The sequence below is a fragment of the Sphingomonas oligophenolica genome, assembly GCF_006438955.1.
GTDB classification, from domain to species: Bacteria; Pseudomonadota; Alphaproteobacteria; order Sphingomonadales; family Sphingomonadaceae; genus Sphingomonas; species Sphingomonas oligophenolica_A.
This window is the reverse complement of the sequence record NZ_RCZK01000009.1, coordinates 1-51,922: the sequence shown is the minus strand read 5'-3', so window position 1 is coordinate 51,922 and position 51,922 is coordinate 1. Positions and strand designations below refer to the sequence as shown.

General features: G+C 64.4%; 71 protein-coding genes, 2 tRNA genes and 1 pseudogene (1 of these 74 cut by a window edge). 50 read left to right on the top strand and 24 right to left on the bottom strand.

The window, feature by feature from the left end:
* Nucleotides 1–165, bottom strand: partial view of a 2Fe-2S iron-sulfur cluster-binding protein gene (locus EAH84_RS11680; protein ID WP_140872151.1) — the 5' portion only. 363 nt of this gene lie to the left of the window's left edge; 165 of the gene's 528 nt are visible here — the first part of the coding sequence; it begins with the start codon at nt 163–165; its stop codon lies beyond the left edge, outside the window.
* 124 nt (nt 166–289) lie between these two features.
* Between EAH84_RS11680 and EAH84_RS11675 the strand changes: the two genes are divergently transcribed.
* Both EAH84_RS11675 and EAH84_RS11670 read left to right on the top strand, forming a co-directional pair.
* Nucleotides 290–1,261, top strand: a complete 972-nt coding sequence (locus EAH84_RS11675) for a glycerophosphodiester phosphodiesterase (protein ID WP_140872149.1) — start codon at nt 290–292, stop codon at nt 1,259–1,261.
* Nucleotides 1,261–1,542 (top strand): hypothetical protein, encoded by a 282-nt coding sequence (locus EAH84_RS11670; protein WP_425326456.1) that lies wholly within the window; start codon nt 1,261–1,263, stop codon nt 1,540–1,542. The genes EAH84_RS11675 and EAH84_RS11670 overlap by 1 nt, the downstream gene beginning before the upstream one ends.
* A gap of 140 nt (nt 1,543–1,682) precedes the next feature.
* Here the strand turns inward: EAH84_RS11670 and EAH84_RS11665 are convergent, their stop codons facing one another.
* Nucleotides 1,683–2,342 carry a TIGR02117 family protein gene (locus tag EAH84_RS11665; RefSeq protein ID WP_241656571.1) on the bottom strand — a complete coding sequence of 220 codons (660 nt, stop codon included), beginning with the start codon at nt 2,340–2,342 and terminating at the stop codon, nt 1,683–1,685.
* Between the two features lie 48 nt (nt 2,343–2,390).
* Here EAH84_RS11665 and phhA point away from each other — a divergent pair, with 48 nt between their 5' ends.
* Nucleotides 2,391–3,257 (top strand): phenylalanine 4-monooxygenase, encoded by an 867-nt coding sequence (phhA, locus tag EAH84_RS11660; protein WP_140872145.1) that lies wholly within the window; start codon nt 2,391–2,393, stop codon nt 3,255–3,257.
* On the opposite strand, the gene EAH84_RS11655 is transcribed toward phhA, so the two are convergent.
* The 6 genes from EAH84_RS11655 to EAH84_RS11630 form a co-directional block, all read right to left on the bottom strand.
* Nucleotides 3,258–3,479, bottom strand: coding sequence for a hypothetical protein (locus EAH84_RS11655; protein WP_140872143.1), 222 nt, complete (start codon nt 3,477–3,479; stop codon nt 3,258–3,260).
* A 65-nt stretch (nt 3,480–3,544) separates the two neighbouring features.
* Complete coding sequence (locus tag EAH84_RS11650) at nt 3,545–3,751, bottom strand: cold-shock protein (protein WP_140872141.1); 207 nt, start codon at nt 3,749–3,751, stop codon at nt 3,545–3,547.
* A 183-nt stretch (nt 3,752–3,934) separates the two neighbouring features.
* Nucleotides 3,935–4,882, bottom strand: coding sequence for a 50S ribosomal protein L11 methyltransferase (locus EAH84_RS11645; protein WP_140872139.1), 948 nt, complete (start codon nt 4,880–4,882; stop codon nt 3,935–3,937).
* Complete coding sequence (locus EAH84_RS11640) at nt 4,872–5,561, bottom strand: SDR family NAD(P)-dependent oxidoreductase (protein ID WP_140872138.1); 690 nt, start codon at nt 5,559–5,561, stop codon at nt 4,872–4,874. Before EAH84_RS11640 ends, EAH84_RS11645 begins: the two co-directional genes overlap by 11 nt.
* A 33-nt stretch (nt 5,562–5,594) precedes the next feature.
* Nucleotides 5,595–6,938: a methyl-accepting chemotaxis protein gene (locus tag EAH84_RS11635; protein WP_140872136.1), complete on the bottom strand. Its 1,344-nt coding sequence runs from the start codon at nt 6,936–6,938 to the stop codon at nt 5,595–5,597.
* An 8-nt stretch (nt 6,939–6,946) separates the two neighbouring features.
* Entirely contained in the window at nt 6,947–8,305 is a 1,359-nt protein-coding gene (locus EAH84_RS11630) for a methyl-accepting chemotaxis protein (protein WP_241656578.1), read from the bottom strand.
* Between the two features lie 179 nt (nt 8,306–8,484).
* Here EAH84_RS11630 and sdhC point away from each other — a divergent pair, with 179 nt between their 5' ends.
* The 3 genes from sdhC to sdhA are packed head-to-tail and all read left to right on the top strand — an operon-like array spanning nt 8,485 to nt 11,100.
* A complete protein-coding gene (gene sdhC, locus EAH84_RS11625) occupies nt 8,485–8,913 on the top strand; it encodes a succinate dehydrogenase, cytochrome b556 subunit (RefSeq protein WP_140872132.1) in 429 nt (142 codons plus the stop codon).
* A gap of 1 nt (nt 8,914) precedes the next feature.
* The gene (gene sdhD, locus EAH84_RS11620) at nt 8,915–9,298 is read left to right on the top strand and encodes a succinate dehydrogenase, hydrophobic membrane anchor protein (RefSeq protein ID WP_140872130.1); all 384 of its coding nucleotides are present in this window, start codon (nt 8,915–8,917) and stop codon (nt 9,296–9,298) included.
* Entirely contained in the window at nt 9,298–11,100 is a 1,803-nt protein-coding gene (gene sdhA / locus EAH84_RS11615; protein WP_140872128.1) for a succinate dehydrogenase flavoprotein subunit, read from the top strand. Before sdhD ends, sdhA begins: the two co-directional genes overlap by 1 nt.
* A gap of 21 nt (nt 11,101–11,121) precedes the next feature.
* Here the strand turns inward: sdhA and EAH84_RS11610 are convergent, their stop codons facing one another.
* Both EAH84_RS11610 and EAH84_RS11605 read right to left on the bottom strand, forming a co-directional pair.
* On the bottom strand, nt 11,122–11,412 hold the full coding sequence (locus EAH84_RS11610; RefSeq protein ID WP_140872127.1) for a type II toxin-antitoxin system RelE family toxin: 291 nt from the start codon (nt 11,410–11,412) through the stop codon (nt 11,122–11,124).
* Nucleotides 11,399–11,647 (bottom strand): type II toxin-antitoxin system Phd/YefM family antitoxin, encoded by a 249-nt coding sequence (locus tag EAH84_RS11605; protein WP_194150395.1) that lies wholly within the window; start codon nt 11,645–11,647, stop codon nt 11,399–11,401. The genes EAH84_RS11610 and EAH84_RS11605 overlap by 14 nt, the downstream gene beginning before the upstream one ends.
* Before the next feature lie 161 nt (nt 11,648–11,808).
* Between EAH84_RS11605 and EAH84_RS11600 the strand changes: the two genes are divergently transcribed.
* The 8 genes from EAH84_RS11600 (at nt 11,809) to EAH84_RS11565 (ending at nt 16,689) form a co-directional block, all read left to right on the top strand.
* On the top strand, nt 11,809–12,789 hold the full coding sequence (locus EAH84_RS11600; protein ID WP_241656570.1) for a C13 family peptidase: 981 nt from the start codon (nt 11,809–11,811) through the stop codon (nt 12,787–12,789).
* 88 nt (nt 12,790–12,877) lie between these two features.
* Nucleotides 12,878–13,459: a ClpP family protease gene (locus EAH84_RS11595; protein ID WP_140872125.1), complete on the top strand. Its 582-nt coding sequence runs from the start codon at nt 12,878–12,880 to the stop codon at nt 13,457–13,459.
* A 113-nt stretch (nt 13,460–13,572) separates the two neighbouring features.
* A complete protein-coding gene (locus EAH84_RS11590) occupies nt 13,573–13,977 on the top strand; it encodes a hypothetical protein (RefSeq protein ID WP_140872123.1) in 405 nt (134 codons plus the stop codon).
* Complete coding sequence (locus tag EAH84_RS11585) at nt 13,974–14,177, top strand: helix-turn-helix transcriptional regulator (RefSeq protein WP_140872121.1); 204 nt, start codon at nt 13,974–13,976, stop codon at nt 14,175–14,177. The genes EAH84_RS11590 and EAH84_RS11585 overlap by 4 nt, the downstream gene beginning before the upstream one ends.
* A 2-nt stretch (nt 14,178–14,179) precedes the next feature.
* Nucleotides 14,180–15,097, top strand: a complete 918-nt coding sequence (locus EAH84_RS11580) for an alpha/beta fold hydrolase (RefSeq protein WP_140872119.1) — start codon at nt 14,180–14,182, stop codon at nt 15,095–15,097.
* A 268-nt stretch (nt 15,098–15,365) separates the two neighbouring features.
* Entirely contained in the window at nt 15,366–15,707 is a 342-nt protein-coding gene (locus EAH84_RS11575) for a DUF2975 domain-containing protein (protein ID WP_241656577.1), read from the top strand.
* Entirely contained in the window at nt 15,707–15,916 is a 210-nt protein-coding gene (locus tag EAH84_RS11570) for a helix-turn-helix domain-containing protein (RefSeq protein ID WP_140872115.1), read from the top strand. Before EAH84_RS11575 ends, EAH84_RS11570 begins: the two co-directional genes overlap by 1 nt.
* A complete protein-coding gene (locus EAH84_RS11565) occupies nt 15,916–16,689 on the top strand; it encodes a hypothetical protein (protein WP_140872113.1) in 774 nt (257 codons plus the stop codon). Before EAH84_RS11570 ends, EAH84_RS11565 begins: the two co-directional genes overlap by 1 nt.
* Nucleotides 16,690–16,765: 76 nt before the next feature.
* Here the strand turns inward: EAH84_RS11565 and rplL are convergent, their stop codons facing one another.
* The 12 genes from rplL to EAH84_RS11510 all read right to left on the bottom strand — a co-directional run bounded on the left by rplL (nt 16,766) and on the right by EAH84_RS11510 (nt 25,447).
* Nucleotides 16,766–17,140, bottom strand: a complete 375-nt coding sequence (gene rplL, locus EAH84_RS11560; protein ID WP_140872111.1) for a 50S ribosomal protein L7/L12 — start codon at nt 17,138–17,140, stop codon at nt 16,766–16,768.
* Nucleotides 17,141–17,215: 75 nt separating this feature from the next.
* A complete protein-coding gene (rplJ, locus tag EAH84_RS11555; protein WP_140872109.1) occupies nt 17,216–17,731 on the bottom strand; it encodes a 50S ribosomal protein L10 in 516 nt (171 codons plus the stop codon).
* 399 nt (nt 17,732–18,130) lie between these two features.
* On the bottom strand, nt 18,131–18,901 hold the full coding sequence (locus EAH84_RS11550) for an energy transducer TonB (RefSeq protein ID WP_140872107.1): 771 nt from the start codon (nt 18,899–18,901) through the stop codon (nt 18,131–18,133).
* 129 nt (nt 18,902–19,030) lie between these two features.
* On the bottom strand, nt 19,031–19,720 hold the full coding sequence (gene rplA / locus EAH84_RS11545) for a 50S ribosomal protein L1 (protein ID WP_140872105.1): 690 nt from the start codon (nt 19,718–19,720) through the stop codon (nt 19,031–19,033).
* Nucleotides 19,721–19,724: 4 nt separating this feature from the next.
* Nucleotides 19,725–20,156 (bottom strand): 50S ribosomal protein L11, encoded by a 432-nt coding sequence (gene rplK / locus EAH84_RS11540; RefSeq protein ID WP_140872103.1) that lies wholly within the window; start codon nt 20,154–20,156, stop codon nt 19,725–19,727.
* Nucleotides 20,157–20,460: 304 nt separating this feature from the next.
* Complete coding sequence (locus tag EAH84_RS11535; protein WP_140872101.1) at nt 20,461–22,380, bottom strand: hypothetical protein; 1,920 nt, start codon at nt 22,378–22,380, stop codon at nt 20,461–20,463.
* Nucleotides 22,364–23,005: a hypothetical protein gene (locus EAH84_RS11530; RefSeq protein WP_140872099.1), complete on the bottom strand. Its 642-nt coding sequence runs from the start codon at nt 23,003–23,005 to the stop codon at nt 22,364–22,366. The genes EAH84_RS11535 and EAH84_RS11530 overlap by 17 nt, the downstream gene beginning before the upstream one ends.
* A gap of 346 nt (nt 23,006–23,351) precedes the next feature.
* Entirely contained in the window at nt 23,352–23,888 is a 537-nt protein-coding gene (nusG, locus tag EAH84_RS11525; RefSeq protein ID WP_140872097.1) for a transcription termination/antitermination protein NusG, read from the bottom strand.
* Between the two features lie 18 nt (nt 23,889–23,906).
* The gene (secE, locus tag EAH84_RS11520) at nt 23,907–24,104 is read right to left on the bottom strand and encodes a preprotein translocase subunit SecE (protein WP_140872094.1); all 198 of its coding nucleotides are present in this window, start codon (nt 24,102–24,104) and stop codon (nt 23,907–23,909) included.
* Between the two features lie 288 nt (nt 24,105–24,392).
* Nucleotides 24,393–24,536 carry a hypothetical protein gene (locus EAH84_RS16110; RefSeq protein WP_170209861.1) on the bottom strand — a complete coding sequence of 48 codons (144 nt, stop codon included), beginning with the start codon at nt 24,534–24,536 and terminating at the stop codon, nt 24,393–24,395.
* A gap of 82 nt (nt 24,537–24,618) precedes the next feature.
* Nucleotides 24,619–24,695: transfer RNA gene (locus tag EAH84_RS11515), tRNA-Trp, on the bottom strand.
* 107 nt (nt 24,696–24,802) lie between these two features.
* The gene (locus tag EAH84_RS11510) at nt 24,803–25,447 is read right to left on the bottom strand and encodes a hypothetical protein (RefSeq protein ID WP_140872092.1); all 645 of its coding nucleotides are present in this window, start codon (nt 25,445–25,447) and stop codon (nt 24,803–24,805) included.
* Between the two features lie 269 nt (nt 25,448–25,716).
* Between EAH84_RS11510 and rpsL the strand changes: the two genes are divergently transcribed.
* From rpsL to tuf, 4 genes are all read left to right on the top strand, one after another.
* Nucleotides 25,717–26,088: a 30S ribosomal protein S12 gene (rpsL, locus tag EAH84_RS11505; protein WP_010164594.1), complete on the top strand. Its 372-nt coding sequence runs from the start codon at nt 25,717–25,719 to the stop codon at nt 26,086–26,088.
* A gap of 58 nt (nt 26,089–26,146) precedes the next feature.
* Entirely contained in the window at nt 26,147–26,617 is a 471-nt protein-coding gene (gene rpsG, locus EAH84_RS11500) for a 30S ribosomal protein S7 (RefSeq protein WP_140872090.1), read from the top strand.
* A 166-nt stretch (nt 26,618–26,783) separates the two neighbouring features.
* Nucleotides 26,784–28,880, top strand: a complete 2,097-nt coding sequence (fusA, locus tag EAH84_RS11495) for an elongation factor G (protein WP_140872088.1) — start codon at nt 26,784–26,786, stop codon at nt 28,878–28,880.
* 244 nt (nt 28,881–29,124) lie between these two features.
* Nucleotides 29,125–30,318, top strand: coding sequence for an elongation factor Tu (gene tuf / locus EAH84_RS11490; RefSeq protein ID WP_140872086.1), 1,194 nt, complete (start codon nt 29,125–29,127; stop codon nt 30,316–30,318).
* 182 nt (nt 30,319–30,500) lie between these two features.
* Here tuf and EAH84_RS11485 read toward each other — a convergent pair whose 3' ends face one another.
* A complete protein-coding gene (locus tag EAH84_RS11485; protein ID WP_140872084.1) occupies nt 30,501–30,857 on the bottom strand; it encodes an endonuclease domain-containing protein in 357 nt (118 codons plus the stop codon).
* Between the two features lie 273 nt (nt 30,858–31,130).
* On the opposite strand from EAH84_RS11485, the gene rpsJ reads away from it, so the two are divergent.
* From rpsJ to EAH84_RS11330, 31 genes are all read left to right on the top strand, one after another.
* A complete protein-coding gene (rpsJ, locus tag EAH84_RS11480) occupies nt 31,131–31,439 on the top strand; it encodes a 30S ribosomal protein S10 (protein WP_007406109.1) in 309 nt (102 codons plus the stop codon).
* Nucleotides 31,440–31,683: 244 nt separating this feature from the next.
* On the top strand, nt 31,684–32,550 hold the full coding sequence (gene rplC, locus EAH84_RS11475) for a 50S ribosomal protein L3 (protein WP_140872082.1): 867 nt from the start codon (nt 31,684–31,686) through the stop codon (nt 32,548–32,550).
* A gap of 3 nt (nt 32,551–32,553) precedes the next feature.
* Nucleotides 32,554–33,183, top strand: a complete 630-nt coding sequence (rplD, locus tag EAH84_RS11470; RefSeq protein WP_140872080.1) for a 50S ribosomal protein L4 — start codon at nt 32,554–32,556, stop codon at nt 33,181–33,183.
* Nucleotides 33,176–33,490, top strand: a complete 315-nt coding sequence (locus EAH84_RS11465; protein WP_140872078.1) for a 50S ribosomal protein L23 — start codon at nt 33,176–33,178, stop codon at nt 33,488–33,490. The genes rplD and EAH84_RS11465 overlap by 8 nt, the downstream gene beginning before the upstream one ends.
* A gap of 14 nt (nt 33,491–33,504) precedes the next feature.
* Complete coding sequence (gene rplB, locus EAH84_RS11460) at nt 33,505–34,338, top strand: 50S ribosomal protein L2 (protein WP_140872076.1); 834 nt, start codon at nt 33,505–33,507, stop codon at nt 34,336–34,338.
* Nucleotides 34,338–34,613, top strand: coding sequence for a 30S ribosomal protein S19 (gene rpsS / locus EAH84_RS11455; RefSeq protein WP_140872073.1), 276 nt, complete (start codon nt 34,338–34,340; stop codon nt 34,611–34,613). The genes rplB and rpsS overlap by 1 nt, the downstream gene beginning before the upstream one ends.
* A complete protein-coding gene (gene rplV / locus EAH84_RS11450) occupies nt 34,613–34,993 on the top strand; it encodes a 50S ribosomal protein L22 (protein WP_140872071.1) in 381 nt (126 codons plus the stop codon). Before rpsS ends, rplV begins: the two co-directional genes overlap by 1 nt.
* Nucleotides 34,993–35,700: a 30S ribosomal protein S3 gene (rpsC, locus tag EAH84_RS11445; RefSeq protein WP_140872069.1), complete on the top strand. Its 708-nt coding sequence runs from the start codon at nt 34,993–34,995 to the stop codon at nt 35,698–35,700. Before rplV ends, rpsC begins: the two co-directional genes overlap by 1 nt.
* 12 nt (nt 35,701–35,712) lie before the next feature.
* Nucleotides 35,713–36,147 (top strand): 50S ribosomal protein L16, encoded by a 435-nt coding sequence (rplP, locus tag EAH84_RS11440; RefSeq protein ID WP_140872067.1) that lies wholly within the window; start codon nt 35,713–35,715, stop codon nt 36,145–36,147.
* A 1-nt stretch (nt 36,148) separates the two neighbouring features.
* Complete coding sequence (gene rpmC, locus EAH84_RS11435) at nt 36,149–36,364, top strand: 50S ribosomal protein L29 (RefSeq protein WP_140872065.1); 216 nt, start codon at nt 36,149–36,151, stop codon at nt 36,362–36,364.
* 10 nt (nt 36,365–36,374) lie between these two features.
* Nucleotides 36,375–36,677: a 30S ribosomal protein S17 gene (gene rpsQ, locus EAH84_RS11430; protein WP_140872063.1), complete on the top strand. Its 303-nt coding sequence runs from the start codon at nt 36,375–36,377 to the stop codon at nt 36,675–36,677.
* A 60-nt stretch (nt 36,678–36,737) separates the two neighbouring features.
* Nucleotides 36,738–37,106, top strand: coding sequence for a 50S ribosomal protein L14 (rplN, locus tag EAH84_RS11425; RefSeq protein WP_140872061.1), 369 nt, complete (start codon nt 36,738–36,740; stop codon nt 37,104–37,106).
* Entirely contained in the window at nt 37,106–37,423 is a 318-nt protein-coding gene (gene rplX, locus EAH84_RS11420) for a 50S ribosomal protein L24 (protein WP_140872059.1), read from the top strand. The genes rplN and rplX overlap by 1 nt, the downstream gene beginning before the upstream one ends.
* Entirely contained in the window at nt 37,416–38,000 is a 585-nt protein-coding gene (gene rplE, locus EAH84_RS11415; RefSeq protein ID WP_140872057.1) for a 50S ribosomal protein L5, read from the top strand. Before rplX ends, rplE begins: the two co-directional genes overlap by 8 nt.
* A 39-nt stretch (nt 38,001–38,039) precedes the next feature.
* Nucleotides 38,040–38,345, top strand: coding sequence for a 30S ribosomal protein S14 (rpsN, locus tag EAH84_RS11410; RefSeq protein ID WP_140872055.1), 306 nt, complete (start codon nt 38,040–38,042; stop codon nt 38,343–38,345).
* Nucleotides 38,346–38,355: 10 nt separating this feature from the next.
* Nucleotides 38,356–38,751 (top strand): 30S ribosomal protein S8, encoded by a 396-nt coding sequence (rpsH, locus tag EAH84_RS11405; protein ID WP_140872053.1) that lies wholly within the window; start codon nt 38,356–38,358, stop codon nt 38,749–38,751.
* Entirely contained in the window at nt 38,751–39,284 is a 534-nt protein-coding gene (gene rplF, locus EAH84_RS11400) for a 50S ribosomal protein L6 (RefSeq protein ID WP_140872051.1), read from the top strand. The genes rpsH and rplF overlap by 1 nt, the downstream gene beginning before the upstream one ends.
* Nucleotides 39,284–39,640: a 50S ribosomal protein L18 gene (rplR, locus tag EAH84_RS11395; RefSeq protein WP_140872049.1), complete on the top strand. Its 357-nt coding sequence runs from the start codon at nt 39,284–39,286 to the stop codon at nt 39,638–39,640. Before rplF ends, rplR begins: the two co-directional genes overlap by 1 nt.
* 3 nt (nt 39,641–39,643) lie before the next feature.
* Entirely contained in the window at nt 39,644–40,465 is an 822-nt protein-coding gene (rpsE, locus tag EAH84_RS16395; protein ID WP_241656569.1) for a 30S ribosomal protein S5, read from the top strand.
* Nucleotides 40,466–40,470: 5 nt separating this feature from the next.
* A complete protein-coding gene (gene rpmD / locus EAH84_RS11385) occupies nt 40,471–40,674 on the top strand; it encodes a 50S ribosomal protein L30 (protein ID WP_140872047.1) in 204 nt (67 codons plus the stop codon).
* A gap of 147 nt (nt 40,675–40,821) precedes the next feature.
* On the top strand, nt 40,822–41,364 hold the full coding sequence (rplO, locus tag EAH84_RS11380) for a 50S ribosomal protein L15 (protein ID WP_140872045.1): 543 nt from the start codon (nt 40,822–40,824) through the stop codon (nt 41,362–41,364).
* A gap of 174 nt (nt 41,365–41,538) precedes the next feature.
* Entirely contained in the window at nt 41,539–42,903 is a 1,365-nt protein-coding gene (gene secY / locus EAH84_RS11375) for a preprotein translocase subunit SecY (protein WP_140872043.1), read from the top strand.
* A 43-nt stretch (nt 42,904–42,946) separates the two neighbouring features.
* A complete protein-coding gene (locus EAH84_RS11370; protein WP_140872041.1) occupies nt 42,947–43,594 on the top strand; it encodes an adenylate kinase in 648 nt (215 codons plus the stop codon).
* Nucleotides 43,595–43,852: 258 nt separating this feature from the next.
* Entirely contained in the window at nt 43,853–44,221 is a 369-nt protein-coding gene (gene rpsM / locus EAH84_RS11365) for a 30S ribosomal protein S13 (RefSeq protein WP_140872039.1), read from the top strand.
* A 98-nt stretch (nt 44,222–44,319) separates the two neighbouring features.
* The gene (gene rpsK / locus EAH84_RS11360; RefSeq protein ID WP_140872037.1) at nt 44,320–44,709 is read left to right on the top strand and encodes a 30S ribosomal protein S11; all 390 of its coding nucleotides are present in this window, start codon (nt 44,320–44,322) and stop codon (nt 44,707–44,709) included.
* Nucleotides 44,710–44,809: 100 nt separating this feature from the next.
* Complete coding sequence (locus EAH84_RS11355) at nt 44,810–45,877, top strand: DNA-directed RNA polymerase subunit alpha (RefSeq protein ID WP_140872035.1); 1,068 nt, start codon at nt 44,810–44,812, stop codon at nt 45,875–45,877.
* A gap of 138 nt (nt 45,878–46,015) precedes the next feature.
* Nucleotides 46,016–46,438 (top strand): 50S ribosomal protein L17, encoded by a 423-nt coding sequence (gene rplQ / locus EAH84_RS11350; protein ID WP_140872033.1) that lies wholly within the window; start codon nt 46,016–46,018, stop codon nt 46,436–46,438.
* An 88-nt stretch (nt 46,439–46,526) separates the two neighbouring features.
* Nucleotides 46,527–48,080 (top strand): glutamine-hydrolyzing GMP synthase, encoded by a 1,554-nt coding sequence (gene guaA / locus EAH84_RS11345; protein ID WP_140872235.1) that lies wholly within the window; start codon nt 46,527–46,529, stop codon nt 48,078–48,080.
* 379 nt (nt 48,081–48,459) lie between these two features.
* The gene (locus tag EAH84_RS11340; protein ID WP_140872031.1) at nt 48,460–49,758 is read left to right on the top strand and encodes a site-specific integrase; all 1,299 of its coding nucleotides are present in this window, start codon (nt 48,460–48,462) and stop codon (nt 49,756–49,758) included.
* A 61-nt stretch (nt 49,759–49,819) separates the two neighbouring features.
* Nucleotides 49,820–49,904, top strand: a tRNA-Leu gene (locus EAH84_RS11335).
* Between the two features lie 270 nt (nt 49,905–50,174).
* A complete protein-coding gene (locus EAH84_RS11330; protein WP_241656568.1) occupies nt 50,175–51,197 on the top strand; it encodes a Fic family protein in 1,023 nt (340 codons plus the stop codon).
* 226 nt (nt 51,198–51,423) lie between these two features.
* Here EAH84_RS11330 and EAH84_RS16390 read toward each other — a convergent pair.
* Nucleotides 51,424–51,624: pseudogene (locus tag EAH84_RS16390) on the bottom strand (P-type DNA transfer ATPase VirB11); the annotation flags it as partial.
* A 66-nt stretch (nt 51,625–51,690) separates the two neighbouring features.
* On the opposite strand from EAH84_RS16390, the gene EAH84_RS11320 reads away from it, so the two are divergent.
* A partial coding sequence (locus EAH84_RS11320; protein WP_425326458.1) for a transposase occupies nt 51,691–51,922 on the top strand: 232 nt, incomplete at its 3' end.

Here is a 51,922-nt window from a genome sequence, read left to right as displayed (position 1 = left end):
GTTGACGCGACGCCCGTTGATCAGGACGGTGCACGCGCCGCACTGGCCGTGGTCGCAACCCTTCTTGCTCCCCGTCAGCCCGACATGCTCGCGCAGCAGATCGAGCACGGAGGTGCGGATGTCCGCCTCCGCCTCATAGGATCGGCCGTTGATGGTGAATTTCATGCTTCTCGCCCCTCGTCTCGGTAGGATGGTAACGCGTGTCGCCACGATGGTTTCCGACGCTTGGCTCCGAATAGCGGGTTTGGCGGTTTTTGCATCCACGGGCAGCGCGGGGCAGGGTGTCACGATGCAGTCCCCGACCCCCCCGATCGTGATCGCGCACCGCGGCGCCAGCGGCTTGCGCCCCGAACACACGCTGGCGGCGTATGAACTCGCGATCGGACAGGGTGCCGATTTTATCGAGCCGGATCTGGTCCCGACCCGCGACGACATCCTGGTCGCGCGCCACGAGAACGAGATTTCCGACACCACCGATGTCGCCGACCACCCGGAATTCGCGGTGCGCCGGACGACCAGGACGATCGACGGCAAACAACTGTCCGGCTGGTTCACCGAGGATTTCACGCTCGCTGAACTGAAAACGCTGCGCGCCAGGGAGCGGCTGCCCCAATTGCGCCCCGACAATGCGGCGTATGACGGGCGTTATGAAATACCGACGCTCGCGGAGATCATCGCGCTGGCCAAGAAACACGAGGTCGGCGTCTATCCCGAGACCAAACACCCAACCTATTTCGCGCATATCGGCCACCCGACCGACGCGTTGCTGGTCGAGCAATTGCGCGCGGCGGGCTGGGACCGTCCCGATGCGCCGGTGTTCATCCAGTCGTTCGAGGTCGAGAACCTCAAGCGGTTGCACGGCATGACCAAGATCCGCCTCATCCAGTTGACTGCGGGGGAGGGTGGCCCCGCCGATGGCGCCGCGCCGAGCTATGCCGCGATGCTGACGCCCGCGGGGCTGACCCAGATCGCGACCTATGCGTACGGGATCGGGCCGGACAAGGCGCAGTTGTGGCAGGGCGAGGTGCCGACCACGCTCGTCGCCGATGCGCATGCGGCTGGGTTGCGGGTCCATCCCTGGACCTATCGCGCGGAGGGCTATTTCCTGCCCGGACGCTTCCGCCGCGGCGACGATCCGCGCGCGCACGGCGACCTGCGTGGCGAGATCGAGTCGGCGATCACCCAGGGCGTGGATGGATTCTTCACCGATTTTCCGCTAGTTGGTGCGGCGGCGCGTGATGCCGCCGGAGGGATGACATGATGCGCCGTTGGTTACCGATCCTGTTGCTGCCGCTCGCGACCGGAGGCTGCGTCAGCACCGCTGCGAGCATCGTCAAGGCACCGTTCCAGGTCGCGGGCAAGGCGATCGACTGGACGACGACGAGCCAGGAGGAATCCGACCGCAACTATGGGCGCAAGATGCGCAAGCAGGAGGCCAAGGAAGGCAAGGCGCGCCGCGAGGCCGCCAAGCGTTGCCGCCAGGATCCGAACGATCGCGAGGCCTGCCAGTATCAGGGGTATCGTGCGGGGTATGGCGGGTAGCGCCGAGAGTTATAAGGCTTCCGTTCGTGCTGAGCCTGTCGAAGCACGGTGAGACTCAGGCCCTTCGACAAGCTCAGGGCGAACGGTTCGATGTTGATCGGGTCTCACGCGCGACCGCCGACCCCGCCCCGCACCGCCGCCTACCCCGGAAACCACCCCATCACCGTCACCGCGAACGGGGTCCAGCCGCCGATCCTGACCCCGGCGTGGCGCAGCGCGTCGCCGGTCCAGTCGTTGCATGTCCTGACCGCGTCGTAATGCCCGCGCGCCTCGTAGAAGGCGTCGTTATCGAAATAGCCGCGATAGCGCCGCCCGCCCGGTGCGACGCTGGCGCGGATGAAGGCGGCGAGTCGCGCATATTGCGCGGGCGTGAGGATGATCCGCCGCGCGTCCGGGTCGGTCGCGGCGGGCGCAGGGATGTGCTCGACATGGATCAGCGTCGCGTCGCTCCCGATCGACGCGGCCAGGATCGTCGCCGGGCGGACATCCCACCAGGTCGGCGTGTCGAGGAAGAAGCGCCGTTCGCCCCAGCCGATTGCGACATGGTCATACCCCGCATAGCGCGGATCGCGCAGGTCGCGCGGGTCGACGAGCCCGCGCCAGTCGACGCCGCCCGCGACCTTGGGCAGGATCAGCGCGGTGTGGACGCCGTTGCTCTCGACATAGATGGCGATGCCGCGGGTCGGCGCGCGCCAGTCGCGGTTGATGGGGATCGCGCCGCCGACCATCCCCGCCGCGCCATAGCCGACCAGCACCAGCACGATTCCCGCAATGAACCAGCGGAGGAAGCGGATCAGCATGGGCAGGCGTTTTCGGTCATCGGCAAGTCATGCTAGGACAGTGCGATTATGGATACCACGCACGCGCTCGATACCCCGCCGACCGGGGCCACCGCCGACTGGACGGTTCCGCAGGATTGGGCGCATTACAAGCCCGAAGAGCACGCGACCTGGGATACGCTGTTCGCGCGCCAGGCGAAGCTGCTGCCGGGGCGCGCGTCCGAAGCGTATCTGCGCGGGCTCGATGTGCTCAAGCTGTCGAAACCCGGCATTCCCGATTTCGCGGAACTGAGCGATCGACTGATGAAACTGACCGGGTGGCAGGTCGTCGCGGTGCCGGGGCTGGTTCCCGACGAGGTGTTCTTCGATCACATGGCCAACCGGCGGTTCGTCGCGGGCAATTTCATCCGCCGCCCCGACCAGCTCGATTATTTGCAGGAACCCGACGTGTTCCACGACGTGTTCGGTCACGTCCCGATGCTCGCCGATCCGGTGTTCGCCGATTATCTGGAAGCCTATGGCCGCGGCGGCCAGCGCGCGATGCAGCATGACGCGCTGAACTATCTCGGGCGGCTCTATTGGTACACGGTCGAGTTCGGTCTGATCCAGGAGCCTGAAGGCTTGCGGATCTATGGGTCGGGAATCGTATCGAGCTACGCCGAAAGCCGCTTTGCGCTCGACGACCCCAGTCCCAACCGGATCGGGTTCGACCTGGCGCGCGTCATGCGGACCGACTATCGGATCGACGATTTCCAGCAGAATTATTTCGTCATCCCGAGCTTCGACGAGCTGCTGCGCCTGACGGTGGAAACCGATTTCGCGCCGCTCTACGAACAGCTCAAGGCGCAACCCGACATTCCGGTCGCGGCGATCGTCGATGGGGATGACGTCATGACGCGCGGCACACAGGCCTACGCGCTCGGCAAGCGCGCCTGATTACCAGGCGCGGTTGAGTCGCGTCGCGACGCGCGTCACCTCACCGGCGATGACCTTCGAGCCATAGCTCTTGGCGATCGTCGCGGTGTCTTCGGCGTTATTCATGACGACGCGGGTGCCGCCCGAGGCCAGCGCTTCGATCGCGCTGATGCCGATGTTCCGTTTGGCACAGGTCGCGACGATGTCGGCCTGGCTCGCCTTGATGTTGAGCGCTCTCGACATGTCGTTCGTCCTTCAAACAGAGAAACGGCGAGGCCCCTAGGGGAGCCTCGCCGCGGTCAGGTCGCTTATGCGGCCTGGAGGTTGACGGCGGAGGTCTTGCCCCGCTTGTCGTTCTCGAGCTCGTAAGAGACGCGCTGGTCCTTATCGAGGGTGTGCATCCCGGCGCGTTCCACGGCCGAAATGTGAACGAACGCGTCGTCCCCGCCGCCTTCAGGCGCAATGAAGCCATAGCCCTTGTCGGCATTGAAGAATTTTACGGTTCCGGTGATCATCTTGGGTATCCTTGTCCCAGGTATGACGGGCATGCACCAATCGCGATACATCCCGGCTTCGGTGAGGCTAGAAAGGGACAAAGGGGGACGCATGATGCGGTCCAATATCCGTCGCATGCGACGTCAGCGGGATGTATATAGGCGCGATCGCCGCAAATTGTAAGGGGCGTTCGCCAAGTGGCGTCAGAGGTCGAGCGCCCAGCCGGCGCGGCCCGTTGGATCGGGCGGGGCGGTGGGCACGTAGCGCGTGGTGCCCGCGGTCAGCCGCAATACGCTCCACTCGCCGCGCCGGTCGACCGTCTCGAGCGCGCACCCGCAGGCCGCGAACGCGTCGACGACCTGGTCCCGCTGGGCTTCAAGCAGGCCCGCCAGCACGATCCGTGCCGACGGTGCCGCGATCGCCGCGATTTCGGGAGCCATCGATACCAGCGGCCCGGCGAGGATGTTGGCGATGACCAGATCATAGGGTGCGCGCGCGCCGATCGCGGGGGCGAGCGTGCCGTCCGCAACGACGAGATCGATTCCCTCGATCGCGTTCGCCGCCGCATTTTCGCGGGTCACGTCGATCGCGCGCGGGTCGATATCGGTCGTCATGATCCGTGCGGCGGGCCACAGATGCGCCGCGGCGAAAGCGAGCAGCCCGGTTCCCGTGCCGAGGTCGATGACATCGGTGAACGTCTCCGCCGCCAACGCATCGAGCATCGCGAGGCAGCCCGAGGTCGTGGCGTGGTGCCCGGTCCCGAACGCCTGCCCCGCGTCGATCAGGAACGCGCGGCCCCCGGGCGGCGTCTCGGCCGGATGCGCGCTGGTGTGGACCACGAACCGCCCCTCGCGGATCGGTTCAAGCCCGGCCTGGCTCATCGTCACCCAGTCGGCGGCGACCAGCGCCTCGATCACCGGCTCGATATCGGCGGCGCTCGGCACGAGCGCGCGCAGCTGCACGATCGTCGCGGCATCCGGCTCGTGCTCGAGATAGGCATCGAGCCGCCAATGCTCGCGGTCGTCTTCGACCTCCTCGGTCGTCATCAGCACCGCATCGCTCTCGATCGCGCCCGCATCGATTGCCTCCGCCTCGGCGCGGGTACAGGGGAGCGTGATCTTCCAGCTTTCGGGTGCCGCGTCAGCGGACATAGCTCGCCCCGTTGACGTCGATCACCGCGCCGGTCATCGACGCGGGTGCCTCGAGCGCGCAATAGCGTGCGACCGACGCGACTTCCTCTGGGGCCGCGACCTTGCCGAGCGGGATGTCGGCGAGCAGTTTGTCGCCCCCGCGGCTGTCGATATAATCCTCCGCCATCCCGGTCATCGTGAACCCGGGACAGATCGTGAAGGCGAGGATGCCCTCGGCGGCATAGCCGCGCGCGATCGTCTTGGTCATCGCGACCATCCCGGCCTTCGACGCCGCATAATGCCAGTGCGCGGGGCTGTCGCCGCGATAGGCGGCGCGGCTCGCGATATTGACGATCCGCCCGCCGACCCGCCGCTCGCGCCAGTGGAGGACCGCGAGACGGCATAATTCGGCGGACGCGGTCAGGTTGACGCGCATCGTCCGGTCCCATTGCTCGGACCAGTCGTCCGCCTCGATCGGATTCGCTTCGAACACCCCGGCGTTGTTGATCAGCACGTCGATCGTGCCGCCTGCGCGATCGAGCGCCTCGCGCCACAAGGCGGCGGGCGCGGCGGGGTCGGCGAAATCGGCGGGAATCCCGCTGTTGGTGCCATGCCCCAGCACGGGGACGCCCGCGGCGGTCAGCGTCGCATGGATCGCGGCACCGATGCCGCGGCTCGAACCGGTCAGGAGAATCGTCATGTCGCGCGGTGTAGCCGCGCCAGTGCGGGGTTCCTAGCCGACGCTGGCGGAGAAATCGTCCGCGGACACGCGCAGCCGCGACAGTTCGTCGCCGACCTCGCCGAAGCCCTTGCCCAGCGCGGCGATCTCGTTCGACACCGACTGGGTGTCGGCGAGCATCGTCGCGATCGTGGTCGCCATCGATCCGGCTGCCAGCGCGGTCTCGTCGACCGACGCGGTGATCGACGATACCGTCATAACCTGCGCTTCCATCGCGGAGCGGATGCGGGTGGCACTGCCCTGGACTTCGCCGACGATGGTGCGGATGCCGATATTAGTGTTGACCGTCGCGCGCGTCGCGGCCTGGATCGCGGCGATCTGCCCGGCGATATCATCGGTCGCACGCGCGGTCTGGCTGGCGAGGCTCTTCACCTCCTGCGCGACGACCGCGAAGCCGCGGCCCGCGTCACCCGCGCGCGCGGCCTCGATTGTGGCGTTCAGTGCGAGCAGGTTGGTCTGCCCCGCGATATCGCGGATCAGCCCCAGCACCGATTCGATCGATTTGGCGTGGACGCTCAGCGCTTCGCTCATCCCGACCGCTTCGCCCGCTTGCCCGGCGGCGCGGGTCGCGACCTCGGCGGCGACCTCGACCTCGCCGCGCGCATCCTCGATCGCGCGGATCAGCCCCGCCGCGGTCTGTGCCGCGTCGCGCATCGCGACCGCGGATTGTTCGGCGGCGGCGGCGATCTCGCCGGCGCGGCCCAGCACTGCCTGCGTCGTCGATGAGGCACTATCCGCCTGGATTTCGATCTTGGCACCCAGCGCGGCGGCGGTCTCGATCGAGGATGCGATGTGATCGCGGAACGTCGCGGCGCGCTCCAGCCGTTCGGCCGCGGCATCGGCGGCATCGAGCGCCGCGACGTGCTGCGACATGATATCGGCCTCGACCAGCGTGATCCGCTGAACGACATCGCACAGCTTGAGAACCCGCGCCGAATCGTCGTCGAGCCGTTCGTGGATCAGCGCAAGTGTCCGGCTGTGCGAAAAGGAGAGTGCTGCCTGCAGAGTGGGCAGCGGGATGCCGCTCTTACGCGATTCCTCCGCATGGCGCATCGCGATCCGCTTCCAGTGATCGTCGAACGGGTGGTGATATTTGGCCTGCGCATAGGCGAGGCTGCTCGCAATTCGCGCGCTCAGCCGTTCCGGCGTGAAATAGCCACGGATCGATGCCGTGGTGGGAAGGGTCAGATAATGCTCCCAGAATCCCTTGGCGAATTCCTCGAAATCGGCGGGCGTCAGCGCGGCGACGATGGCCGCACAGCCCGGCGCGATTGCGCCGTCCCAGTCATAATCGCGCAGATGCTCCGCGACCGAGCGTTCGGGGGTGACCGTGGTCATGGGTTCGCTCAAGCCGCAACCTTGCCGACGAACACGCCCGCGCTGGTCTTCAGCGTCCCGATCCGTTCGTCGAGCACGTCGAAGCCGCGCCCGACCCCGTCCATCTCGCTCGCCACCGTCTCGGTATCCTGACGGATCGCGGCGATCGTCAGCGACATCGAATCCGCCGCCAGCGCGGTTTCGTCGACCGCCGCGGTGATCGCGGTGACGGTCTGCGCCTGCGCCTCCATCGCGTAACGGATCCGTTCGGCGCTTTCCTGGACCTCGGCGACGGTGGTCTTGATCCCGATATTGGTTTCGACCGCACCCTTGGTCGCGGCCTGAATCGCGGCGATCTTGCCCGCGATGTCGTCGGTCGCGCGCGCGGTCTGGTTGGCGAGGCTCTTCACCTCCTGCGCGACGACCGCGAAGCCGCGGCCCGCGTCGCCCGCGCGCGCGGCCTCGATCGTGGCGTTGAGCGCGAGCAGGTTGGTCTGTCCCGCGATATCGCGGATCAGCCCCAGGATCGATTCGATCGATTTGGCGTGGTCGCTCAGCGCCTCGCTCATCCCGACCGCTTCGCCCGCTTGCCCGGCGGCGCGGGTCGCGACCTCGGCGGCGACCTCGACCTCGCCGCGCGCATCTTCGATTGCGCGGATCAGCCCCGCCGCGGTCTGTGCGGCTTCGCGCATCGCGACCGCGGATTGTTCAGCGGCGGCGGCGACCTCGCTTGCCTTGCCCAGCATCCCCCGCGCCACCGTGCTCGCCTGATGGCTCTGACGGCGCAGCGCGACGCTTTCGTCGGACGCCGATTCGACCGTGGCGCGAATATCGCTCTGGAACGCCCCTGCGAGTCGCTCGCGGGCGAGCCCCGCGGTGTGGGCGCACAGGTTGTTGTAGATTTCGACCGTGATTTCCGATTCCATCCCGAACAACCGCAGCAGCACGTCGACGAAGACGGGGAAGCGCGGATCGTCGGCGGGTACCAACTTCAGCAGCAGCCCCAGCGCCGCACGATCGCTGGCACAGGTCATCGACAGCAGCGACATCGTCGTGACGCGCGCCTTGTATCCGGCGGTCACCGATCGCTCCATCGATTCGACCCAGTAGCGCTCGTCGAGATGGCAGAACCGGTTCTTGAGATAGAGCACGCCCAGTTCGACCAGCCGCTTCTGATCCTGGCGGAACCAGTGTTCCTGCCCGGGATTTTCGACCAGCCACTGGTCCCAATAGGCCATGATGATCGTGTCGGCCTGAGGTTCGAGCACCGCCCACAGCGCGCGCGCCTCGTGCCGGAGCGTGCCATCGAGATCGAACGCCGCGATCCGCGAGGCCAGGTCGATGCGCCCGGCGATCACGCCCGGGGTTGGAAGATCGGCGTCGGTCAAAACGGTCAAGGCGGGTGCTCCACGGGGCGGGTTGTCCATGTCGCCTGCGCTACCCGACCAGTGGTTAAAGCGGGGTTAGGGAAGCCCGCAGCGCTTGCATCATGTCGCTCGGTGCCTAATAGGTCGCCCGACAGCCCCCCGCGTCCGCAATTTTCGGGCGCGAGCCTCGAGGACCATCCATGGCATCGCGCCCCACCAGCCGACCCCGCAGCCCGCACCTGTTCTCAGGGTTCCTGCGCCTCAACTATCGGTGGGGGCCGCAGATGCTGGTCTCGATCCTCCATCGCGTCACCGGCGACGGGATGGCGACGGTGGGCACGGTGCTGCTGGTATGGTGGCTCGCCGCGCTAGCGGCGGGGGAGGCGGCCTATGCCAGTTTCCGCGATGTGTTCACGACCAGCACGGGCAGCCTCAACCTGCTCGGTTGGGTGATCGGGGTCGGGCTGACGCTGTCGCTGTTCCAGCATATGATGAGCGGTATCCGCCACCTGGTCATGGACACCGGCGCCGCGTTCGAACTGAAGACCAGCAAGACCTTCGCGGTCGCGACGATGGTGGTGGCGATCGCGCTGACCGCCGCGTTCTGGCTCTATCTGGGGATGAAGTAAGATGGGTACCGGTACCAGCATCGGTCGCGTCCGCGGCCTGGGCAGCGCGCATCAGGGAACGCACCACTGGTGGCATCAGCGGCTGACCGCGGGCGCCAACCTGTTCCTGATGCTATGGTTCATGTTCTCGCTCGCGCGGCTTTCCGGGTTCGATTATGCCAGCGTCCACAGCTGGCTCCGCTCGGCGTGGGTCGCGATCCCGATGCTGTTGCTGGTGGTGTCGATCTTCTACCATTTCCGGCTGGGCCTCCAGGTCGTGATCGAGGATTACGCGCATCACGAGGGGAAGGTCGTTCTGATGGTCCTCCTCAGCCTCTTCACGGTCGCGACCGCCGCGATCGCGATTTTCGCGATCCTGAAGGTCGCGTTGGGAGCCGCAGCATAATGGCCGAAGCGTACAAGATCATCGACCACACCTATGACGCCGTCGTCGTCGGCGCGGGCGGCAGTGGCCTGCGCGCGACGATGGGGATCGCCGAAAGCGGGCTGAAGACCGCGTGCATCACCAAGGTGTTCCCGACCCGGTCGCACACCGTCGCCGCGCAGGGCGGGATCGCCGCGAGCCTCGGCAACATGGGGCCGGATCACTGGACCTGGCACATGTACGATACCGTCAAGGGATCGGATTGGCTCGGCGACCAGGACGCGATCGAATATCTGTGCCGCGAGGCGCCCGCCGCGGTGTACGAGCTCGAACACGCCGGAGTCCCTTTCAGCCGCACCGAAGAGGGCAAGATCTACCAGCGTCCGTTCGGCGGCATGATGCAGAACATGGGGGAAGGCCCGCCCGCGCAGCGCACCTGCGCCGCCGCCGATCGTACCGGCCACGCGATGCTCCACGCGCTCTACCAGCAGTCGCTGAAGTACGACGCGGATTTCTATGTCGAATATTTCGCGCTCGATCTGATCATGGAAAACGGCGAATGCCGCGGCGTCATCGCGCTGTGCATGGACGACGGCAGCATCCACCGCTTCCGCGCGCATCAGGTGGTGCTCGCGACCGGCGGCTATGGCCGGTGCTATTATTCCGCCACCAGCGCCCACACCTGCACCGGTGACGGTGGCGGGATGGTCTTGCGTGCGGGCCTGCCGCTCCAGGACATGGAGTTCGTCCAGTTCCACCCGACCGGCATCTACGGTGCGGGCGTGCTGATCACCGAGGGTGCGCGAGGCGAGGGCGGCTATCTCACCAATTCCGAAGGCGAGCGCTTCATGGAGCGTTACGCTCCCTCGGCGAAGGACCTCGCGTCACGCGATGTCGTGTCGCGCGCGATGGCGCTGGAAATGCGTGAAGGCCGCGGCGTCGGCAAGGAGAAGGATCATATCTTCCTCCATCTCGATCATATCGACCCCGCGGTGCTCCACGAACGCCTGCCAGGAATCACCGAAACCGGCAAGATCTTCGCCGGGGTCGACCTGACCCGCCAGCCGCTGCCGGTGACGCCGACGGTCCATTACAACATGGGCGGCATTCCGACGAACTTCCACGGCGAGGTCGTGAACCTGAAGAACGGCGATCCCGACAGCGTCGTCCCCGGGCTGTTCGCGGTGGGCGAAGCCGCGTGCGTTTCGGTCCACGGTGCCAACCGCCTCGGGTCGAACAGCCTGATCGATCTGGTCGTGTTCGGTCGCGCGACGGGGCTTCGGATCAAGGATCAGTTGAAGCCCGGCACCAGCCACAATCCGCTGCCCAAGGGATCGGAAGAACTGTCGCTGTCGCGGCTCGATCATTTCCGCACCGCCGATGGCGGATCGCGGACCGCGGATATCCGCCTCGACATGCAGCGCACGATGCAGAAGCATTGCGCGGTGTTCCGCGACAACGCGCTGCTGACCGAGGGGCAGGACAAGATCGCGGCGATCTACCAGCGGATGCAGGACGTCCATGTCAGCGACCGGTCGCTGATCTGGAACACCGACCTCGTCGAAACGCTCGAACTCGACAATCTGATCGCGCAGGCCAAGGTGACGATCGACAGCGCCGCCAACCGCAAGGAATCGCGTGGCGCGCACGTCAACGAGGATTATCCCGACCGCGACGACACCGAATGGATGAAGCACACCATCACCACCTTCGACGGCTGGGGCGGCAAGGGCGGCACGACGAGCATCGATTACCGCCCGGTCCACGACTACACACTGACCGACGATATCGAGTATATCAAGCCGAAGAAGCGGGTGTATTGAGGTTATCGCCCGCGGCTTGGGTTAACCGAGCCGCCTCGCAGCAGCTTTATATACGAGGTTGCGATTCCGTTGGCCCACCGCGATGACGATGACGGTGATCCGTCCATCGTCGACGCGATATACCAGCCGATACCCCGCTGCGCGAAGCTTGATTTGGTAGCAATCGGGCATGTCGGCGAGACGCGCGCTCGCAATGCGAGGGTTGGCCAGGCGTTCAATCAGTTTCTTGCGGAACTGGTCGCGGACGTTGTTGCCCAGCTTGTCCCATTCATTCTTCGCATCGCGAAGAAAAACGAGCTTATAGGTCGTCAATCGCAACCTCGATTTCATCCTGGCCAGCGCGGGCCTGGATGATGCGCGCGAGTTCGAGATCGTCCAGCCGCTCAAGCAATTCCTCCCACGCCGCGGCGGGGACAAGATAGGCGGCGGGCGTGTTGCGGTTGAGAACCGCGATCGGAAATCCACCAGCCGCTTCGATGACCGCGGTGGGGTTTTTCTTGAGGTCGCTGATGCTGACGCTCGACCCGGCATGAATGGTTTCGATCATGACCTGCTTGTGATACCTTAATATGGTCATTTCAAGCGCGGACATGCTTGTGTGGGCAGCCCGACGTATTCGCCCACCGATCAGCAAGCGGTCGATAACTCGATCGGTTCTTGACAGCGCGCATCCCGGGCCTGACGCTCGACCGATCGACGGGGGGCGCGATGAGATCGTTGGTGGGTGCGGGGGCAGGGTTGGGTATGGCAGTGCTCGCGGGGCTCGTCACGGCAGCGCCCGCGCAATATCGCCCGCCCGCGCATACCCAGCCGGCACCGCTCGTCGGCAATGCCAGCCCCGGCGAAGTCGCGCTGCTCGCCGAGCTCGGAACCTCGATCGAGCGCGACCGCTCCGCGACCGAGGAACTCGCCGAACACCGCCGTCTCGATACCGCGCTGGCGCAGCTCAGGCCGGGCAGGCACGGGGTCGTCGAGGCGTTCGTCGTCGTCGCTGCGCTGGACAGCGATGCGGTCTTCGGGCGCGAGGCACGCGAGGCAGGGCGCGTCCTGACCCGGCGCTACGCCGCGGCGGGGCACAGCATCGTGCTCGCGGGCAGCGACGGCAGCGCGCCGAGCACGCTGCCGATGGGCAGTCTCCAGAATATCGGGATCGCGCTGGCCCGCATCGCCGAACTAATGGGCAAGGAGGACGTGCTCGTCCTCTACACCACCAGCCACGGCGCGCCGTTCGGCGTGGTGTACAACGATGGCGACCACGGGTTCGGTGCGATGTCGCCGACCCGGCTGTGGAGCATCCTCCAGCAATTGGGGATCGAGAACCGGCTACTGCTGATCAGCGCCTGTTATTCCGGGGTCTTCGTGCCGATGCTGGCGTCCGACACCACCGCGATTCTCACCGCCTCCTCATCCGACCGCACCTCGTTCGGGTGCCGAGCCGACAGCGACTGGACCTTCTTCGGCGACGCGATGATCAACCACGCGCTTCGGCAGCCCCAGCCGCTCGCCACCGCAGCGGCGGCTGCGGGCACGCTGATCGGCGGGTGGGAGGCGCATGGCACGCTGACGCCCTCGCAGCCCCAGACGAGCATCGGTGCGAAGACCGCCTGGCTCGCGACGCTCGAAGCGCACCTGCCCGCCGCCACCCCGATGGTCGGCCGCCCGGCGGTAACCGCGCTCAACCGGCCGTAGCCACGATCGTCCAATCCGTCGGGGTCACTGGCCCGCGATTAATTCGCGACGAAGAGGAACATCCGTCCCAGCACACGGTTCGACGCGAATGCAGACCGATACCGATATGAACAACGCCAGCAATTACCCGTTGCTCGCCACCCCACATGTCCGCCTCCATGGCGCGGTGGACGGGATGATGTACGCCAACTTCCAGCAGCAACTCGCCAACGCGCCCGCCGACGGTCCGCTGGTCGTGTCGATCACCACCTTAGGCGGCGATCCCGAAATGGCGCGCGCGATGGCCGACGATATCCGGCTGCTGCGTCAGTACACCGGGCGCGAATGCCTGTTCCTGGGCAAGGTCGCGGTCTATTCGGCGGGGGCGACCTTCATGTCCGGCTTTCCGACCGACAAGCGCTTCCTGACGCGCCATTCGCGGATCATGATCCACGAACGCCAGATGCAATCGACGATCCAGCTCAACGGCCCGCTCAACACGCTGGCCCCGACGCTGCGGGCCAAGCTCCACGAGATCGAGGATTCGATCCGGATCCAGGACGAGGGTTTCGCCGATCTGGTCCGCGGATCGCAGGTCACGCTGGCGCAGCTCAAGGAAAAGGCACCCTCCAACTGGTATATCGAGGCCGAGGAAGCGCGCGATCTGGGATTGGTGCTCGACATCATCTGATCGTGTCCGCGCAACGCGACCGCGCCAGCAGGCCAAGTGTAGCAAAGCACCCTTGACAGACAAGCTCGCTTTACAGTAAAGTAAGCTTGTCTGATTAGAAAGGGAGCTTTACCATGGCCATGAGCGTCGCGATCCGTCGTTACAACCGGAATGTGCTCGGGCTCAGCGCGATCTACGCGGGCGCGCTCGTCGGGGCGGAACTCGTGTTCGTGCGCGGGCATCCGACCGGCGTCATCGCCTACCTCATCGCGATCCTGCCCGCGTTGCCGATCATCGGCATCTTCGCCGCGATCGGGCGCTATCTGGTCGACGAGCGCGACGAATATCTCCGCATGCTCATGATCCGCCAGTCGCTCGTCGCGAGCGCGTTCGCGCTGACGTGCGCGACGGTGTGGGGATTTCTCGAAAGCTTCGGCCTCGTGGCCCATATCGAGGCGTTCTACGTCGCGGTGCTGTGGTTTGGCGGGCTCGGGTTAGGCTCGTGTGTCAATTACTTCACGCTGGGCCGCCGCCAATGAAGAACCGGCTCAAAATCCTGCGTGCCGAGCGCGATTGGAGCCAGGGCGATCTCGCCGAGCGGCTCGAGGTCTCGCGGCAAAGCGTCAACGCGATCGAGACCGGGCGCTACGACCCCTCGCTGCCGCTCGCGTTCAAGATCGCGGAACTGTTCGACCGGTCGATCGAAGATATTTTCACCAGTCCATCACAGGAAGTATGACCATGACCAACCGCTGCGCCATCCGCCTCGCCGCGTCGATCCTGACCGCGGCAACTATCGGCTACCCGTTCGCCGCCGCAGCCCAAGCCGCCCCCGCTACCCGCGACGCGGCGATCGAGCGGCTCGATCATGTGTCGATCGCGCGGCTGGGGAAGGGGCCGCCGGTCGTCCTGATTCCGGGACTCTCGTCGCCGCGCGCGGTATGGGACGGGATCGCTCCCGGTCTCGCCGCCACCCACAGCGTCTATCTCGTCGAGCTCAACGGCTTCGGTAGCGGTGACCCCGCGCACAACCTGACGCCCGGCATCATCGATGGCGTCGTCGCCGACCTCGACGCCTATCTCGCCAAGCGCGAGCTTACGGGGGTGGCGGTGATCGGCCATTCGCTGGGGGGCTTGATCGGGCTCAAACTCGCGCAGGCACATCCTGGCGACGTCGGGCGTCTGATGGTGGTCGATGCATTGCCTTATGTCGGCGACATCTTCCTGCCCGGTGCGACGGTCGCTCAGCTCGAGCCCCAGGCCGCGCGGCTGCGCGATGCGATGGCCGCGAGCTACGGCAAGCCCGCCGATGCGGCCGCCGCCACCGCGACCGCCAACGGCCTCGCGCTCAAGCCCGACAGCCGCGCCAAGCTCGCCGCCTGGATGCAGGCCGCCGATCCGCGAGTCACCGGCCAGGCGCTCTACGAGGACATGACCACCGATCTCCGCCCCGCGATCTCGTCGATCGAGACGCCGATCACGCTGGTCTATCCGTGGTCCGCGGCGATGCCGAAGGACAGGGCCGATGCCTTCTATCGCGGCGAATATGCCACGACTCCGCACGTCGCGTTCGTGCCCGTCGGCGATGCCGCGCATTTCGTGATGCTCGATCAGCCCGCGGCGTTCGCGGCGGCGGTCACCGCGTTTCTGGCGCCCTGATCCCAGCCGCAACGCGCCGATGTCGCGCCGATACGATGACGGTTGCTCCTTATCGATAATCGATATATATTGTTTATCGATAAGGGGGCCATCGATGGACGATCGGGTGTTGCGGGCGGGGCGAGTGATGGTGCGGATCGTTAACGCGCTGAACTGGCTGGGGATTGCGGGGTTGGCGGTAGCGGTGGTCGCGTCGTTTCCGGCGGCGGGGTGAGACCTCGGGCTGCTCGCCGCCAAATATCCTGCGATCGATGTCGCTCCGGTGCTGATGGCGATGCGGTTGGCGCTGTTGATCGGGCTCGGCGTGGGGTGGGCGGCGCACGTCGTGTTCTCGCGCCTGGTTGGCATCATCGATACCGTGCGGGACGGCGATCCGTTCGTCGCGGCCAACGCACTACGGCTCCAGGCGATCGGGTGGGCGATGCTGGCGATCCAGCTGCTTGATCTGGCGTTGGGCGCGACCACCGCATGGATGGTGGTACATCGCATCGCTGTGCTCGACTGGACACCGTCGCTAGGCGGGTGGCTTGCGACGCTGATGATATTCGTCCTGGCACGCGTTTTCGCGATCGGCACGCGGATGCGCGACGACCTCGCGATGACAATCTGATGCCCATCGTCGTCCGGCTCGACGACGTGCTGCTGGCGCGCGGCATGACGCTGACCGACCTGTCCAAGGCGATCGACATCACGCTGGCCAATCTGTCGATTCTGAAGACCGGCAAGGCCAAGGCGGTGCGCTTCTCCACGCTCGAGGCAATCTGTCAGGCGCTCGATTGCCAGCCGGGCGATTTGTTCACGGTCGAAGGGGAGGGGTGATGATTCGCGCGTTTTTCAGGAGCTGGCTAGGTGCGTTTCGCGACGGGTGGGAACTCGCTCGAGTCCTGCCCTTAATCGTGCTGGCGATGATGGGGATCGAATTTGCACAGCATCTCGTCGAGCTCCATCTGGGCTTCTTCTCAGCCGACGCGGCGGTGCGCAAGGCGGCGTCGCTCCAGCCGCTGCGGATGGCGTTCGGTTGGCCCAAGATGCTGGTGCTATGGGCGATCGGTCTTGTCACGATACGCTATTGCGTCTCCGGCGATGCGCGATCGGCGATCCGCCCTTCGACGGTCGCGATGCGGCGTTATGGCTGGGTGGTGCTGTTCCAGTTCATCCCGTTCACCGCGATCCTGTACGCGGGACCGATCTTGGCGACGGTCGGATTGCCCGCCAGCGGATTGCTCGCGTTTCGCTCGGTGTTCGGGTTGGGGCAGCAATTGCTCGAACCGTTGCTCATGCTGTGGTTCGTGAATGCCGCACTGGGATCCAACGGGTACGGACCCGCGGGATCGGCGCGCACGACCGGTTGGCTGTATTTCTGGGCGTTGCCGCTGATGTTCGTGACGCGCGTACCCCTTGGGCTGCTCCACCAGTTGCTCAACACGTGGCCCGCCGGACGCGAGCCGATCATGCAATGGGGTTTGCTGCTGATCGACGCGCTGGTGGTGGGAGCGTTGGCGGTGGTCCTTCCCGCGGTCCAGGTCCGGATCGCGCGCTTCATCGCGGAACGGCGAGGAATGGGATTGCTCGGCAACGGAGCGGGTGAATAGAAAAAGGGCGGCTAAGCCGAGCCCGGCCGGCCTTGGGGGAGTGCGGGCCGTATGCGGCCCGCACTCCCGCTGCGGCTTACTTGACCTCGACGGTCGCGCCGGCTGCTTCCAGCTGCGCCTTGACCTTCGCGGCCTCTTCCTTGTTGACGCCTTCCTTGACGGCCTTGGGAGCCGATTCGACCAGCGTCTTGGCTTCGGTCAGGCCCAGGCCGGTGAGGGCGCGGACTTCCTTGATGACGTTGATCTTCTTGCCACCGTCGCCGGTCAGGATCACGTCGAACTCGGTCTGCTCTTCGGCGGCCGGCGCTGCTGCGCCGCCGCCGGCTGCGGGAGCCGCAACCGCTGCTGCGGCCGAGACGCCCCACTTTTCTTCGAGCATCTTCGACAGCTCGGCGGCTTCGAGGACGGTCAGTTCGCTCAGGCTGTCAACCAGCTTGTTCAGGTCTGCCATGGGTATTTCCTTGCGTTATTAGGGGCACATGCCCCGTTCGGTTCAGTTCAAAATCGATCGAAAGCCCGACAAATGTCAGGCGGCTTCCTTCTCGGCATAGGCCGACAGCACGCGTGCGAGCTGTGCCGCGGGAGCCTGCGCGATCGTGGCGATCTTCGTGGCGGGTGCCACGAGGAGGCCGGTGATCTTGGCGCGCAGTTCATCGAGCGACGGCAGCGAGGCGAGCGCCTTGACGCCCTCCACGTCGAGTGCGGTCGCGCCCATCGCCCCACCCACGATTTCGAACTTGTCGTTCGTCTTCGCGAAGTCGACCGCCACCTTGGCGGCGGCGACCGGGTCGGTCGAGGAGGCAAGGCCCACCGGCCCGGTGAGCAGGTCGCTCAGCGAGAGGTAGTCGGTGCCATCGAGCGCGATCTTGGCAAGCTTGTTCTTCGAGACCTTATAGGTCGCGCCGGCGTCACGCATCTTGTTCCGCAGCGCAGTCGACTGCGAAACGGTCATGCCGAGGTTGCGGGTGACGACCACCACGCCGACCTCGGAAAAGCTACGGTTCAGTTCGGCGACGGCTTCGGCCTTTTGGTTCCGATCCATGCCATTCTCCACAATTTAAGCGCGCGCAAACGCGCTCGGTTACAAACCGGCGGAGCGGACTCCACCGGGGCGTGTCCATCGATGGGGAAGGGCATGCGCGAACGCATGGCGGACCTGGGCGACAGCTCCGAGGGTCCGTATAATTCCAATCCCCGCCTCGGCAGGATATTAAGCCGGTGACTGAGTTCCCATCGAAGCGATGCCTCGATGGAGCCCAACCGGCCCCTGCTGTCTCGGACGGATGCCCCCCAGGCGAACCTGCGAAGCGAGCCCGCGCTGTTAGCGGCTGCGGTGGATTAGTCAAGCCGGGCGGGGCGGGGGGGGAGCAAAACGCGCGGGCGGCGGTACGGATAGCCGCTGCAATTCGCGAGGGTCGATGGCCGGTCGAACCATCCCGTGCTAATCCCCCGGCGGCGGCGTTTCGCCCTCGAGCCACCAGCGCTGCCGCCAGCCGCGCTCCTCCGCGATCGGATTGCCCGCGGCGTCGCGCGCGGGGGCGTAACGGAAGCGCTGTTCGACCAGCCGGCAGGTCGTCGCGTCGAGGGTCGCGACCCCGCTCGATTGCATCACCGAACACCCGCGCGCCCTGCCGTCGGCGGTCACCGTGAAGCGTACCGTGACGCTGCCACCCAGCTTGGCGCGGCGCGCATCGGACGGGTAATCGCGGTTGACGATCGCGCCGCGGATCAGCCGCGCTCCGGTGCCGCCGCCGCCGGTCCCCGATCCGCGCGCGCCGCTGCCAAGGCCGTCGCCGACCCCGCCCGCGCCGGTGCCCGGCCCCGGGAGCGACGCCGCGCCCGCCGCGCTGGCCGTGCCCTCGGCCGCCTTGGTCGGCGCGGTAATCGGCTGCCGGGGAGGGGGAATGATCGGTGTCGGCGCGACCACCGGCTTGGGCAGTGCCCGCAACGCGGGCGGCGCGGCCGCGCCGTCGGGCTGCGCGGCGCGTTTGATCGTCGGTTCGGGCTCGACGACTGGCGGCGGTGGGAGCGGGGGTACGACATCGAACACGCGGAGCGCAGCGACGGTGGGCTGGCTAAACCGCGGCGCCAACCCCGATAGCAGCACCAGTGCGAACGCGACATGGATCAGCGCGACCCCGACCCCCGCCGCGATCCGGTCACGGCGCGCGTCCGCGTCGAGGGTGATGATCGTGCGATAGCGGCCCGCCATCGGCACGTGATAGCAGATCGGGGCTGCTGGTACCTGAACGGGGCGGCGTATTCCCCATGGCGCGGCCACGAAAAAAGGGCCGGAGGATCGCTCTCCGGCCCTTGATCCATCACCGCGAGGCGAGGTGGCTTACGCTCCCGCGACCTCGTTGGTGTCGATCTTGATCCCCGCACCCATGGTGCTCGAGATCGCGACCTTCTTCATGTACTTGCCCTTCGCGCCTGATGGCTTGGCCTTGACCAGCGCATCGACCAGCGCGTCGAAATTCGCGCGCAGATCTGCCGCGGGGAAGCTCGCCTTGCCGATCCCCGAATGGATGATCCCGGCCTTTTCGACGCGATATTCGATCTGGCCGCCCTTGGCGTCCTTGACCGCCTGCGCGACGTTCATCGTCACCGTGCCGAGCTTCGGGTTGGGCATCAGGCCCTTCGGCCCGAGCACCTTGCCGAGTCGACCGACGATGCCCATCATGTCCGGGGTCGCGATGCAGCGATCGAAATCGATCGTGCCGCCCTGGACGATCTCCATCAGATCCTCCGCGCCGACCACGTCCGCGCCCGCTTCACGGGCCTCGTCCGCCTTCGCGCCCTTGGCGAACACACCGACGCGCACGGTCTTGCCGGTGCCCTTGGGCAGCGTCACCACGCCGCGGACCATCTGGTCGGCGTGACGCGGATCGACGCCCAGGTTCACTGCGACCTCGATAGTCTCGTCGAACTTCGATGTCGCACCCGACTTCGCCAGGCCGATCGCCTCGTCGACGCCGTGGAGCTTGTCGCGGTCGATCGTGATCGCCTTCTGCTTCTTGGACTGTGCCATGATCTTAGCCCTCCACCACTTCGAGGCCCATCGCGCGGGCCGATCCTTCGATGATCCGCGTCGCGGCGTCGATGTCGTTGGCGTTCAGGTCCTTCATCTTCTGCTCTGCGATCGCCGACAGCGCGCTGCGCTTGATCTTGCCCGCCGAAATCTTGCCCGGCTCCTTCGACCCCGACTTCAGGTTCGCGGCCTTCTTGATCAGATAGGTCGCAGGCGCGGTCTTGGTCTCGAAGCTGAACGAGCGATCGGCATAAACGGTGATGACGGTGGGCAGCGGGGTACCCTTTTCGACGTCGCCGGTCTGCGCGTTGAACGACTTGCAGAATTCCATGATGTTGACGCCGCGCTGACCCAGCGCCGGCCCGATCGGGGGTGACGGGTTGGCGGCGCCCGCGGGCACCTGCAGCTTAATATAGCCGGTAATCTTCTTTGCCATGTGGCAACCTCACTCTGTAGAGGGGCGATCCGCGCTGCCGCGTTCCACCCGGTTCAAGTTTAGCGGTTCAAGCGAGCACCAAGGCACCCTCCCGCAATTCCACAGCTATAGCCTTGGAAGAGCGGCAGCTAGCTGAAGTCGCGTGACGACGCAACCCGACGGGACGCGGAGGTCGCTCGCCGCCCTGCTCTGCCGCGTGGACGGCTGGCCATTTGCGTATCCGAATGATTTGGTCCCTGATCCTGCGCAAGTCCGGGCGGCAGTCCCGCTCCGGAACTCCGGGCCGCTGGGGAGCGTCAATTCGTCAACTCTCGCGCACCGGGGGCCGACTGGATTCCGTTCGAGGGGTGACGGATTGCAGTCCGTTGGTCAGCGTAGACAACCGACGTGCATTGGCTGCAATCGCGAGAATGGCGTGACCGATCGCCGGGGACACGCTTTCAAGCGTTGCGATCGCGCCTTTGTCGGGAATGCTGCCGTCCGGCCGTCGACCGACCAGCATCCATCCGATCGCTTCGCGCTCCCCATTCGGCCGGGCGATCAGCGGTATCGCCAACGGAAACAGCGGCTCCATCCGGGTAGTGGTCACGGCCAGGCCGACGCCCGGCGTATTAGCGTCAAGCCAAAAGCGAGCGTCGTTGGGATCGAGGCCGTAGCAGGCCGACACCGACCAAGCGCCGCTGGCGTGTTCGGGTCGAAGCGCGATCGCGACGACAGCCGCCTGGATGGCGGGGGCAGTCACCTTGCAAACATGCGCTAACATACGCGGACAATCGTCATTTTCCGCCATGTCCTGAACGGCGACCGGCAGATCGTCCGCCAGTGCCATCAGGCGCGCGCGCGACCAGCGTTCCACAATCTGCTTCAATCGATCACCGACAGGCTGGATCAGGCTGGCGGTTAGGACGCCGGCAATCGCCAGCGCGACGGTGTCGTTGGGGAAAATGGGAGCCAGCAAGACCTTGAGAACCTCGGTCAACATGCCGAATACGATCGCGAGCAACGGCGCTGCGATCGCCCAGACGGTCGAACGCGTGATCGCGACATCGGCATCGTACAGCCGGAAACGTAGGAGCGCGATGCCTAGACCACCCCACAGGCACAGCGAGTTTCCCAGATCCAGTGCGTCGGTCGTCATATCGTTGGCGATCGTGTCGAACAAACTGTTGAAGTGGTATGACACCGCCGTCGCGACCGCGGCCGCAGCGGAGAAAACGGCCGCGCCGGCAAATCCCAATGCCGCCCACCGGATCTGTTGCCGGTCCGCGAGGCCGGAGCGGCGATATCGCAAGACGACGGCGAGTTCGCTGAGCGCGATCGAGGGATAGATGCCCTGGGCGTGAATGTCCGGCGCAATGAAGAACATGCCGAGCCAAATCGCGTTCAGCACGACCAGCAGACGCGCCACCGGGGTTGCGAAGCGGCCATCGGGAAACGCGAGGACGGCGATATTGGTGACGGCAACTCCGATCGCCGCGCCGATCAGGGCGCGATCGTATCCGACGATGCTCGTCGGGGTCGCCGTCGCAATCAGCGCTGCGATGGCAAGCAGAGCCGCGACCGGATTGTGCCGCTGGCGATAGAGCAGCGCCGAGGCGACAAGAACGATCGCCGCTCCGACACCCAGAATGAACCGTGTCCAGCCACGCATCAGGGTCGCGGAAAGTCCGACCGTCTCCAACGCAGCAGTGACCTCAACGTCGGACGCGCGCAATGTGGCGGTGGCAACGCTGTTGTCGGCGTGTCGCACCGTAATCGGAACGATGGTTCCGTGCGGCGCATCGATCAGGTCGCCAAGCGCATCGTCGAGGCCTTTCTTGCCCATCAAGGCAATGATGTGATCCCCCGGACGGACGCCGGCGGCGCGGGCATTGGCACCGGGGACTTCGTAGACCAGCAGATCGGGCGTTGCGTCGCGCGTGTAGTTGATGCCAACCCGAAGCAGGGGCAGGCGTTCTGGTCCGTCCCATTCAAGTTTGTTCAGCGTCACCGCCGTCATCACTAAGGCGGTCAGGAAGAGCAGTGCCCAAGCCAGCCGGTAGACCGCCATCGCGCGATGGTCGATGACGGGCAGCCGCCACGATGATCCCCGCCATGACGTGTCCAGAAACGTTGGCGGACTGATATTCAACAGCCGTATTCCGCAGTCGATGGCGTCGCGACGGTACGTTTCCCGCCATCCTGCCGATGATTGATCGAAACTCCGATCACCGGCTTCGGGCATATAGCCCGCCAAAGCTGACGTTCACGCCGCCGCAGGCGTTGTTGTCGGACACCGCAAGATAGGGACCACGGCGTTTCGCAACGATCTCACACCCATTGCTAGTAACCATGAAGTGGCTTCCGGCAATGACGACCGGGCCGACAAAACTGCCGAAATTGTCACCGTAGCTGGCCTGCCCCTTGGCATATAAGGCGGCCCCGGCTCGCGCCGAAATCGTGATGACGCCGCCATCCTCCTGCCGCCACACACCGGTCAGGAAGCGTGGGTCGGGGGCCGGTTGCTCCGCCATCGATTGCAACGAAGCGGTGGCAACGAAGCCAGCCGTGATCTTGCCGCCAGCTCCAAGAAAGTAGACGCAACGGAAACCTCCCTTGGGGGCGCTCGCCAGCACCACGTCGCCGGGCGTCAGATAACCCTTGCGGCGCCAGCCGCAGAGCCCCCCCGCAGGACACGGCTTGGCCAGCTGATGAAAATGCGCCTGCCTGTCTGGCTTGCCCACGACCTTCATCAGCGGGGCGGTTGTGTACACGCTGTCATAGCTGACACAGACATCGGGAGCCGGGGGCGTTTGTGCGATCGAGCCGCCACCGGCCAGAAAGCAGGTGCTGATCGCGCCGGATCTCACGATGGTCCGTAACGAAGGCACGATCCCGCTTCCCCTTTAACGATCGCCCCGCGCGACTAAATCCTTCTCACACAGCGGGATCAGACGTGTCTACGCCGAAAACGCGTGGTCTAGAGCGGCGAAGGGCGGTAGGGTAGCCGTCGAGCGGCGCGGTCCAAGCGGACGCCTTTTGTCGAAGCGGCGGCGTCAGCTTGGAACGCGGGTTTCCGGCGCGCGCAAATCGCGATGGCTGGTCGGGCAGATGCGCTGGCGCCAAACGCCGAGGCTGCCTCAGTATTCGTTTGCGGAGATCCCATCTGTCAGGCGAGTGCCGACTTGCGCTCGCGGCGTTCGGCGCTGGCGCGCCTTACTTGCTGCGCTCGACCTGCTCGAAATCCAACTCCACCGGCGTTGCCCGCCCGAAGATGCTGACCGATACCTTGACCTTGGCCTTGTCGAAATCGAGTTCCTCGACGGTGCCGTTGAAGCTCGCGAACGGGCCGTCCAGGACCTTGACCGCATCGCCGATCTCGTAATCGACCTTGATCTGCTGCTTGGGCTGCGCGGCGGCTTCGTCCTTGCTGTTGAGCATCCGCGCGGCTTCGGCCTCGCTGATCGCCTGCGGCTTGCCCATGCTGCCCAGGAAGCCGGTGACCTTGGGGGTGTTCTTGACGAGGTGATAGACGTCGTCGTTCATGTTCAGCTTGGCGAGGACGTAGCCCGGCATGAACTTGCGCTCGACCGCGACCTTCTTGCCGCGGCGCGCCTCGGTGATGGTTTCGGTCGGAACCTCGATCTGCTCGACCAGGCTCTCGAGGCCCATGCGGGTCGCCTCGGCCATGATCGAATCGCGGACCTTGCCCTCGAACCCCGAATAGGCATGGATGATGTACCAGCGCGACATGAATTGAGCCTTTTTAGGTTACTTGGCGAGCTTGAGCAGCAGCTGGACCAGCGCGGCGAAGATCGAATCGACCCCGAAGAAGAAAATGCCCAGGATCCCGGTCATGATGACGACCATCAACCCGGTCATCACCGTCTCGCGCATCGTCGGCCAGATGACCTTCGCGGTCTCGGCGCGGACCTGGTTGATGAATTCGATCGGTGTCGTCTTGGCCACGGTCGGGGTGCTTTCGCTTGGTTGATGCCTGACGCTCAGGGCCGATGCCCGAAACCCAGCTTCTAGATTCTGCCCGTCGTCGGGACAAGGGGCCTTAACCGCGTTCCTGCTGTCCAGGAAACCGGCGACCCCCATCCACGCTGTCGGATGGACGGTGCAGATAGCCGCCCGCCGGGGGGATGGCAAGGGAGGGGGAGGCGCGCAGTGTAGCGTCGGCGCGACCAAAGTGGCGGTGCACCGCGCGACTCCGGGACGAGATCGACGATGCGACGAGGTCGACGATGCCGGTCAGTGCCCGTATTTCTTGATCCCCCGCCGTCGCAGCTTTTCACGCCGCCGCTTGCGCAGCCGGATGATCGCCCAGGGCACCGCGATGATCAGCACCAGAGCAACAATGCCCCCCGCTATCGCCAATCTGGTAAAGTCGTCCATCGTGTCGGATTATGAAGTTGGCGACATCGTATGGCAACAAGGTTTATTCGAAAACGATGCTTACCGACGCGTCAATGATGTCTGGCAGGGGAGCTCGGATTCGAACCGAGGGCCTTCGGTTTTGGAGACCGACGCTCTAACCAGCTGAGCTACACCCCTGCGATCCGGTCGCCTTTAACGGGATCGAATTCCGGGGACAAGTTCGAATCCCTCGGACACGTATCGTCATGCTGGCGGGGTCGGATACGCGATCGGCACCCCTTCGATCAGGCGGCGAGGCGCACGGATCGGCGGACCGGATGGTTGTCGTTGGCGGGTCGTTGGCGCTGCCAATGGGGTGACTTGCTAGCCAAAACGATCATCAACGGCAGCAACACCGCCCCCGCAGGGGTCGGTACGAACAGCGCGCCGCCGACCAATGCCAGCAGCGCCAGTCGATCGTGGGCAGCGTCGGACGCGTCGCCGCGCGCGCTCGCATTCGCGGCGGTCCACGCGGCGAAGGCGACCCCGCTCGCGACGATCAGCGCGAACAGGCTGGGCCACGTCGCCGCGACGACCCAAAGGCTGGGCAGCGTGGCGCCGGTGGACCACGGTCCGATCGCGAGCCAGGTCGCGCCTCCCGCGATTGCGCCGAACGGGACGGCGCGCCAGGCACGCCGGCGAATGGTCACGCCGCCCATCAACGGTATGAGCAGGAGTCCCCCTGGCCCGAGTCCGATCGCGACCCCCAGCGCCGCGAGCATCGCGCCATCGCGTCGGTCGGCCATCGCGACCAGCGCGGCGCATAGGGCCAGCCCGCACAGCGCCGCGCCGACACCCCCCGGCATCACCACCGCCAGCGCTGCCGCTACCGCCGGCAATGGCATGGGCAGCCGAATCGGCGTGGCGGCCAGGGTTGGAACGGCTATCATCCCCGCGTCATGCGCCCGTCGACGTTGCATCCCGGTTAAGCCGCCCCTTCGACCCCAGACCGTTGACCTCAGGCCGTTGACCAAAGCCGCGACTCTGCGTATAGGCTCGCCGGTCCGACGGCTTCGCGCCGGCCGGCACGCATGAACATTGCTGGATGCATTCCAGGACCCGGGGGAGGCGGTTCGTCGCCCTAGCGGTCCTTTTTGTATTCTTGAAGGCGCCCTTCGGCTCCAGCAAAGTAACCACTGTACCAAGGTGAAGAGATTCAATGCCGACGATCAACCAGCTGGTCCGCAAGGGCCGCGACCCGCAGAAGGCCAAGTCCAAGGTCCCTGCGATGGAAGCCAACCCGCAGAAGCGCGGCGTGTGCACCCGCGTGTACACCACGACCCCGAAGAAGCCGAACTCGGCGCTGCGCAAGGTGGCCAAGGTTCGCCTGACCAACCAGCGCGAAGTCATCAGCTACATCCCGGGCGAAGGCCATAATCTTCAGGAGCACTCGGTGGTCCTGATCCGTGGCGGTCGTGTCCGCGATCTTCCCGGCGTGCGCTATCACGTCCTGCGCGGCGTGCTCGATACCCAGGGTGTGAAGGACCGGCGTCAGTCGCGTTCCAAATACGGCGCCAAGCGTCCGAAGTAAGCCGATCGGGCTCTGATAGCCCGACGCTCAAATGGCTGAAGAATAAAAGGAATTTGAAATGGCACGTCGCCGTCGTCCCGAAAAGCGTATCATCCTCCCCGATCCCAAATATGGTGATGAGGTCCTGTCCAAGTTCATGAATTCGGTCATGTACGATGGCAAGAAATCGGTCGCCGAACTCATCGTCTATGGCGCGATGGAAACCGTCGAGACGCGCGCCAAGCGCGATCCGGTCGGCGTGTTCCACGATGCGCTCAACAACATCAAGCCGGGCATCGAAGTCCGGTCGCGCCGCGTCGGTGGTGCGACGTATCAGGTTCCCGTCGAGGTGCGCCCCGAGCGCGCCCAGGCGCTGGCGATCCGCTGGCTGATCACTGCCGCGCGCGCACGCAGCGAGAACACGATGTCGGCGCGGCTGTCGGGCGAACTGCTCGATGCGTCGAACAACCGTGGCAACGCGGTCAAGAAGCGCGAAGACACGCACCGCATGGCCGAAGCCAACCGCGCCTTCTCGCATTACCGCTGGTAACGCCCATATGAGGTGAGGCATTTCGGTGCCCCACCTCAACCGTTCGCCCTGAGCTTGTCGAAGGGCGGTCTTGCGATCGATGGCCGGGCTTCGACAAGCTCAGCCCGAACGGATGTTTTTTCGTTTCGATTTTTGACCGCCGCATTGTCGGCACAGGAGCATGATCATGGCCCGCAGCCACCCGCTCGACCGCTATCGCAACATCGGAATCATGGCGCACATCGACGCCGGCAAGACGACGACGACCGAGCGCATCCTTTATTACACCGGCAAGTCCTACAAGATCGGCGAAGTGCATGAAGGCACCGCGACGATGGACTGGATGGAGCAGGAGCAGGAGCGGGGGATCACGATCACGTCGGCGGCGACCACGTGTTTCTGGGCGGCCGAAGAGGGCAACGGCCCCGAGCATCGCATCAACATCATCGATACCCCCGGCCACGTCGACTTCACGATCGAAGTCGAGCGTTCGCTGCGTGTGCTCGATGGCGCGGTCGCGTGCTTCGATGGCGTCGCGGGCGTCGAGCCGCAGTCGGAAACGGTGTGGCGCCAGGCGGAAAAGTACAAGGTTCCGCGGATGTGCTTTGTCAACAAGCTCGACCGCACCGGTGCAAGCTTCGAGCGTTGCGTCGAGATGATCAAGGATCGCCTCGGTGCACGTCCGGCCGTGCTGTATCTGCCGATCGGGATCGAAGGCGGCTTCAAGGGCCTGGTCGATCTGGTCGAGAACCGCGCGATCATCTGGCTCGAAGAGTCGCTCGGCGCGAAGTTCGAATATCAGGATATCCCCGACGACATGAAGGATGCCGCGGCGACCGCGCGTTCGGAACTGATCGAGATGGCGGTCGAGCAGGACGACGACCTGATGGAGGCGTATCTCGAGGGCAACGAGCCGAGCACGACCGACCTCAAGAAGCTGATCCGCAAGGGTACGCTGAACTTTTCGTTCGTCCCTGTGCTGTGCGGTTCGGCGTTCAAGAACAAGGGCGTCCAGCCGCTGCTCGACGGCGTCGTCGACTACATGCCGAGCCCGCTCGACGTGCCCCCGATTCAGGGCCTCAAGCTCGACGGCGAGACCGTCGACGAGCGTGCAGCCGACGACAACGCGCCGTTCAGCGCGCTGGCGTTCAAGATCATGAACGATCCCTTCGTCGGCACGCTGACCTTCGCGCGCATCTATTCGGGCAAGCTCGAAACCGCGTCGCAGGTGCAGAATTCGGTCAAGGATAAGAAGGAAAAGGTCGGCCGCATGCTGCTCATGCATGCCAACGACCGCGAGGATATCCAGGAAGCGTACGCGGGCGACATCGTCGCGCTGGCGGGCCTCAAGGACACCACGACCGGCGACACGCTGTGCGCGCAGAATGCGCCCATCATCCTCGAGCGGATGGAGTTTCCGGACCCCGTCATCGAGCTGTCGGTCGAGCCCAAGACCAAGGCCGATCAGGAAAAGATGGGCATCGCGCTCAATCGCCTGGCGCGCGAGGATCCGTCGTTCCGCGTGTCGTCGGATGCCGAGAGCGGCCAGACCATCATCAAGGGGATGGGCGAGCTTCACCTCGAAATCCTGGTCGACCGGATGCGCCGCGAGTTCAAGGTCGAGGCCAATGTCGGCGCGCCGCAGGTGGCGTATCGCGAATATCTCGCGAAAAAGGTCGACATCGACTATACCCACAAGAAGCAGTCGGGCGGTTCGGGCCAGTTCGGTCGCGTCAAGCTGACCGTCGTTCCCGGCGAGCGCGGCACCGGCTTCCAGTTCTTCGATGAGGTCAAGGGCGGCAATATTCCCAAGGAATATATCCCCTCGGTCGAGAAGGGCATGCGTGAGACCGCCGAAAGCGGCTCGATGATCGGATTCCCGATCATCGATTTCGAGGTCCACCTGTACGACGGTGCGTACCACGACGTCGATTCGTCGGCGCTGGCGTTCGAAATCTGTGCGCGTGGCGCGATGCGCGAAGCCGCACAGAAAGCGGGCATCAAGCTGCTTGAGCCGATCATGAAGGTCGAGGTCGTCACCCCGGAAGATTATCTGGGCGACGTCATCGGCGACATGAACAGCCGTCGTGGCCAGATCCAGGGCACCGACAGCCGCGGCAACGCACAGACCGTCGAGGCGATGGTGCCACTGGCGAACATGTTCGGTTATGTGAACCAGCTGCGTTCGTTCACGCAGGGCCGCGCGCAGTACAGCATGCAGTTCTCGCACTATGACGAGGTTCCGACGAACGTCGCCGAGGAAATCAAGGCGAAATTGGCCTGAGGCGCACACGGCTAAGCGCGCTTAGCCGAGAGACGCCGAAAGGCCGGCCAGCCTCGGGCGACAGCCCCGAGGTCTGACGACACGGAATTCACTTCCGTGTCGGCCGTCCCAAGCGGGACCCCGGAACAAGTCCGGGGTGACGAGGGGGGCTAGGGCTGGCGCAACCGTAAACGAACCGCTAAGGGGCCGCGTTCGCGTGACCCCAGCGGCGGCACCGAAATTGAGAATCAGAAGGTAGGAAATCATGGCCAAGGCAAAATTCGAGCGGAACAAGCCGCACCTCAACATCGGCACCATCGGTCACGTCGACCATGGCAAGACGTCGCTGACCGCCGCGATCACCAAGGTGCTCGCCGAAACGACCGGCGGCACCGCGGTCGACTTCGCGAACATCGACAAGGCGCCCGAAGAGCGCGAGCGCGGCATCACCATCTCGACCGCGCACGTCGAGTATGAGACCAACGCGCGCCACTATGCGCACGTCGATTGCCCGGGCCACGCCGATTACGTGAAGAACATGATCACCGGTGCGGCGCAGATGGACGGCGCGATCCTGGTCGTGTCGGCCACCGACGGCCCGATGCCGCAGACCCGCGAGCACATCCTGCTCGCACGCCAGGTCGGCGTGCCCGCGATGGTCGTGTTCATGAACAAGGTCGATCTGGTCGACGACGAGGAAATCCTCGAACTCGTCGAACTGGAAATCCGCGAGCTGCTCAGCAGCTATGATTTCCCGGGCGACGACATCCCGATCATCAAGGGCTCGGCGACTTGCGCGCTGTCGGGGTCGAACGACACGTTCGGCAAGGACGCCGTGCTCGAGCTGATGAAGGCGGTCGACGAGTACATCCCGCAGCCCGAGCGTCCGCTCGACAAGCCGTTCATGATGCCGATCGAGGACGTGTTCTCGATCTCGGGTCGCGGCACGGTCGTCACCGGCCGCGTCGAGACCGGCATCGTCAAGGTCGGCGAGGAAGTCGAGATCGTCGGCATCCACCCCGAAGTCCGCAAGACCACGGTCACCGGCGTCGAGATGTTCCGCAAGCTGCTCGACCAGGGCCAGGCTGGCGACAACGTCGGCGCGCTGATCCGCGGCGTCGCCCGCGACGAGGTCGAGCGTGGCCAGGTGCTCTGCAAGCCCGGCACGATCAAGCCGCACACCGACTTCAATTCGGAAGTGTACGTGCTGTCGAAGGAAGAGGGTGGCCGTCACACGCCGTTCTTCGCCAACTACCGCCCGCAGTTCTACTTCCGCACGACCGACGTCACCGGCACCGTCGAGCTGCCTGAAGGCACCGAGATGGTCATGCCCGGCGACAACGTCGCGCTTGGCATCAAGCTCATTGCACCGATCGCGATGGACGTGGGCCAGCGCTTCACGATCCGCGAAGGCGGCCGCACCGTCGGCGCCGGCGTGGTGAGCGCGATTTCGAAGTAATTTCCGCCCGCAAGGGTTGAGACGAAGAGGCCCGGCTTCCCGATGGGGAGGCCGGGCCTTTTTCGTTGTGAGGGTGGCTCGTATCGGCCAAAGTTCCCCTTCGACCGCTTTCGCCCAATTGCGGAGACTCTTAGCCCTCTCCCGCTTTCGCGGGAGAGGGTTGGGTGAGGGTCTTCTTCTTTCTACTTCGCCGTTCGGGCCAAGAGAGCGGAGAGAATCGTCTCGAGAACGCCTTCACGATTGTCGATGCCATCGTTGTTCCAGAGCCGCAGCACCCGATAGCCCTTCGCTTCCAGAAAGGCGGTGCGGGGCGCGTCGATGGTCGGGTTATGCTGGCCGCCGTCTAGCTCCACGACCAGCATGGCCTCGATGCACGCGAAATCGACGACATAATGTTGGCCGATTGTATGCTGTCGCCGGAACTTGAAGCCGCCGAGGCGCCGGTTGCGCACCGCCAGCCAGATGATCTGCTCGACGTCGGTGCGCTCGCGCATCAGGCGGGCGGCGTGACGGCTGATCTGGCGGCGCACCGGATACATCGGGGGGAGGATAGAAGAAGAAAGACCCTCACCGAACCCTCTCCCGCGAAGACAGGAGAGGGCTAAGAATGAAACGGCACCGCACTACCAACACCAGTCATTCGGCGTCCCGTTTCGCCTCGCGCGTCGGCGATCCGTCGCAAAATCGCACCGTCCACGGTTGCGTTTCCTCGCGCACTCCCGTAATGGGCCACCTTCGAATTTGAACCCGAACAGCAAGAGCCCGGAAACGGGCCCGCTCTTTCGCATCGGTAGGGACCCCAGGACAGTCTTATGGACAGCAATATCCGCATTCGCCTCAAGGCGTTCGATCATCGCGTGCTCGATCAGGCGACCGGCGACATCGCCGACACCGCGCGCCGCACCGGCGCACTGATCCGTGGCCCCATTCCGTTGCCGACCCGCATCGAGAAATTCACGGTCAACCGCGGCCCGCACATCGACAAGAAGTCGCGTGAGCAGTTCGAGGTCCGCACCTACAAGCGTATGCTCGATATCGTCCAGCCGACCCCGCAGACGGTCGACGCGCTGATGAAGCTCGATCTCGCCGCTGGCGTTGACGTCGAGATCAAGCTGGCCTAAGGGCTGCGCTCCCGCAGTTGACCGGATTCGGTCCTGCAGGAGTACGACACTTGAGATACCGCTGGTGGCTTGCCACCGGGACAGCGTCTCCCGTTACGTTCTAGCTTAGGCAAGGACACCAGCCCGGGACGGGGGCTCGCTTCGCATTTCCGGGCTGATGCCGAGCTCCATCGAAGTTATTCTCGATGGGGCTCATCACGCACCCAGGCAATTCCGCCGGGTGCCTCTGTCGAGGAGTTTGGTCATGCGCACCGGCGTGATCGCGAAGAAGATGGGGATGACCCGCCTGTTTCAGGACGATGGACGGCATGTGCCGGTCACCGTGCTGCAGCTCGAAGGCTTGCAGGTCGTTTCCCGCCGCGAAATGGATACCGACGGCTACACCGCCGTCCAGCTTGGCGCAGGCGTTGCCAAGGCCAAGAACGTCGCCAAGCCGCAGCGCGGCCATTTCGGCAAGGCTTCGGTCGAGCCCAAGGCGATCGTCCACGAATTCCGCGTCACCGAGGATAACCTCCTCGACGTCGGCGCCGAGCTTTCCGCCGAACATTATGTCGCGGGCCAACTCGTCGACATCCAGGGGCGGACGCAGGGCAAGGGTTTTGCCGGCGGCATGAAGCGCTGGAACTTCGGCGGTCTGCGCGCGACCCACGGCGTGTCGGTCTCGCACCGTTCGCTTGGTTCGACCGGTCAGCGCCAGGATCCGGGCAAGGTCTTCAAGAACAAGAAGATGGCCGGGCACATGGGCGACAAGTATCGCACCCAGCAGAATCTCGAAGTCGTCGGCACCGACGCCGCGCGCGGGCTGATCTTCGTCAAGGGATCGGTTCCCGGGTCGAAGGGTGGCTGGCTGTTCGTCAAGGACGCGATCAAGCATGCCAAGCATGAGACCGCTCCATTCCCCGCCGGCCTGCGCGCCGCGGCGCACGACGAAGAGTCGCATGTGATGGAAATCGAAGAGGGCGCGATCCACGACATCCCCGCACTGCCGGGCGATGACGAGGTCAATGCCGGTGTCGCCGAAGCCGATGCGCATGGCGCCGGTGCGACCGACACCGAGATCGATGCCGACACGAATGCCGGTAACGGCGACACCACTGGCCAGGAGGGCTGACAAGTGAAGGTTAAGGTTTCCTCCTTCGACGCCAAGGCGAAGGCCGCGGATGTCGAGCTCAACGACGAGGTCTTCGGCCTCGATCCGCGTGCCGACATCCTCCACCGGGTCGTGACCTGGCAGCTCGAAAAGCGTCGTGAGACGGCACGTGGTACGCGTGAGCGCGCCGATGTCGCGCGCACCGGCAAGAAGTTCGGTCGCCAGAAAGGCGGCGGTACGGCGCGTCACGGCGATCGTCGCGCGCCGGTCTTCATCGGTGGTGGTAAGGCTCACGGCGCGCGCGTTCGTGACTTCAACCCGTCGCTGAACAAGAAGATTCGCGCGCTGGGCCTGAAGATGGCGCTGTCGAGCCACGCCAAGGCGGGTTCGCTGGTCATCATGGACAGCCTGGCAGTCGCGGAGAGCAAGACCAAGACGCTGCTCGCCGACTGGGCGAAGCTCGGCTTCGGCAAGACCGCGCTGGTGATCGATGGCGATGCCGTCGAGAACAGCTTCGCGCTTGCCGCGGGCAACGTCCACACCATCGACGTGCTGCCGGCTGCCGGTGCCAACGTCTATGACATTCTGAAGCACGACACGCTGGTCCTGACCCGCGCTGCCGTCGAAAAGCTGGAGGCGCGCTTCAATGGCTAAGAAGCAGAAAGACAGCGTCGATATTCGTCATTACGACGTGATCCTCGCGCCGCACATCACCGAGAAGGCGACGCTGCTTAGCGAGCATAACGCGGTGGTGTTCCGGGTGGCGGGCGACGCCACCAAGCCCGAGATCAAGGCCGCGGTTGAGGCGCTGTTCAGCGTCAATGTCGTCGGGGTCAACACGATCGTCCAAAAGGGCAAGACGAAGAAGTGGAAGGGCACGCCCTACACGAAGTCCGACATCAAGAAGGCGATCGTCCGTTTGAAGGACGGTCAGTCCATCGACGTGACGACCGGCGTTTAGGGGGGGTCTGAGAAATGGCACTCAAGCATTATAATCCGACCACGCCCGCACAGCGCGGCCTGATCCTCGTCGACAAGTCGGCGTTGTGGAAGGGTCGGCCCGTCAAGGCGCTGACCGAAGGCAAGCGCAAGTCGGGTGGCCGCAACAACAAGGGTCATGTCACCAGCCGCGGGATCGCGGGCGGTCACAAGCAGAAGTATCGCTACATCGACTTCAAGCGTCGCAAGTGGGACGCCGAAGGCACGGTCGAGCGGATGGAGTACGACCCCAACCGGACCGCATTCATCGCGCTCATCAGCTACGAAGACGGCGAGCAGGCGTATATCATCGCCCCGCAGCGTCTGGGTGTTGGTGACAAGGTGATCGCGGCGAAGAAGACCGACGTGAAGCCGGGCAACGCCATGGAGCTGGGCCAGATGCCGGTTGGCACCATCGTCCACAATGTGGAGATGAAGCCGATGAAGGGTGGCCAGATCGCACGATCGGCGGGCACGTATGTCCAGGTCGTCGGTCGTGATCGCGGGATGGTGATCGTTCGCCTCAATTCGGGCGAGCAGCGCTATATCCACAGCGATTGCATGGCGACGGTCGGCGCGGTGTCGAACCCCGACAACCAGAACCAGAACCTCGGCAAGGCCGGGCGTTCGCGCTGGATGGGCAAGCGTCCGCTGACCCGCGGTGTTGCCAAGAACCCGGTCGACCATCCGCACGGCGGTGGTGAAGGCCGGACCTCGGGCGGTCGCCATCCGGTGACGCCATGGGGCAAGCCAACCAAGGGTGCGCGCACCCGCCACAACAAGTCTACGGACAAGATGATCATCCGTAGCCGCCACGCGAGGAAGAAGTAATGGCTCGTTCCGTCTGGAAAGGCCCGTTCGTCGAACTGAGCCTGCTCAAGAAGGCCGAGACGGCGCAGGATGCCAATTCGCGCACGCCGATCAAGACCTGGTCGCGCCGCTCGACGATCCTGCCGTCGTTCGTCGGCCTGACGTTCAACGTCTACAACGGCCGCAAGTTCGTGCCGGTGTCGGTCAACGAAGACATGGTGGGCATGAAGCTCGGTGAATTCGCGCCGACGCGCTACTTCCCGGGTCACTCCGCCGACAAGAAGGGCAAGCGCTGATGTCCAAGGCTAAATCCCCCCGCCGGGTCGCCGATAACGAGGCGCTCGCGGTCAACACCCAGATCCGTGGTTCGGCGCAGAAGCTGAACCTGGTCGCCGGTCTCATCCGCAAGAAGAAGGCGGGCGATGCGATGAACATCCTGGCGTTCTCGACCAAGGGCATGGCGGTCGAGGCACGCAAGGTGCTGGCCTCCGCCATCGCCAACGCCGAAAACAACCACAACCTCGATGTCGACGCGCTCGTCGTCGCCGAGGCCTCGGTTGGCAAGGCGATCACGATGAAGCGCTTCGCCACCCGCGGTCGCGGCAAGTCGACCCGCATCCTCAAGCCGTTCAGCAAGCTGCGCATCGTTGTGCGCGAGCAGGAAGAAGAAGCGTAATGGGTCATAAGAGCAATCCGATCGGGATGCGGTTGCAGATCAACCGCACCTGGGACAGCCGCTGGTATGCGGAAGGCCATGACTATGGTCAGCTGCTGCTGGAGGATCTGAAGATCCGCACCTACATCATGAAGACGCTGCCGCAGGCCGCGATCTCCAAGGTGGTGATCGAGCGCCCGGCCAAGCTGTGCCGGATTTCGATCTATGCCGCGCGCCCCGGCGTGATCATCGGCAAGAAGGGCACCGACATCGAAAAGCTGCGTCGTACCATCGGTACGATGACCAAGTCTGACGTGTCGCTGAACATCGTCGAGATCCGCAAGCCCGAAGTCGACGCGAAGCTTGTCGCGCAGGGTATCGCCGATCAGCTCGAGCGCCGGATCGCGTTCCGTCGTGCGATGAAGCGCGCTGTGCAGTCGGCGATGCGCCTGGGTGCCGACGGCATTCGCGTTGCGTGCGGTGGCCGCCTCGGCGGTGCCGAGATCGCGCGGTCCGAAAGCTATCGCGAGGGTCGGGTTCCGCTGCACACGTTGCGCGCGAACATCGATTATGCCGAAGCGACCGCGCTCACCTCCTACGGGGTTTGCGGCGTCAAGGTCTGGGTCTTCAAGGGCGAGATTCTCGGCCATGACCCGATGGCGCAGGACCGGTTGATGATGGAAGCGCAGACTTCCGGCGTGCGTCCCGCACGCGATGATCGTCGCTAAGGAACACCAGACATGTTGCAGCCAAAGCGCACCAAGTTCCGCAAGGCCTTCAAGGGCAAGATATCGGGCGACGCCAAGAGTGGCTTTTCGCTGAACTTCGGCTCGTACGGGCTGAAGGCGATGGAGCCCGACCGGCTGACCGCGCGTCAGATCGAGGCGGCTCGCCGCGCGATCACGCGCCACATCCGGCGTCAGGGCCGGTTGTGGATCCGGGTTTTCCCGGACGTGCCGGTCTCCTCGAAGCCTGCCGAAGTCCGCATGGGCAAGGGCAAGGGCAGCCCCGAGTTCTGGGCCGCCCGCGTCAAGCCGGGTCGGATCCTGTTCGAACTCGACGGCGTCGAGGGCAAGATCGCCGCAGAGGCGTTCGAGCGCGCAGCGATGAAGCTGCCAATCAAGGTGAAGGTCGTCGCCCGTCTCGGCGACACCTCGCATCTCGGAGGCGAATAAGATGGCGAAGGCAACGCCCAAGACCGATCTCGTCGGCAAGACCGACGACCAACTCAGCGAGAGCCTCGGCGAGCTGAAGCGCGAGCAGTTCAATCTGCGCTTCCAAGCGGCGACCAACCAGCTCGAGCGCCCGAGCCGCGTGCGCGAGGTCCGCAAGGATATCGCGCGCATCAAGACCCTGCAGACGCAGCGCACCAGCGCCGCGTCGGCGAAGTAAGGATACTATCATGCCGAAGCGCGTGCTGACCGGACTGATCGTGTCCGACAAGGGCGAAAAGACGGTGGTCGTGAACGTGGAGCGCAAGGTCAAGCACCCGCTTTACGGCAAGATCATCCGTCGTTCGAAGAAATACCACGCCCATGACGAGGCGAACGAATTCAAGCAGGGCGAAACCGTGCGGATCGAAGAGACCGCGCCGATCTCCAAGCTGAAGACCTGGAAGGTCGTCGATCGGGTCAACACCCACGCGACGCCCGAACGGATCGACCTGTCGGGCGAAGAGGCTGCGGCCGCGCCGCCCTCGGCGTAATCATCAACAAAGGCGGGGCTGGGTCGGTATCCACCCCAAGTGTGAGAAGGAAGCGGATCGATGATCCAGATGCAATCCAACCTCGACGTCGCTGACAACAGCGGCGCGAAGCGGGTGCAGTGCATCAAGGTGCTCGGTGGGTCGAAGCGTCGGGTAGCCGGCGTGGGCGACATCATCGTCGTGAGCATCAAGGAAGCGCAGCCCCGTGGTCGTGTGAAGAAGGGTGACGTTCACCGCGCGGTGATCGTGCGTACCCGCAAGGATATCCACCGCGCCGACGGATCGACCATCCGGTTCGATTCGAACGCCGCCGTCCTGGTCAACAAGAACGAGGAGCCGATCGGCACCCGGATCTTTGGCCCGGTCGTGCGCGAACTGCGCGGCAAGAAGCACATGAAGATCATCAGTCTTGCGCCGGAGGTGCTGTAATGGCCGCTGCTCGCATCAAGAAGGGTGACCAGGTCATCGTCCTCAGCGGCAAGGACAAGGGCAAGACCGGCACGGTCACGCTCGCCATGCCGAAGCTGGACAAGGTGATCGTCGGCGGCGTCAACGTCGCGACGCGTCACAAGAAGCCGACCCAGGAAAACCCGCAGGGCGGCCTCGAGAAGATCGAAGCCCCGCTGCATGTATCCAAGGTCGCGCACGTGACCGCGGACGGCAAGCCGACCCGCGTCCGGTTCGAAACCAAGGACGGCAAGAAGGTCCGCGTGGCCGTCAAGACCGGAGACCAGATCGATGGCTGATTACAAGCCCCGCATGAAGTCGATGTACGACGACAGCATCGCCAAGGCGATGACCGAGAAGTTCGGCTACAAGAATGTCAACGAGGTGCCCCGGCTCGACAAGATCGTGCTGAACATGGGCGTTGGCGAAGCGACTCAGGACAAGAAGAAGGTCGACCAGGCCGCGTCCGAGATGGAGCTGATCGCCGGGCAGAAGCCCGTCGTGACCAAGGCGAAGAAGTCGATCGCGCAGTTCAAGCTGCGCGAAGGCATGCCGATCGGCGTGAAGGTTACCCTTCGCCGTGAGCGGATGTATGAATTCCTCGACCGCTTCATTACGATCGCATTGCCGCGGGTTCGCGATTTCCGCGGCCTCAACCCCAAGAGCTTCGACGGGCGGGGCAATTATGCCTGCGGCCTGAAGGAGCAGCTGGTGTTTCCCGAGATCAACTATGACCGGATCGACCAGATACGCGGCATGGACGTGATCGTGACGACGACGGCGCGCACCGACGACGAGGCGCGCGAGCTGCTTCGCCTGTTCGGTTTCCCCTTCCCCATCGAAGAGGAAGCGGCCGACGAGAAGAAGGCGGCATGAGCCGCATGATGTTGAATTCGAAGAAGAGAGCTTAAGTCCATGGCGAAACTGAGTTCGGTGAACAAAAATGAGCGTCGCAAGCGCATGGTCAAACAGTATGCCCCGAAGTACGCGGCGCTGAAGGCCCAGGCGAACGACAAGACGCTCGACGAAGGCGAGCGGTTGATCGCGCGCCTGAAGATGGCGGAATTGCCGCGCAACGCGAACCCGACCCGCATCCGTAACCGGTGCGAGATCACGGGCCGCCCGCGCGCCTATTATCGCAAGTTTCGGCTTTGCCGTATTCAGCTCCGCGAACTGGCCAACAAGGGCCTGATCCCGGGCGTCACGAAGTCGAGCTGGTAAGGAATCTGAAATGGCAGTGACCGATCCCCTGGGTGACCTGCTCACCCGCATCCGCAATGGCCAGCGTGCGAAGAAGGACTCCGTCCTCTCACCCGCCAGCAAGCTGCGGGTCCGCGTCCTCGACGTGCTGCAGCGCGAAGGCTATATTCGCGGCTACAGCGAAGAGCAGATGGGCCCCGCCGCCGGCGTGCGCATCGAGCTCAAATATTTCGAGGGCCAGCCCGCGATCAAGCATGTCGCGCGCGTCTCGAAGCCCGGGCGCCGGGTCTATTCGGGCTCGCAGAGCCTGCCGCGGGTCATGAACGGCCTCGGCATTACGATCGTCTCGACGCCTCGCGGCGTTCTGTCCGACGCGGAAGCGCGCGAGCAGAACGTCGGCGGCGAAGTCCTTGCGGAGGTGTTCTGATGAGCCGCATCGGTAAAAGGCCGGTAACCGTACCGGCGAACGTCACCGCGACGATCGAGGGCAAGACCCTGAACGTGAAGGGTCCCAAGGGCACCCTCAGCCTCGCGATGCGTGACGAGATCAAGTACACGCTCGAGGACGGCGGCATCACGGTGATGCCGGCGAACGACACCAAGCAGGCGCGGGCCTTTTGGGGTATGCAGCGCACGCTGGTGCAGAACCTCGTGACCGGTGTGACCGACGGCTTCGCCAAGAAGCTGTTGATCAACGGCGTCGGCTATCGCGCCGCGATGCAGGGCAAGAACCTGCGTCTGCAGCTCGGCTACAGCCACGACGTGAACATCGATGTCCCCGCCGATCTGGACGTGAAGACGCCCGACGCGACGACGGTCGAGATCAGCGGTGCCGACAAGCAGAAGGTCGGCCAGCTGGCCGCCGAAATCCGTCGCTGGCGTAAACCCGAGCCGTACAAGGGCAAGGGCATCAAATACGACGGCGAGTTCATCTTCCGCAAGGAAGGGAAGAAGAAGTAATGACCAAGGGTCTCTCTCTGTTCGAGAAGCGGCGTCGCCGCAACCGTACCGCGCTCCGTTCGCGTGCTGGCAGCCGTCCGCGGTTGTCGGTGCATCGGTCGGGCAAGCATATCTATGCCCAGGTGATCGACGATGCGGCGGGCAAGACGCTCGCTGCCGCCTCGACGCTGGAAAAGGATGCGCGCGACACGTCGGGTGCGAATGTCGAGGCCGCGACCGCGGTCGGCAAACGCGTCGCCGAAGCCGCCAAGCAGGCGGGTGTCACCCAGGTCGTCTTCGACCGTGGCGGCTTTCTCTATCACGGCCGGGTCAAGGCGCTGGCCGACGCCGCGCGCGAAGCCGGACTGGAGTTTTAAGATATGGCTGACGAGAACACGACGGGCGAGGGCAACCAGCCCGAGATGGTGCTGAAGCCGGAAACGACGCAGCAGGACGTGACCGCGCAGAGCGCCGCCACGGCGCCCAGCACGGGCGGCGGTTATCAGGGCGGCGGCGGCAGCGGTGGCCGCGGTCGTGGTGGTCCCGGCGGCGGTGGTCGGGGTGGCCCCGGTGGCAATCGTGGCGGAGGCCCCGGCGGCAATCGCGGTGGCCGTGACGGCGGTCGCGGTGGTCGTGACGGCAATCGTGGCCGTGGCGGCAGCGACGACGGCGGCGAAGAGCTGATCGAGAAGTTGGTCCACATCAACCGCGTGTCGAAGACGGTGAAGGGCGGCAAGCGCTTCGGCTTTGCAGCGCTCGTCGTCGTCGGTGACGGCAAGGGCCGGGTCGGCTTCGGCCACGGCAAGGCGCGCGAAGTGCCCGAAGCCATCTCGAAGGCGACTGCCGCTGCCAAGAAGGCAATGGTTCGCGTTCCGCTCAAGGATGGTCGCACGTTGCATCACGATGCCAACGGTCATTTCGGTGCCGGCCGCGTGACGCTGCGCGCTGCGCCGCAGGGGACCGGGATCATCGCGGGTGGCCCGATGCGCGCCATCTTCGAATCGCTCGGTGTGGCCGATGTCGTGACCAAATCGGTCGGCACGTCGAACCCGTACAACATGATCCGCGCCACGTTCGAAGCCCTGGGCGACCAGACGTCGCCCAAGGCGGTCGCGCAGCGTCGCGGCAAGAAGATCGCCGATCTGCTCGGCCGCGGTGGGTCACAGACCGCCGAGGCTGATGCAGCGGCGCTCACGGAGTAAGAATGATGGCAAAGAAGCAGGACAAGCCAGTGGGCGGCACGGTCACGGTCACGCAGACTGGATCGCCGATCCGCCGCGAGAAGAGCCAGCGCGCAACGCTGATCGGCCTCGGCCTCAACAAGATGCACCGGACGCGTGAACTCCAGGATTCGCCTGAAGTTCGCGGGATGATCCGCAAGGTGCGGCACATGGTGTCGGTCGCGGAGTAGCGCGATCGTCACCCCAGCGCAGGCTGGGGTCTCATGCCGCAGGGGAATAGTCTGCGGCAACAGGTCCCAGCCTTCGCTGGGACTGCAACCTGATCGGCATCCTGCCAATCAGGTTTTGCGCGACAAAAGCGAAAGCGAGTGCACGACATGAAACTCAATGAAATCCGGGACAACGACGGTGCCCGCAAGGACAAGATGCGCGTCGGACGCGGCATCGGCTCGGGCAAGGGCAAGACCGCCGGGCGGGGCCAGAAGGGCCAGAAGAGCCGTGAAGGCGTCAGCATCGCCGGGTTCGAGGGCGGCCAGATGCCGCTCCACATGCGGCTCCCGAAGCGCGGCTTCAACAACATCTTCGCCAAGGATTTCGCCGAAGTGAACCTGGGTGCGATTCAGAAGGCGATCGACGCCGGCAAGATCGAAGCGACCGCGACGCTCGACCACGCCGCGCTCAAGGCCGCTGGCCTGGCGCGCGGTGGCAAGGACGGCGTTCGGCTGCTCGCCAAGGGCGCGCTGACCACGGTCGTCTCGTTCACCGTCAACGGCGCGTCGAAGGGCGCGATCGAGGCGGTCGAAAAGGCAGGCGGCAAGGTCGACATGATCGAATATATCGAACCGTCCGCCAAGGCTGCCGCCAAGAAGGGCGTGAAATACCAGGAGCGCAAGGCGCACAAGGCCTCATTCGCGAACTGACCCACGTTGTTGGCCCCCGCCCCGCGGGGGCCAATGCGGCGAGCCGGTTAGACAAGCGCGCTGGCGCGCCTATATGAGCGGCGGGGCGGGTAACACCGCATCCCGCCGTTCTTCGTTAGGGCCTCGTGGAAGTACTACCTCCACGGGCACCCGGTTTCAGGATATGTGACCCCGATGGCATCCGCAGCCGACCAGATGGCGCAAAACATCAGCCTTTCGAAATTCGCGAAGGCGACCGACCTCAAGAAGCGACTGTGGTTCACGGTGGGCGTGCTCATCGTGTTCCGGCTGCTGAGCTATGTGCCGCTGCCCGGGATCGACCCGACCGTGCTCAACGAACTGTCGCAGCGCACCACCGGGGGCGTGCTCGATTTCTTCAACACCTTCTCGGGCGGGTCGCTCAGCCGGATGTCGCTGACCGCGCTCGGCGTGATGCCATACATTACCGCCTCGATCGTGGTGCAGCTCGCGACCTCGCTGTCGCCGACGCTCGCCGCGATCAAGAAGGAAGGCGAGAGCGGGCGCAAGAAGCTCAACCAATATACCCGCTACGGCACCGTCGGGCTGACCGCGGTACAGGGTTATTTCATCGCGGTGGGGCTCGAGGCGCTGGGCGCCAGCAACGGCATGCAGGCGGTGATCGAACCGGGCATGGCGTTCCGCATCGCCGCGGTGATCTCGCTGATCGGGGGCACGATGTTCCTGATGTGGCTCGGTGAGCAGATCACCAGCCGCGGGATCGGCAACGGCGTGTCGTTGATCATCATGGCGGGCATCGTCGCGCATCTGCCGACGACGATCGTCAACCTGATGGAGGGCGGCCGATCCGGCAGCCTCGATCCGATCAAGCTGGTCGGGATCGTCGTCGCGGTCGCGGTGCTGATCCTGTTCATCTGCTTCATGGAGCGCGCACAGCGGCGCATCCTGATCCAATATCCCAAACGACAGACCCAGCGCGGGATGCAGGCCGATCGCAGCCACCTGCCGCTGAAGATCAACACCGCGGGCGTGATCCCGCCGATCTTCGCCTCGTCGCTGCTGCTGATGCCGCTGACGATCAGCCAGTTTGCCGGGCAGCGGGTCGCAGGCCAGTCGAAATGGGGCGATATCATCATCACCCTCAACCAGTATCTCCAGCACGGCAGCCCGGTGTACATGCTGCTGTACGGCGCGGGGATCGTGTTCTTCTCATTCTTCTACACCGCCGTCGTCTTCAATCCGGAGGAGACCGCGGATAATTTGAAGCGCTATGGCGGGTTCATCCCCGGCATCCGCCCGGGCAAGAATACCGAAGCGTATTTCGATTACGTGTTGACCCGGATCACGGTGATCGGCGCGGCGTATCTCGCCGCGATCTGCCTGATCCCTGAATGGCTGGTGTCGGCGTTGTCGATCCCGTTCTACCTGGGGGGGACTAGCCTGCTGATCGTCGTCAACGTAACGATGGACACCGTGACGCAGATCCAGTCGCATTTGTTGGCGCATCAATATGGCGACCTGATCAAGAAGGCGAAGCTGAAGGGCGGACGCCTGCGCTGATCCCCGGTGGGGGCATTGACCACGAACGAGGGAGAGCGTTCGCGTGAATATCATTCTTTTGGGCCCCCCGGGCGCAGGCAAGGGTACCCAGGCAAGCCGGCTCGTCGACAAGCACGGCATGGTCCAGCTATCGACCGGCGACATGCTGCGCGCGGCGGTGCAGTCGGGATCGCCGGTGGGCCTGCGCGCCAAGACGGTGATGGAGGCGGGTGAGCTCGTCTCTGACGAGATCGTCTCAGGGATCATCGGCGAGAAGCTCGACACGCTGGACGCCGACACCGGGGTGATTTTCGACGGCTATCCGCGCACCGCCGCGCAGGTCGAATCGCTCGATCAGCTGCTGTCCGAGCGCGGCCGCACGCTCGACCATGTCATCGAACTCGAGGTCGACGAGCCCCAACTCATTGAACGGATTGTCGGACGCTATACCTGCGCCAAGTGCGGCACCGGCTATCACGACAGCTTCAAGCGGCCCAAGGTGGCGGGCGTGTGCGACGTGTGCGGATCGACCGAGTTCAAGCGCCGCCCCGACGACAATGCCGACACTGTCCGCACGCGGATGGAGGAATATCGCAAGAAGACCGCGCCGATCCTGCCGATCTACGACGCGCGCGGACTGGTGAAGCGGATCGACGGGATGGCGGATATCGACGTCGTCGGCGCCGAGATCGACGCGGTCATGGACAGCTGATCGCGGTTCGGGCGGGGCAGGCTGGCACGCGCCGACCATGGCATGGGTTGGCGCGTGCCAGCCCGGGGGTCCAGCCACACCGCTTGACACCCATCATCCGAGCGCCTACCTCCCCGTTATTCCGAGTTACCGGTTCCCGGCGGCGCTGCCTTGCGCACGCCGCGTTCTTGCGTTTGGGAATGGGCGATTCGGATCAGTGCGACGAGATGGGGTTTCGTGCGGCCATGCCGACCCTGTGGAGCTAGGAGAATAAAGTTCATGGCACGTATCGCGGGTGTTAATATCCCGACCAACAAGCGCGTGGTAATCGCGCTGACTTATATCCACGGCATCGGTAACACGAAGGCCAAGGAAATCACGACCAAGCTGGGCATTGCTCCCGAGCGTCGGGTCCAGGATCTGACCGACCAGGAAGTTCTGCAGATTCGCGAAACGATCGATGCGGACCACAAGGTGGAGGGTGACCTTCGCCGCGAGGTGTCGATGAACATCAAGCGTTTGATGGATCTCGCCTGCTACCGCGGTCTGCGCCATCGTCGTGGCCTGCCGGTTCGCGGCCAGCGCACGCATACCAACGCGCGTACTCGCAAGGGCAAGGCGAAGCCGATCGCGGGCAAGAAGAAGTAAGGCATTCGTACGGGGTACGAATATCACTTCTTCTCCGCCGGAGGCAGGCATGAAACCGACAGCCTCCCGGTCTCAGTATTCGAAGGTCAGGATTTCCAATGGCACGTGAACCGCAGCGCATTAAGCGCCGTGAACGTAAGAACATCACCTCTGGCGTCGCGCATGTGAACGCCAGCTTCAACAACACCATGATCACGATCACCGATGCCCAGGGCAACGCGATTTCGTGGTCGTCGGCTGGCAACATGGGCTTCAAGGGCTCGCGCAAGTCGACCCCTTACGCGGCCCAGGTCGCCGCCGAAGACGCGGGCAAGAAGGCCGCCGAACACGGCGTCCGGACGCTCGAAGTCGAGGTTAAGGGCCCCGGTTCGGGCCGCGAATCGGCGCTCCGTGCGCTTCAGGCGGTCGGGTTCCAGATCACCTCGATCCGCGACGTTACCTCGATCCCGCACAATGGCGTGCGGCCGTCGAAGCGCCGCCGGGTCTAACTGCCAGCGGTTCGAGTCTACCGTGGCTGCTGACGAGCGGTCGCGTTCCTTTCCCGGCTGGAACAGCCCCCGTTCCGGCCCAAAATCCTAGGGGACACACGTGTCTGTCAATGCAAAGAACTGGCAGGAACTGAAGAAGCCCAGCGGCCTCGAAAAGAAATCGGGTGGCGATGGCAAGCGCAAGGCGACCTTCGTCGCCGAGCCGCTCGAGCGTGGCTTCGGCCTGACGCTCGGCAATGCGCTGCGTCGCGTGCTGCTGTCGTCGCTCCAGGGCGCCGCGGTCACCTCGATCAAGATCGAGAACGTGCTTCACGAGTTTTCTTCGCTGGCCGGCGTCCGTGAGGACGTCACCGACATCGTCCTGAACGTGAAGCAGATCGCGATTCGGATGCAGGGCGAAGGCCCCAAGCGTCTCCAGCTGTCCGCGACCGGCCCTGCCGACGTCAAGGCAGGCGACATCGCGGTGTCGGGCGACATCGAGATCATGAACCCCGATCTGCTGATCTGCCATCTCGACGAAGGCGCGACGCTCAACATGGAGCTGACCGCCGACGTGGGGAAGGGCTATGTTCCCGCGGTCGCCAACCGTCCGGCAGACGCCCCGATCGGGCTGATCCCGGTCGACGCGCTGTATTCGCCGGTCCGCCAGGTCAGCTACAAGGTCGATCCCACACGTGTCGGGCAGGACCTCGATTACGACAAGTTGACGCTGACGATCGAAACCGACGGCACGATCACTCCCGAAGACGCGGTTGGCTATGCCGGGCGCATCCTTCAGGACCAGCTCGCGCTGTTCGTTCACTTCGACGATTCGGCGGTGCCGCGGTCGGCGGCCCCGATCGGCCACGCCGCCGCGCCTGCGGATGGCGACGTCAGCGGCGATACCCAGCAGATCAATCGTTACCTGCTCAAGAAGGTCGACGAGCTCGAACTGTCGGTCCGGTCGGCCAACTGCCTCAAGAACGACAACATCATCTACATCGGTGATCTGGTCGGCAAGACCGAGGCGGAGATGCTGCGAACGCCGAATTTCGGGCGGAAGTCGCTGAACGAGATCAAGGAAGTGCTGTCCTCAATGGGGCTGCGGTTGGGCATGGACATCCCCGGCTGGCCGCCCGAGAATATCGAGGAAATGGCCAAGAAGCTCGAACAGGAAATCATGGGCTGAGGCACTCGGTTGGTCGCATTTTCGACCCTGGCGTTGCGTTACCTTTGTTACCTTTGACGGGTTTTGGGCGGTGGCCCGTATCGCACCGCCTGGCTGGCAGTACCTCGCACGGCTGCTATACGAACGAAGGAATTAATCATGCGCCATCGCGTAGGCGGCCGTAAGCTTCAGCGGACCTCGGCCCACCGCATTGCTCTGTTCCGCAACATGAGCGCCGCGCTCATCAAGCATGAACAGATCACGACGACCGTCGCCAAGGCGAAGGAACTGCGTCCCTATATCGAACGGCTGATCACGCTGGCCAAGAAGGGTGGTCTCTCGAACCGCCGCCTGGCGCATGCGCGGCTGCTCGACGACACCCAGCTGCTCAAGCTGTTCGACGTGATTGCGGCGCGCTACGCCGACCGTAACGGCGGCTATACCCGCGTCATCAAGATCGGGCCGCGGCTGTCGGATGCCTCGCCGATGGCAATCATCGAATTCGTCGACCGCGACGTGTCCGCCAAGGGCCAGGATTCGGGTCCGGTGATGACCGACGAGGGTTACGACGAGGCGGCATAACCGCTGCATCGCCTGAAATTCCGGGGGCTGCGTCCAGCGATGGGCGCGGCCCCTTTCGTTGTCCGCCATCGCTCGCTACACGGCGTCGATGGAGCATCCCGACAGCATTCTCATCGTCGATTTCGGCAGCCAGGTCACCCAGCTCATCGCGCGCCGCGTCCGCGAGGCGGGGGTCTATAGCGAGATCGCGCCGTTCCAGTCCGCGGTCGAGGCGTTTGAACGGATGCGACCCAAGGGCATCATCCTGTCGGGCGGCCCGGCATCGGTGCTCGAGGCGGATAGCCCGCGGATTCCCGACTCGATCCTCGCCAGCGGCCTGCCGATCCTGGGCATCTGCTACGGCCAGCAGGCGCTGATGCACCAGCTCGGCGGCACCGTGGAGCTCGGCCATTCGGGCGAATTCGGCAGCGCCTTCATCGAGATCGCGGATCGCTGCGCGCTGTTCGACGCGCTGTGGAGCGAGGGCGAGCGCCACCAGGTGTGGATGAGCCACGGCGATCGGGTCACCCGCCTCGCGCCCGGCTTTCGCCCCGTGGCCTTTTCCCCCGGCGCGCCTCACGCGGTGATCGCCGATGACGAGCGACGGATCTACGCAATGCAGTTCCACCCGGAGGTGGTCCACACCCCCGATGGCGGCAAGCTGATCGGCAATTTCGCGCGCCACGTCTGCGGGCTGGCGGGCGACTGGACGATGGCCGAATTCCGCGCGACCAAGATCGCGGAAATCCGCGCCCAGGTCGGCACCAGCCGCGTCATCTGCGGGCTGTCGGGCGGGGTCGATTCATCGGTCGCGGCGCTGCTGATCCACGAAGCGATCGGGCATCAACTGACCTGCGTCTTCGTCGATCACGGGCTGCTCCGCGCGGGCGAGGCCGAACAGGTCGTCAGCCTGTTCCGCGGCCATTACAACATCCCGCTCGTCCATGTGGAGGCGGAAACGCTGTTCATGAACGGCCTGGCGGGGATCACTGATCCCGAGGCCAAGCGCAAGTTCATCGGCAAGACCTTTATCGACGTATTCGAGGCGGAGGCGAAAAAGATCGGCGGCGCCGATTTCCTCGCGCAGGGGACGCTCTATCCCGACGTCATCGAAAGCGTCAGCTTCACCGGCGGGCCATCGGTGACGATCAAGAGCCACCACAATGTCGGCGGGCTGCCCGACCGGATGGACATGAAGCTGGTCGAACCGTTGCGCGAATTGTTCAAGGACGAGGTCCGCGATCTGGGGCGCGAACTGGGACTGCCCGACGTGTTCGTCGGGCGCCACCCATTCCCCGGACCGGGGCTGGCGATCCGCATCCCTGGGGAGGTCACCAAGGGGCGCTGCGACATCCTGCGCAAGGCGGACGCGATCTACCTCGAGGAAATCCGCGCCGCGGGGCTCTACGATGCGATCTGGCAGGCGTTTGCGGTGCTGCTGCCGGTGCGCAGCGTCGGCGTGATGGGCGACGGGCGCACCTACGACTATGTCCTGGCGCTGCGCGCGGTGACCTCGACCGATGGCATGACCGCGGAGGCCTTCTCCTTCCCCGGCGATTTTCTGCCCCGGGTCGCGACCCGGATCGTCAACGAGGTCCGCGGCATCAACCGCGTGACCTATGATTACACGTCGAAGCCGCCGGGTACGATCGAGTGGGAATGAGAAGTTACGCCTTGCGCGGCCCAATCGAGACCGCAGCTTGAGTTCAGGCTTCGTCTTCAGAGAGTGAAAGCGGTGCAGTGTGCCATTCGTGTCGTCGTTGACCGAAATGTTGGTGCGCCCGCACAAGGTCCCATCCTCGCCGTAAATCGGATCTAGAAAAGACCGATCGGCTTGCCTATAGGCTTTCGCCTCGCCGATCGATGACCGCCAAGGTGCACGGGTCGGCATGCGGGCGTGGTGGAATTGGTAGACGCGCCGGACTCAAAATTGGGTTATGCCTAAGAAATGAAGGCAAAAACAGCGTAAAACCAATGGTTTAGGTAGGGTCGAGACTCCGAAAAAGACTTACACAAGTCTTACACATTTTGGAGTTTTCACAATGCCGGTAGAAAGCCATTTGTTGATGGATGGAGCGCTCCACGTTTACCGGCGTGAGGGCAGCCGCTTCTGGCAATGCGCAACCTATCTCGGCAGCCGCAATCAACGGCAGACCACCAAGGAAGTAAGCCTGGCCGCCGCCAAGGATTTTGCCCGTGACTGGTATATGGAGCGGTGCGTCGAAGACCGCCAACGCCGACGCGCTGGCGTCCGCTTGGCAGGCGGTCCCGTACAACCGCAGATCGCCGACCCCGACGCGCAGATCGAGCGGTCGATCAAAAGCGGGCGGCCCCGAACGCCAACTGGTCCCAGTTTTGAGGATGCCGCAACCGCTTTCACCAATGAGTTCGAGGTCATCACCCTTGGCGAACGCAACGTTGGGTATGTGAAATCGAAGTCCGACATCATCCGTGTCCACCTCTTGCCGTTCTTCGGCGAGACGGCTCTCGCGGACATTAACGCGGGCAAGGTTCAGGAATACCGGCTTCACCGCCAGTCATCGCGGGTCGATGCCAAGACCGGCAAGCCGAAAAGGCCCGCCCGTGCAACGCTGCATCACGAAATCGTCACGCTCCGTCAGGTTTTGAAGACGGCAAACCGCAAGGGCTGGATACCGGCGATCCCGGATATGTCGGCACCCTATAAGACCTCCGGCAAGCTGGAGCATCGCGCTTGGTTCTCCCCGGAGGAATACAAGATGCTCTATGAGGCGACGCGCGGGCGAGCGAAGAACCCGCCCAAGCCGCGCTGGCGCGAAGTCTGCGAAACCTTCTACGATTACGTCCTGTTCATGGGAAACACCGGGCTGCGCCCCGATGAGGCTTCGCGGCTTGAGCTGCGCGACGTCAAGATCGTCGACGGCGAATCGACCGGCGAGCGCATCCTGGAAATCGAGGTGCGCGGCAAGCGTGGCGTCGGTTTCTGCAAATCGATGCCCGGCGCGATCCTGCCGTTCGAGCGGGTCCGCAAGCGCAAGCAGCTCAAACCGACCGACCGTGTTTTCGGGAAATCGCCGCGCGAGTTGATGAACACTGTCCTCGACGAGCTGAATCTGAAGTTCGACCGAGATGGCCACATCCGCACCTGCTACAGCCTTCGGCACACCTATATCTGCCTTCGGCTGCTCGAAGGCGCGGATATTTACCAGGTCGCCAAGAACTGCCGCACCAGTGTTGAAATGATTGAGAAATACTATGGGCGCCATTTGAAGAACAACATTGACGCTTCGGCTGTCAATGTTCGTAAGGCGCGCCCGATGCCGGTTTCCGCTCGAAAGAAGGCTGCGAAACCAGTGAAATGAGATGCAATGTTTGCGTTTGCCGTTGCGCCCTTTGATGACGACGCTATAGGCGTGTCGCGACGCGGGCGTGGTGGAATTGGTAGACGCGCGGGATTCAAAATCCCGTTCCGCAAGGAGTGTGGGTTCGATTCCCACCGCCCGCACCATCCAAAATAGCAGGCTCTGAAAATTCCACCGCACGGGGGACAGGAGCCTGCATCAGCGGATCGCCTGGGCTCGCACGGCCCGCGCTCCGCTGCGCGAAATGACAATCGAACGGCATTGTCATGTTGGCACTTGGCATCCCATCCGGGATGCCGCCATCGCCACAAATTGACCCCGCGAAGCGACAATGTGCCTTTGGTGATTGGTTGGCTATCGCTTTATCAATCCTAATTGGGCTGTATCGTGATTGATAGAAAGGCACCCTATCGATCATGCGCTGGAATTGGCAATTTCCCGACTGGCCTGCTTTCCGCTTCGACGCGGATCGCATCCGCGCGTCAGAAGAACAATTCCTGAAAGGCTCTGGCGTCGTCATTGGCGCGCTCCACCACTTGGACGCCAATGAGCGCGATGGCCTGACCATCGAACTGATCTCGCAGGAAATTGTCGATAGCTCAGCGATCGAGGGCGAGATCCTCGACCGCGCCAGCGTTCAGTCGTCGCTCGCACGTCACCTGGGCTTTGCCACCGACCAGCGCCGCGCCAGCGCGGCGGAGGCCGGGGCCGCCGAACTCATGGCCGATGTTTATCGCAACCATGCAGCGCCGCTCGATGATCAGACCCTATTTGATTGGCATGCCATGCTGATGAACGGGCGTCGCGACATTGCTGTTGTGGGGCGCTACCGAACGCACGAAGATGCAATGCAGATCGTTTCGGGCGCACTCCATGCGCCGCGTGTGCATTTCGAGGCACCGCCGTCAGATGCCGTCCCTATGGAAATGTCCCGTTTCATCGCGTGGTTCAACGACAGCGCGCCGTCGTCACCGAACCCGCTGCCCGCGATCACCCGTGCCGCCATTTCGCACTTGTGGTTCGAGGGCATCCATCCCTTTGAAGACGGCAATGGACGAATCGGTCGCGCGATTGCAGAAAAGGCATTGGCCCAAAACCTCGCGGCCCCGACGCTGACGGCACTGGCGGAAACGATCCATCGCCACCGCAAGGCCTACTACGCCGCGCTTCAGCTTGGCAGCCAGAGCAACGACATCAATGCCTGGCTGAAGTGGTTTTCCGATATTGTCATCGAGGCGCAGGCGCGGACGATAACCCGCATCCACTTCCTGATCGACAAGACGCGGCTGCTCGATCGCTTGCGCGGCGAAATCAACGAACGGCAGGAAAAGGCCCTGCTACGAATGTTTCGCGAAGGGCCGGATGGTTTTGCGGGAGGTTTGAGCGCTGGAAATGGCGAAGCGCGCGGCCCCGTGCAATGGCGCACTGCGCGCCCATAGCGCATAGACCAGTCCCACCAGCAGCGTGAGGCTGGCGATCGTCCCGCCCGCCATCGCTCGGACGACCTGGGGATCGCCGCGATAATACCAGACGAACGCAGGCATTTTGAGCGGGTCATAAGCGGCGACGGGCAGGCCGAGGATCAGCCAGCCGATCATGCTGGCGCTGGCGAGCGCGATCAGCAGCCCCAGCGGGACACCGATGAACAATCGTGCCGCGCCGCCGTCAGGCGGCATGCCTGGCCGCAGGATCATAATAGATCTCCGTCACGCGAAAATCGCCGTCGGTCTTCTTCGTCTGCACCACGACATCGACGAGCATCTTGAGGAGCGCGCGTATGTCGTCGCGCGACAGGTCGGAGCCGCCTTCGCTTTCCTTCACGAGCAACGTCAGCTGCTCGAACGCGAGTTCGGCGGAATCGGCATGTGATCTTCCCTCGGTTTGACGGACACCGATGATAGGCTCTGCGGAGCCAGGAGGTGTACGATGGCGATGACGACGAAGCGTCGGTTTACGGACGAGTTCAGGCGCGAGGCGGTCGCGCTGTGGGAGACGAGCGGTCGGATGCAGACCGAGGTGGCAGCTGAGCTGGGAATCATGCCCACGATGCTGCGTCGCTGGCAGCGTAAGCAGCAGGAGGGCAGCGCTCCGCCAACAGGCCGGGCGGCGAAGCCGCCAGTATCTGTGATGACGTCGCCGGCGGATCAGGCGTCTGAGATCGCGC

Excerpts from the sequence above, each read along its gene's own strand:
- EAH84_RS11675 (WP_140872149.1), top strand. The coding sequence starts at position 290 with ATGCAGTCCCCGACCCCCCCGATCGTGATCGCGCACCGCGGCGCCAGC.
- EAH84_RS11670 (WP_425326456.1), top strand. The coding sequence starts at position 1,261 with ATGCGCCGTTGGTTACCGATCCTGTTGCTGCCGCTCGCGACCGGAGGC.
- EAH84_RS11665 (WP_241656571.1), bottom strand. The coding sequence starts at position 2,342 with ATGCTGATCCGCTTCCTCCGCTGGTTCATTGCGGGAATCGTGCTGGTG.
- phhA (WP_140872145.1), top strand. The coding sequence starts at position 2,391 with ATGGATACCACGCACGCGCTCGATACCCCGCCGACCGGGGCCACCGCC.
- EAH84_RS11655 (WP_140872143.1), bottom strand. The coding sequence starts at position 3,479 with ATGTCGAGAGCGCTCAACATCAAGGCGAGCCAGGCCGACATCGTCGCG.
- EAH84_RS11650 (WP_140872141.1), bottom strand. The coding sequence starts at position 3,751 with ATGATCACCGGAACCGTAAAATTCTTCAATGCCGACAAGGGCTATGGC.
- EAH84_RS11645 (WP_140872139.1), bottom strand. The coding sequence starts at position 4,882 with ATGTCCGCTGACGCGGCACCCGAAAGCTGGAAGATCACGCTCCCCTGT.
- EAH84_RS11640 (WP_140872138.1), bottom strand. The coding sequence starts at position 5,561 with ATGACGATTCTCCTGACCGGTTCGAGCCGCGGCATCGGTGCCGCGATC.
- EAH84_RS11635 (WP_140872136.1), bottom strand. The coding sequence starts at position 6,938 with ATGACCACGGTCACCCCCGAACGCTCGGTCGCGGAGCATCTGCGCGAT.
- sdhC (WP_140872132.1), top strand. The coding sequence starts at position 8,485 with ATGGCATCGCGCCCCACCAGCCGACCCCGCAGCCCGCACCTGTTCTCA.
- sdhD (WP_140872130.1), top strand. The coding sequence starts at position 8,915 with ATGGGTACCGGTACCAGCATCGGTCGCGTCCGCGGCCTGGGCAGCGCG.
- sdhA (WP_140872128.1), top strand. The coding sequence starts at position 9,298 with ATGGCCGAAGCGTACAAGATCATCGACCACACCTATGACGCCGTCGTC.
- EAH84_RS11605 (WP_194150395.1), bottom strand. The coding sequence starts at position 11,647 with ATGATCGAAACCATTCATGCCGGGTCGAGCGTCAGCATCAGCGACCTC.
- EAH84_RS11600 (WP_241656570.1), top strand. The coding sequence starts at position 11,809 with ATGAGATCGTTGGTGGGTGCGGGGGCAGGGTTGGGTATGGCAGTGCTC.
- EAH84_RS11595 (WP_140872125.1), top strand. The coding sequence starts at position 12,878 with ATGCAGACCGATACCGATATGAACAACGCCAGCAATTACCCGTTGCTC.
- EAH84_RS11590 (WP_140872123.1), top strand. The coding sequence starts at position 13,573 with ATGGCCATGAGCGTCGCGATCCGTCGTTACAACCGGAATGTGCTCGGG.
- EAH84_RS11585 (WP_140872121.1), top strand. The coding sequence starts at position 13,974 with ATGAAGAACCGGCTCAAAATCCTGCGTGCCGAGCGCGATTGGAGCCAG.
- EAH84_RS11580 (WP_140872119.1), top strand. The coding sequence starts at position 14,180 with ATGACCAACCGCTGCGCCATCCGCCTCGCCGCGTCGATCCTGACCGCG.
- EAH84_RS11575 (WP_241656577.1), top strand. The coding sequence starts at position 15,366 with ATGGCGATGCGGTTGGCGCTGTTGATCGGGCTCGGCGTGGGGTGGGCG.
- EAH84_RS11570 (WP_140872115.1), top strand. The coding sequence starts at position 15,707 with ATGCCCATCGTCGTCCGGCTCGACGACGTGCTGCTGGCGCGCGGCATG.
- EAH84_RS11565 (WP_140872113.1), top strand. The coding sequence starts at position 15,916 with ATGATTCGCGCGTTTTTCAGGAGCTGGCTAGGTGCGTTTCGCGACGGG.
- rplL (WP_140872111.1), bottom strand. The coding sequence starts at position 17,140 with ATGGCAGACCTGAACAAGCTGGTTGACAGCCTGAGCGAACTGACCGTC.
- rplJ (WP_140872109.1), bottom strand. The coding sequence starts at position 17,731 with ATGGATCGGAACCAAAAGGCCGAAGCCGTCGCCGAACTGAACCGTAGC.
- EAH84_RS11550 (WP_140872107.1), bottom strand. The coding sequence starts at position 18,901 with ATGGCGGGCCGCTATCGCACGATCATCACCCTCGACGCGGACGCGCGC.
- rplA (WP_140872105.1), bottom strand. The coding sequence starts at position 19,720 with ATGGCACAGTCCAAGAAGCAGAAGGCGATCACGATCGACCGCGACAAG.
- rplK (WP_140872103.1), bottom strand. The coding sequence starts at position 20,156 with ATGGCAAAGAAGATTACCGGCTATATTAAGCTGCAGGTGCCCGCGGGC.
- EAH84_RS11535 (WP_140872101.1), bottom strand. The coding sequence starts at position 22,380 with ATGCCCGAAGCCGGTGATCGGAGTTTCGATCAATCATCGGCAGGATGG.
- nusG (WP_140872097.1), bottom strand. The coding sequence starts at position 23,888 with ATGTCGCGCTGGTACATCATCCATGCCTATTCGGGGTTCGAGGGCAAG.
- EAH84_RS16110 (WP_170209861.1), bottom strand. The coding sequence starts at position 24,536 with ATGGACGACTTTACCAGATTGGCGATAGCGGGGGGCATTGTTGCTCTG.
- EAH84_RS11510 (WP_140872092.1), bottom strand. The coding sequence starts at position 25,447 with ATGATAGCCGTTCCAACCCTGGCCGCCACGCCGATTCGGCTGCCCATG.
- rpsL (WP_010164594.1), top strand. The coding sequence starts at position 25,717 with ATGCCGACGATCAACCAGCTGGTCCGCAAGGGCCGCGACCCGCAGAAG.
- rpsG (WP_140872090.1), top strand. The coding sequence starts at position 26,147 with ATGGCACGTCGCCGTCGTCCCGAAAAGCGTATCATCCTCCCCGATCCC.
- fusA (WP_140872088.1), top strand. The coding sequence starts at position 26,784 with ATGGCCCGCAGCCACCCGCTCGACCGCTATCGCAACATCGGAATCATG.
- tuf (WP_140872086.1), top strand. The coding sequence starts at position 29,125 with ATGGCCAAGGCAAAATTCGAGCGGAACAAGCCGCACCTCAACATCGGC.
- EAH84_RS11485 (WP_140872084.1), bottom strand. The coding sequence starts at position 30,857 with ATGTATCCGGTGCGCCGCCAGATCAGCCGTCACGCCGCCCGCCTGATG.
- rpsJ (WP_007406109.1), top strand. The coding sequence starts at position 31,131 with ATGGACAGCAATATCCGCATTCGCCTCAAGGCGTTCGATCATCGCGTG.
- rplC (WP_140872082.1), top strand. The coding sequence starts at position 31,684 with ATGCGCACCGGCGTGATCGCGAAGAAGATGGGGATGACCCGCCTGTTT.
- EAH84_RS11465 (WP_140872078.1), top strand. The coding sequence starts at position 33,176 with ATGGCTAAGAAGCAGAAAGACAGCGTCGATATTCGTCATTACGACGTG.
- rplB (WP_140872076.1), top strand. The coding sequence starts at position 33,505 with ATGGCACTCAAGCATTATAATCCGACCACGCCCGCACAGCGCGGCCTG.
- rpsS (WP_140872073.1), top strand. The coding sequence starts at position 34,338 with ATGGCTCGTTCCGTCTGGAAAGGCCCGTTCGTCGAACTGAGCCTGCTC.
- rplV (WP_140872071.1), top strand. The coding sequence starts at position 34,613 with ATGTCCAAGGCTAAATCCCCCCGCCGGGTCGCCGATAACGAGGCGCTC.
- rpsC (WP_140872069.1), top strand. The coding sequence starts at position 34,993 with ATGGGTCATAAGAGCAATCCGATCGGGATGCGGTTGCAGATCAACCGC.
- rplP (WP_140872067.1), top strand. The coding sequence starts at position 35,713 with ATGTTGCAGCCAAAGCGCACCAAGTTCCGCAAGGCCTTCAAGGGCAAG.
- rpmC (WP_140872065.1), top strand. The coding sequence starts at position 36,149 with ATGGCGAAGGCAACGCCCAAGACCGATCTCGTCGGCAAGACCGACGAC.
- rpsQ (WP_140872063.1), top strand. The coding sequence starts at position 36,375 with ATGCCGAAGCGCGTGCTGACCGGACTGATCGTGTCCGACAAGGGCGAA.
- rplN (WP_140872061.1), top strand. The coding sequence starts at position 36,738 with ATGATCCAGATGCAATCCAACCTCGACGTCGCTGACAACAGCGGCGCG.
- rplX (WP_140872059.1), top strand. The coding sequence starts at position 37,106 with ATGGCCGCTGCTCGCATCAAGAAGGGTGACCAGGTCATCGTCCTCAGC.
- rplE (WP_140872057.1), top strand. The coding sequence starts at position 37,416 with ATGGCTGATTACAAGCCCCGCATGAAGTCGATGTACGACGACAGCATC.
- rpsN (WP_140872055.1), top strand. The coding sequence starts at position 38,040 with ATGGCGAAACTGAGTTCGGTGAACAAAAATGAGCGTCGCAAGCGCATG.
- rpsH (WP_140872053.1), top strand. The coding sequence starts at position 38,356 with ATGGCAGTGACCGATCCCCTGGGTGACCTGCTCACCCGCATCCGCAAT.
- rplF (WP_140872051.1), top strand. The coding sequence starts at position 38,751 with ATGAGCCGCATCGGTAAAAGGCCGGTAACCGTACCGGCGAACGTCACC.
- rplR (WP_140872049.1), top strand. The coding sequence starts at position 39,284 with ATGACCAAGGGTCTCTCTCTGTTCGAGAAGCGGCGTCGCCGCAACCGT.
- rpsE (WP_241656569.1), top strand. The coding sequence starts at position 39,644 with ATGGCTGACGAGAACACGACGGGCGAGGGCAACCAGCCCGAGATGGTG.
- rpmD (WP_140872047.1), top strand. The coding sequence starts at position 40,471 with ATGGCAAAGAAGCAGGACAAGCCAGTGGGCGGCACGGTCACGGTCACG.
- rplO (WP_140872045.1), top strand. The coding sequence starts at position 40,822 with ATGAAACTCAATGAAATCCGGGACAACGACGGTGCCCGCAAGGACAAG.
- secY (WP_140872043.1), top strand. The coding sequence starts at position 41,539 with ATGGCATCCGCAGCCGACCAGATGGCGCAAAACATCAGCCTTTCGAAA.
- rpsM (WP_140872039.1), top strand. The coding sequence starts at position 43,853 with ATGGCACGTATCGCGGGTGTTAATATCCCGACCAACAAGCGCGTGGTA.
- rpsK (WP_140872037.1), top strand. The coding sequence starts at position 44,320 with ATGGCACGTGAACCGCAGCGCATTAAGCGCCGTGAACGTAAGAACATC.
- rplQ (WP_140872033.1), top strand. The coding sequence starts at position 46,016 with ATGCGCCATCGCGTAGGCGGCCGTAAGCTTCAGCGGACCTCGGCCCAC.
- guaA (WP_140872235.1), top strand. The coding sequence starts at position 46,527 with ATGGAGCATCCCGACAGCATTCTCATCGTCGATTTCGGCAGCCAGGTC.
- EAH84_RS11340 (WP_140872031.1), top strand. The coding sequence starts at position 48,460 with ATGCCGGTAGAAAGCCATTTGTTGATGGATGGAGCGCTCCACGTTTAC.
- EAH84_RS11330 (WP_241656568.1), top strand. The coding sequence starts at position 50,175 with ATGCGCTGGAATTGGCAATTTCCCGACTGGCCTGCTTTCCGCTTCGAC.